The organism is Vibrio sp. NC2, assembly GCF_025195005.1.
In the GTDB taxonomy this organism is placed as follows: Bacteria; Pseudomonadota; Gammaproteobacteria; order Enterobacterales; family Vibrionaceae; genus Vibrio; species Vibrio splendidus.
Genome location: NZ_JANVFC010000023.1, coordinates 1 through 57,671, shown reverse-complemented (window position 1 = coordinate 57,671; position 57,671 = coordinate 1). Strand labels below are relative to the sequence as shown.

At 43.9% G+C, this 57,671-nt stretch carries 48 protein-coding genes and 1 other annotated feature (1 of these 49 running past the window's edge); of the genes, 29 read left to right on the top strand and 19 right to left on the bottom strand.

All coding sequences use genetic code 11. The features are described from left to right. From lysS to NX845_RS20500, 4 genes are all read left to right on the top strand, one after another. Positions 1–473, top strand: the 3' end of a protein-coding gene (gene lysS, locus NX845_RS20515) for a lysine--tRNA ligase (RefSeq protein ID WP_102539631.1). It extends 1,060 nt beyond the left edge of the window; the window shows 473 of its 1,533 coding nt (coding positions 1,061–1,533); its start codon lies off the left edge, out of view; the stop codon is at positions 471–473. A gap of 271 nt (positions 474–744) precedes the next feature. Further along, on the top strand, positions 745–2,079 hold the full coding sequence (gene vpsR / locus NX845_RS20510) for a cyclic-di-GMP-binding transcriptional regulator VpsR (RefSeq protein WP_004735014.1): 1,335 nt from the start codon (positions 745–747) through the stop codon (positions 2,077–2,079). Between the two features lie 690 nt (positions 2,080–2,769). Beyond that, positions 2,770–3,021: a hypothetical protein gene (locus NX845_RS20505; RefSeq protein WP_004735015.1), complete on the top strand. Its 252-nt coding sequence runs from the start codon at positions 2,770–2,772 to the stop codon at positions 3,019–3,021. Between the two features lie 214 nt (positions 3,022–3,235). Then, a complete protein-coding gene (locus NX845_RS20500) occupies positions 3,236–3,547 on the top strand; it encodes a DUF6482 family protein (RefSeq protein WP_004735016.1) in 312 nt (103 codons plus the stop codon). 86 nt (positions 3,548–3,633) lie between these two features. Here NX845_RS20500 and mutH read toward each other — a convergent pair whose 3' ends face one another. Further along, positions 3,634–4,299, bottom strand: a complete 666-nt coding sequence (mutH, locus tag NX845_RS20495; RefSeq protein WP_086027492.1) for a DNA mismatch repair endonuclease MutH — start codon at positions 4,297–4,299, stop codon at positions 3,634–3,636. 616 nt (positions 4,300–4,915) lie between these two features. Between mutH and rppH the strand changes: the two genes are divergently transcribed. From rppH to NX845_RS20460, 7 genes are all read left to right on the top strand, one after another. Further along, complete coding sequence (gene rppH, locus NX845_RS20490; protein WP_004735018.1) at positions 4,916–5,434, top strand: RNA pyrophosphohydrolase; 519 nt, start codon at positions 4,916–4,918, stop codon at positions 5,432–5,434. A gap of 2 nt (positions 5,435–5,436) precedes the next feature. Further along, positions 5,437–7,686, top strand: a complete 2,250-nt coding sequence (gene ptsP, locus NX845_RS20485) for a phosphoenolpyruvate--protein phosphotransferase (protein ID WP_004735019.1) — start codon at positions 5,437–5,439, stop codon at positions 7,684–7,686. An 8-nt stretch (positions 7,687–7,694) separates the two neighbouring features. Then, complete coding sequence (locus tag NX845_RS20480; RefSeq protein WP_004735020.1) at positions 7,695–8,486, top strand: sulfite exporter TauE/SafE family protein; 792 nt, start codon at positions 7,695–7,697, stop codon at positions 8,484–8,486. 58 nt (positions 8,487–8,544) lie between these two features. Further along, on the top strand, positions 8,545–9,366 hold the full coding sequence (gene lgt / locus NX845_RS20475; protein ID WP_004735021.1) for a prolipoprotein diacylglyceryl transferase: 822 nt from the start codon (positions 8,545–8,547) through the stop codon (positions 9,364–9,366). A gap of 9 nt (positions 9,367–9,375) precedes the next feature. Then, complete coding sequence (locus NX845_RS20470) at positions 9,376–10,227, top strand: thymidylate synthase (protein ID WP_009848438.1); 852 nt, start codon at positions 9,376–9,378, stop codon at positions 10,225–10,227. A 124-nt stretch (positions 10,228–10,351) separates the two neighbouring features. Continuing rightward, a complete protein-coding gene (locus tag NX845_RS20465; RefSeq protein WP_182796210.1) occupies positions 10,352–11,752 on the top strand; it encodes a winged helix-turn-helix domain-containing protein in 1,401 nt (466 codons plus the stop codon). 217 nt (positions 11,753–11,969) lie between these two features. Beyond that, the gene (locus tag NX845_RS20460) at positions 11,970–12,446 is read left to right on the top strand and encodes a hypothetical protein (protein WP_029224686.1); all 477 of its coding nucleotides are present in this window, start codon (positions 11,970–11,972) and stop codon (positions 12,444–12,446) included. 277 nt (positions 12,447–12,723) lie between these two features. On the opposite strand, the gene NX845_RS20455 is transcribed toward NX845_RS20460, so the two are convergent. Further along, positions 12,724–13,869: a Na/Pi symporter gene (locus NX845_RS20455; protein ID WP_004735026.1), complete on the bottom strand. Its 1,146-nt coding sequence runs from the start codon at positions 13,867–13,869 to the stop codon at positions 12,724–12,726. A gap of 389 nt (positions 13,870–14,258) precedes the next feature. On the opposite strand from NX845_RS20455, the gene nhaR reads away from it, so the two are divergent. Continuing rightward, the gene (gene nhaR, locus NX845_RS20450) at positions 14,259–15,149 is read left to right on the top strand and encodes a transcriptional activator NhaR (protein WP_004735027.1); all 891 of its coding nucleotides are present in this window, start codon (positions 14,259–14,261) and stop codon (positions 15,147–15,149) included. Between the two features lie 99 nt (positions 15,150–15,248). Further along, positions 15,249–15,542: a metalloregulator ArsR/SmtB family transcription factor gene (locus NX845_RS20445; protein WP_004735028.1), complete on the top strand. Its 294-nt coding sequence runs from the start codon at positions 15,249–15,251 to the stop codon at positions 15,540–15,542. A gap of 411 nt (positions 15,543–15,953) precedes the next feature. Here NX845_RS20445 and rpsT read toward each other — a convergent pair whose 3' ends face one another. Beyond that, positions 15,954–16,214: a 30S ribosomal protein S20 gene (rpsT, locus tag NX845_RS20440; RefSeq protein ID WP_012603273.1), complete on the bottom strand. Its 261-nt coding sequence runs from the start codon at positions 16,212–16,214 to the stop codon at positions 15,954–15,956. A 251-nt stretch (positions 16,215–16,465) separates the two neighbouring features. Here rpsT and murJ point away from each other — a divergent pair, with 251 nt between their 5' ends. From murJ to ispH, 6 genes are all read left to right on the top strand, one after another. Continuing rightward, positions 16,466–18,028 (top strand): murein biosynthesis integral membrane protein MurJ, encoded by a 1,563-nt coding sequence (murJ, locus tag NX845_RS20435; protein WP_050546228.1) that lies wholly within the window; start codon positions 16,466–16,468, stop codon positions 18,026–18,028. A 70-nt stretch (positions 18,029–18,098) separates the two neighbouring features. Then, positions 18,099–19,034 carry a bifunctional riboflavin kinase/FAD synthetase gene (gene ribF, locus NX845_RS20430; RefSeq protein WP_017093853.1) on the top strand — a complete coding sequence of 312 codons (936 nt, stop codon included), beginning with the start codon at positions 18,099–18,101 and terminating at the stop codon, positions 19,032–19,034. A gap of 63 nt (positions 19,035–19,097) precedes the next feature. Beyond that, positions 19,098–21,956: an isoleucine--tRNA ligase gene (ileS, locus tag NX845_RS20425; protein WP_004735055.1), complete on the top strand. Its 2,859-nt coding sequence runs from the start codon at positions 19,098–19,100 to the stop codon at positions 21,954–21,956. A 160-nt stretch (positions 21,957–22,116) separates the two neighbouring features. After that, positions 22,117–22,617 (top strand): signal peptidase II, encoded by a 501-nt coding sequence (lspA, locus tag NX845_RS20420; protein WP_004735054.1) that lies wholly within the window; start codon positions 22,117–22,119, stop codon positions 22,615–22,617. Between the two features lie 194 nt (positions 22,618–22,811). Next, entirely contained in the window at positions 22,812–23,243 is a 432-nt protein-coding gene (fkpB, locus tag NX845_RS20415; protein ID WP_017088633.1) for an FKBP-type peptidyl-prolyl cis-trans isomerase, read from the top strand. Between the two features lie 127 nt (positions 23,244–23,370). Continuing rightward, entirely contained in the window at positions 23,371–24,327 is a 957-nt protein-coding gene (ispH, locus tag NX845_RS20410) for a 4-hydroxy-3-methylbut-2-enyl diphosphate reductase (protein WP_029222310.1), read from the top strand. Positions 24,328–24,484: 157 nt separating this feature from the next. Here ispH and btsR read toward each other — a convergent pair whose 3' ends face one another. The 3 genes from btsR to NX845_RS20395 form a co-directional block, all read right to left on the bottom strand. Continuing rightward, entirely contained in the window at positions 24,485–25,216 is a 732-nt protein-coding gene (gene btsR / locus NX845_RS20405; protein ID WP_004735051.1) for a two-component system response regulator BtsR, read from the bottom strand. Between the two features lie 105 nt (positions 25,217–25,321). Next, entirely contained in the window at positions 25,322–26,992 is a 1,671-nt protein-coding gene (locus NX845_RS20400) for a sensor histidine kinase (protein WP_017091340.1), read from the bottom strand. A 298-nt stretch (positions 26,993–27,290) separates the two neighbouring features. Next, positions 27,291–28,781: a carbon starvation protein A gene (locus NX845_RS20395; RefSeq protein WP_065681766.1), complete on the bottom strand. Its 1,491-nt coding sequence runs from the start codon at positions 28,779–28,781 to the stop codon at positions 27,291–27,293. Between the two features lie 252 nt (positions 28,782–29,033). Between NX845_RS20395 and NX845_RS20390 the strand changes: the two genes are divergently transcribed. After that, positions 29,034–29,384: a DUF2799 domain-containing protein gene (locus tag NX845_RS20390; protein ID WP_017091341.1), complete on the top strand. Its 351-nt coding sequence runs from the start codon at positions 29,034–29,036 to the stop codon at positions 29,382–29,384. Between the two features lie 109 nt (positions 29,385–29,493). On the opposite strand, the gene murQ is transcribed toward NX845_RS20390, so the two are convergent. From murQ to NX845_RS20370, 4 genes are all read right to left on the bottom strand, one after another. After that, on the bottom strand, positions 29,494–30,414 hold the full coding sequence (gene murQ, locus NX845_RS20385) for an N-acetylmuramic acid 6-phosphate etherase (protein ID WP_017077730.1): 921 nt from the start codon (positions 30,412–30,414) through the stop codon (positions 29,494–29,496). Positions 30,415–30,511: 97 nt separating this feature from the next. After that, a complete protein-coding gene (locus tag NX845_RS20380) occupies positions 30,512–31,624 on the bottom strand; it encodes an anhydro-N-acetylmuramic acid kinase (RefSeq protein ID WP_065681765.1) in 1,113 nt (370 codons plus the stop codon). After that, positions 31,624–32,505, bottom strand: a complete 882-nt coding sequence (locus tag NX845_RS20375; RefSeq protein WP_065681764.1) for a BadF/BadG/BcrA/BcrD ATPase family protein — start codon at positions 32,503–32,505, stop codon at positions 31,624–31,626. Before NX845_RS20375 ends, NX845_RS20380 begins: the two co-directional genes overlap by 1 nt. A gap of 3 nt (positions 32,506–32,508) precedes the next feature. Further along, positions 32,509–34,101: a sodium:solute symporter gene (locus NX845_RS20370; protein ID WP_065681763.1), complete on the bottom strand. Its 1,593-nt coding sequence runs from the start codon at positions 34,099–34,101 to the stop codon at positions 32,509–32,511. Between the two features lie 247 nt (positions 34,102–34,348). Between NX845_RS20370 and NX845_RS20365 the strand changes: the two genes are divergently transcribed. The 4 genes from NX845_RS20365 (at position 34,349) to tyrA (ending at position 38,763) form a co-directional block, all read left to right on the top strand. Then, on the top strand, positions 34,349–35,197 hold the full coding sequence (locus NX845_RS20365) for a MurR/RpiR family transcriptional regulator (protein WP_017077734.1): 849 nt from the start codon (positions 34,349–34,351) through the stop codon (positions 35,195–35,197). 11 nt (positions 35,198–35,208) lie between these two features. Continuing rightward, a complete protein-coding gene (gene nagZ, locus NX845_RS20360; protein ID WP_065681762.1) occupies positions 35,209–36,198 on the top strand; it encodes a beta-N-acetylhexosaminidase in 990 nt (329 codons plus the stop codon). Positions 36,199–36,444: 246 nt separating this feature from the next. Continuing rightward, positions 36,445–37,518 (top strand): 3-deoxy-7-phosphoheptulonate synthase, encoded by a 1,074-nt coding sequence (locus tag NX845_RS20355; RefSeq protein ID WP_065681761.1) that lies wholly within the window; start codon positions 36,445–36,447, stop codon positions 37,516–37,518. Between the two features lie 117 nt (positions 37,519–37,635). Continuing rightward, positions 37,636–38,763, top strand: coding sequence for a bifunctional chorismate mutase/prephenate dehydrogenase (tyrA, locus tag NX845_RS20350; RefSeq protein WP_017084805.1), 1,128 nt, complete (start codon positions 37,636–37,638; stop codon positions 38,761–38,763). A 161-nt stretch (positions 38,764–38,924) separates the two neighbouring features. Here tyrA and NX845_RS20345 read toward each other — a convergent pair whose 3' ends face one another. The 3 genes from NX845_RS20345 to ettA form a co-directional block, all read right to left on the bottom strand. After that, positions 38,925–39,935 (bottom strand): M23 family metallopeptidase, encoded by a 1,011-nt coding sequence (locus NX845_RS20345; protein ID WP_065681760.1) that lies wholly within the window; start codon positions 39,933–39,935, stop codon positions 38,925–38,927. A 50-nt stretch (positions 39,936–39,985) separates the two neighbouring features. Then, positions 39,986–40,354, bottom strand: a complete 369-nt coding sequence (locus NX845_RS20340; RefSeq protein WP_065681759.1) for a PilZ domain-containing protein — start codon at positions 40,352–40,354, stop codon at positions 39,986–39,988. Between the two features lie 90 nt (positions 40,355–40,444). Further along, positions 40,445–42,112: an energy-dependent translational throttle protein EttA gene (gene ettA, locus NX845_RS20335; protein WP_004735040.1), complete on the bottom strand. Its 1,668-nt coding sequence runs from the start codon at positions 42,110–42,112 to the stop codon at positions 40,445–40,447. Between the two features lie 264 nt (positions 42,113–42,376). On the opposite strand from ettA, the gene sltY reads away from it, so the two are divergent. After that, entirely contained in the window at positions 42,377–44,326 is a 1,950-nt protein-coding gene (gene sltY / locus NX845_RS20330; protein ID WP_065681758.1) for a murein transglycosylase, read from the top strand. Positions 44,327–44,498: 172 nt separating this feature from the next. Beyond that, on the top strand, positions 44,499–44,792 hold the full coding sequence (trpR, locus tag NX845_RS20325; protein ID WP_065681757.1) for a trp operon repressor: 294 nt from the start codon (positions 44,499–44,501) through the stop codon (positions 44,790–44,792). 123 nt (positions 44,793–44,915) lie between these two features. Here trpR and yjjX read toward each other — a convergent pair whose 3' ends face one another. From yjjX to NX845_RS20295, 6 genes are all read right to left on the bottom strand, one after another. Further along, positions 44,916–45,437 (bottom strand): inosine/xanthosine triphosphatase, encoded by a 522-nt coding sequence (gene yjjX / locus NX845_RS20320; RefSeq protein WP_017087561.1) that lies wholly within the window; start codon positions 45,435–45,437, stop codon positions 44,916–44,918. Beyond that, complete coding sequence (locus tag NX845_RS20315) at positions 45,400–47,778, bottom strand: bifunctional diguanylate cyclase/phosphodiesterase (protein ID WP_065681756.1); 2,379 nt, start codon at positions 47,776–47,778, stop codon at positions 45,400–45,402. Before NX845_RS20315 ends, yjjX begins: the two co-directional genes overlap by 38 nt. Positions 47,779–48,231: 453 nt before the next feature. Next, entirely contained in the window at positions 48,232–49,407 is a 1,176-nt protein-coding gene (pheA, locus tag NX845_RS20310; RefSeq protein ID WP_004735035.1) for a prephenate dehydratase, read from the bottom strand. A 12-nt stretch (positions 49,408–49,419) separates the two neighbouring features. Then, positions 49,420–49,541: a sequence feature (Phe leader region), on the bottom strand. A gap of 110 nt (positions 49,542–49,651) precedes the next feature. Next, complete coding sequence (hpf, locus tag NX845_RS20305) at positions 49,652–49,987, bottom strand: ribosome hibernation-promoting factor, HPF/YfiA family (RefSeq protein WP_004735034.1); 336 nt, start codon at positions 49,985–49,987, stop codon at positions 49,652–49,654. Positions 49,988–50,411: 424 nt separating this feature from the next. Beyond that, positions 50,412–51,836, bottom strand: a complete 1,425-nt coding sequence (locus tag NX845_RS20300) for a lytic transglycosylase F (protein WP_311319420.1) — start codon at positions 51,834–51,836, stop codon at positions 50,412–50,414. Positions 51,837–51,973: 137 nt separating this feature from the next. Further along, positions 51,974–52,702: an outer membrane protein assembly factor BamD gene (locus NX845_RS20295; RefSeq protein WP_004735032.1), complete on the bottom strand. Its 729-nt coding sequence runs from the start codon at positions 52,700–52,702 to the stop codon at positions 51,974–51,976. A 137-nt stretch (positions 52,703–52,839) separates the two neighbouring features. Between NX845_RS20295 and rluD the strand changes: the two genes are divergently transcribed. From rluD to clpB, 3 genes are all read left to right on the top strand, one after another. Further along, a complete protein-coding gene (gene rluD, locus NX845_RS20290; protein WP_017077746.1) occupies positions 52,840–53,814 on the top strand; it encodes a 23S rRNA pseudouridine(1911/1915/1917) synthase RluD in 975 nt (324 codons plus the stop codon). 2 nt (positions 53,815–53,816) lie between these two features. Then, a complete protein-coding gene (gene pgeF / locus NX845_RS20285) occupies positions 53,817–54,557 on the top strand; it encodes a peptidoglycan editing factor PgeF (RefSeq protein ID WP_065681754.1) in 741 nt (246 codons plus the stop codon). Positions 54,558–54,699: 142 nt separating this feature from the next. Beyond that, entirely contained in the window at positions 54,700–57,273 is a 2,574-nt protein-coding gene (gene clpB / locus NX845_RS20280) for an ATP-dependent chaperone ClpB (RefSeq protein WP_017077748.1), read from the top strand. Positions 57,274–57,671: the final 398 nt, after the last annotated feature.

The following is a 57,671-nucleotide window of genomic DNA, read 5'->3' as shown; positions in this document are numbered from 1 at the left end:
AATTGATGGTTAAAATTGCAGAAGAAGTGGGTCTGTACGTTGAGAAATTCTGGACTTGTGGTCAGCTTCTTGAAGAGATCTTTGGTGAAACGGCTGAGCCTCAGCTAATTCAACCAACATTCATCACGGGTTACCCAGCGGACATCTCTCCATTGGCTCGTCGTAGCGACAGCAACCCATTCTTCACAGACCGCTTTGAGTTCTTCATCGGTGGCCGTGAAGTAGCGAATGGTTTCTCTGAGCTTAACGATGCACAAGACCAAGATGAGCGTTTTAAAGCGCAAGTTAACGCAAAAGACGCGGGTGATGACGAAGCGATGTACTACGATGCAGACTACATTACTGCACTAGAGCACGGCTTACCGCCAACAGCGGGTCAAGGTATTGGTATTGATCGTCTAGCGATGCTATTTACAAATACGCACACAATCCGTGACGTGATCTTGTTCCCGGCAATGCGTCCACAAGCGTAATACTCGCTTATGGGATGTAACAGCCCATCTAATTAAAAAAGCCACCTTCGGGTGGCTTTTTCTGTTTTTAGGCTGCAAAACCTAGCCTGTACCGCACTCTTGATTCGAAAAACCATTATTTCTGACATAGTCTTACTATTGAGACATAAAATCTAAGATAGTCTCACTACTATACGTCCTGCGCTGAATACGATCTCGTGGCATTTTGTCGAACGATGAAGCAGTGACTCGTATTAGCTTGATTTAAATAAAAATAGAATAAGGAAGAAGGATGGGAACTCAATTTAAGATGGATTCCTTACCAGGTTCTCTTATCGTCGTTGGTGGTGCGTACGAACCCTGGTTATCAGTGTTAGAGCAAGTGGGTTGGCAATGTACCCAGTGTGCAGATTTACGAAAAGCCGATGCCTTGATTGCTGACATTGGCCCATGCATTGGCATTGTGGATCTTAGTCATGATGAGTTTAGCCTTAACGGTATCGCTAATCTCGTGAGCAACAACAAGCAAGTAAGATGGCTCGCCTTTATTCGTGAATCGCAATTGAGCTCTGATACCATTTGCCAATTTATCGTGAACTTCTGTATCGACTTTTTCACGGCGCCAATCCCAGATGCCCAGTTATTGAGTACCATTGGTCACCAACTGGGTATGCTCAAGCTTGAGCAGAAAGTATGGCCAAACTACGGCATCAACAACAATATGGGTTTGCTTGGCGACTCTGTGGCTGTGAAGCGTTTGAGAGACCAAGTAAAGCGCATTGGGCCGACAGATGTCAGTATCCTGATTTACGGAGAGAGTGGAGCAGGAAAAGAGACGGTTGCACGCTCAATTCATCAGAACTCTTCGCGAGCGCAAAAGCCATTTTTAACGGTCAATTGTCGTGCCTTGTCTGAAATGAGAATAGAGGCCGAGGTATTTGGTATCTCTGCACAGCCCGCTGCAGCACCTTGTCTGTTGGAAGAAGCCGACGGCGGAACGATCTTACTCAATGATGTATTGGCGATGCCACGTAATCAGCAGTTGAATCTGCTGCGTTTCTTACAAGAAGGTAAAATTGAAACTGCGGATGGTCCTAAGCCTGTCGATGTGCGCATTCTGGCCGCGAACTCTTCTGATATCGAAAAGGCATTGATCGAGGGCGACTTCAATGAAGAGCTTTATCATTACATCAATGTTCTGCGCATTCACGTTCCGAGCTTAAAAGAGCGAGTGAGTGATATTTCAGTATTGGCTAATCATTTTCTACGTGAGTATTCAAAAGAGTTTAATGCTCAAGCGAAGAGCTTTTCAGACGATGCTATCCGCTCGATGAATCGTTATCACTGGCCGGGCAATGTGCGTGAGTTGATGAATCAAATTAAGCGTGTCGTGCTGATGTCGGATGCGGTGATCATTGACGATCAACAACTGGATTTACCAAAACAGAATGATGAGCGCCGCAGTCTCAAAAGTATCCGTGAGCGTTCAGAGCGAGATGCGTTGCTGATTGTTCTGGAATCTTATGGTGGTCAAGTATCGTTGGCCGCTAAGGAGCTTGGAGTTTCGCGTGCAACCATGTACCGATTGCTGAATAAACATAGCCTGATTTCTGAAGGTGTTGTTTAGAGCTCTCTATTCATTGATTTTATCCAGTTAGTGTAAATCTAAGAGCCACGCATGATGCGTGGTTTTTTATATCCATTGCTACAACTTCTCGTTGATCGTTGACTGACTGACTGACTGACAGATTGACAGATTGACAGATTGACAGATTGACAGATTGACAGATTGACAGATTGACAGATTGATAGATTGATAGATTGATAGATTGAGCTATTGGTGGCTCGGTCTTTAAGAGAGATATTCTGTGATTTTATATAATCATAGTGAATATGTTATATATAAAGTGATATGCAACTAATATTTTGGGTGAATCATTTGTTTTGAAATTGTTAATCAATTATCGGTTGAATAATATACTCACTTGGTTAGACTTTAACCGTGAAAGCAATGGTTTAACAAAGACTTATTTGCTTTTATTATCTCATTTCTTTTTGGATTTTTTAGTTAGTTTGGAGGCGCAAATGAAACATTTCGATTTTATACAGCATATTTGCGCGTCGTTTGATCCGTGTACTGACATGGTGACAGTTATGTCACAAACATCAGCCATGGCCGATCGAAACACCCAAGATAAACCTAACTAATAGATCCGTACCCTTATTTGGCTGCGGAAAAATAGCAGCTAAGTGAGAAGCCCTCATACTATCTAACACGCTATTTTTCCTCAGTTTATTTTACAACTGGAGAGTTATTATGCGTCACTCAGTATACTTAAAACTAGCAACAGTCCTTATCCGTGCAGACCTTCGTCGTGAAGAACGTGAATGGCAACGAAAAGTTCGTCGTAGTTCATACGATCTACCATGGAACAATACTCATTTATTGAGAGATATTGGCCTTGAAGCCGATGGTCGACCAATTGGTTTTTCTGAACCTGAAGTCGTTACGATTGAACGTCGAGTTCGTCACCTTCGTCGAGTCTTAAGCGCGCGAATACCGACGTAATCTTGTGGGGTGATAGCGCCTTTCACCCCTTAAGATAAATATCAGCGATAGTTGTGGCGTCGAAAGTGCAAGCTTTTGAACTAAAACTGGCCAAAAAAGAGAAGCACTTGCTTCTCTTTTTTGCTTTTTTAAGCCGTTATGTGTGCTTTTTTAAGTCGTTATCTAGTAAAGAAAAAGAGTTCTACTACGCTTTATAGAGCAAGGGAGGCTGGCTATGCAAAAGCATCAATTAGACATGTGGTTACATGGAGAGCACAAAGACTCTTATCAAACACCGAAAGTATACGTTATTGGCTGTTCCGATATCTCGGAATATCTATTAGCAGTGGAATATAAACACAAGCTAGAACCGGTAAAGCAAGACGGTGAGCCGCTTCACTTTGGATCCTTGGATCAAGTGAAAGAAGAGTTGCTCCGGCTCGGTTTTGAAAAGGCGTATCTTCGCTTACACAACGCCTATGACGAGTTTGGCAATGAGCCAAGCCAAAGCTACTGTGATATTGAACTGGCGCTCAAACCTCATTAGAGAGCGTTTGTAGCTAGAGATTGATTCTAGTTACTGGCGGTTTGTAACATACTGATAGTTTGGTCCATCTATGCTAGATAAGAGCTCTATGCGTAATGGGTTGTCAGCAATTTATGGGTGAATTGAGTCCGTAGATAGAAACCACGTGGCTTAGTCTTGATAGGTTTTCCACTTGCACCGTAAGCTTCTGTTAACACGCGACTGTTGGCCGCTTTTGGTCTTAAATGCAGTGCTTCACCGTGTCTTGCTGTTATCTGCTCAACGTTACCCAACACGATCAACTCCATCAGCTCTTCCCAATCTCTTTTCAGGAGTTCGTTTTCAGCTAGGCTTGGTGTCCAGAGTAATGGGGAGCCAACATGCCTTTCTGCCAGCGGAATCTCTCTTTCTCCCTCAACAGGGATCCACAACACTTTAGACAGCTTGTTTCGAACGTGACTGGTTTCCCAAGTTATGCCTTGCACGCCCATCAATGGAGCGACACAAACAAAGGTGGTTTCGAGTGGCTTTCCAGAGTAACCAATCGGGATGCTTTTAAGCTCGATACCGAGTTTGGCAAAATCTTGCTCTGGTTTACTGCCAGCGGGCGCACCCAAGTGCCATTCCAATAGCTGTCCAACCCAGCCTTTATCGCGCTTGAGGTCGTTTGGCATCACCATCTCGGCTTCATCGGCGAGCTCTTTAAAGGTCATTCCGGCGATAGCATACGCTCTGTCTAGCAGTTCTTGTTGTGTTTGTGGTTCTGGTTTCATAATAAAAGGCATGATCAAAAAAATGATTTTACCAGAAGTTATCACCATATGACGACTGGTTAAGAAATGATCTCCTTGTTAGGAAAGGGATCAAACTCATGGTTATCCACAGGACATAAAGGTAATTAATTGAAATATTAATTTAGTGGATAAATAAACAGGGGTTTATGGTGGATTAAATGCTTGCCAAATGGGGTTCAAAATGAATCTTTCACTTACTAGTGTGGATAAACATCGGAGTGGTTGATCTTTAACCACGTTCTTTTTTTGAAAGATCTTTTACTTTTCTAATGTTTTTAAAAATGAAAATTTAATTTTAATTCATTGATTTTAAATGGGATAAATTGTAATTATTCGGATTGGTGTTTTTAGTGTTGATGAATCTATGGATTAAAAAAAACGATTGCGGGTAATTCTTCACATAGTTATTCACAGAAAAGGTGAATAAATGTGGTCTATGTCTCACTATTGTGTGGGTAACTAGAATTTGAGCAAAACTTATCCATATTCTTAGTTAATATTCATAAATATAGCGCTTGTCACGTCACTAAGTTTGCTCCGATTGGGGATATGTGGAAAAATCAGAGTAATTAAAAATTTAGATAGAGGTTGGCCAGTGATAGATGGCGATGGTTACCGATTAAATGTTGGTATTGTAATCTGTAACAACCATGGTCAGGTCTTCTGGGCTAAACGATACGGGCAACATTCATGGCAATTCCCTCAAGGGGGAATAGATGAAGGTGAAACTCCGGAACAAGCAATGTACCGCGAGTTGTATGAAGAGGTTGGCCTTACTAAAAAGGATGTAAAGATCGTCGCGACAAGTCGTCATTGGTTACGCTATAAGCTGCCCAAACGACTGGTTCGGTGGGATTCTAAACCTGTCTGTATTGGACAAAAACAGAAGTGGTTTCTTTTACGCTTAGATTGCGATGAATCGCAGATCAATATGCAGCGTGGAAGTACACCTGAGTTTGATGGTTGGCGTTGGGTGAGTTACTGGTACCCAGTTCGACAAGTTGTTTCTTTCAAGCGAGATGTTTACCGTCGAGCGATGAAAGAATTCGCATCTTTAGCAATGCCGTTTAAAGAGCGAAAAACAAAAGGAAAACGCAAATTGCGTAGAGGTTAAGCATGCTCAGTCAACTAAGGGAAATAGTTGAACACGTATCAAGAGTTGAAGATGTGTCGACGGCTCTTGATATTTTGGTTAAAGAGACATGCAGTGCGATGCAGACGGAATGTTGCACCGTGTATTTGGCCAATAATGATATGCAGCGTCTTGAGTTGATGGCAACTCAAGGCCTGATCTTCAAAGGCAATAGCATTCACATTGGTTTTGACGAAGGTCTGGTTGGCCTTGTTAAAAGAAGTGCTGAACCTATCAACCTTGCACAAGCGTCTGCTCACCCTGCTTATAAGTTTTTTCCAGAGCTTGGAGAAAAGGTTTATCACTCTTTTCTCGGCACTCCGATTATCCATCGCAAGCAAGTGCTTGGCGTATTGGTTATTCAACAGAAGTCTCCTCGTTTATTCAGTGAGATGGAAGAATCCTTCCTTGTCACTCTCTCAGCACAACTTGCGGTCATTGTGGCGCACGCTCAAACTCAAGGCCATTGGCTTTTAGAGCAACAGAAGCTACCTAAGATTAAAGGTATTGCAGCTTCATCGGGCGTTGCGATTGGCGATTTATGGTGGGACAACACTCAGCCTGAACTTACCGATGTTTATCCAGCATCGACGCTTAATGTTGAAAGAGAGCATGAAATGCTGGCAGTCGCCGTCGAAAATGCTCTCAATGACTTTAAGCGAATGCGAAAGCGCCTAGACAGTGAAATCAATAAAGACGCGTTGGCGATCTTTGACCTGTTTACTCACTTACTCAACGATCCAATGTTACGTAAGGATCTTAAGAGCCAAATCCAGAAAGGCGATAAGGCCGATTGGGCATTAAGGCAGGTTGTTGAGAGCTACTCGAATCGCTTTGCTCGTATGTCAGACGTGTACCTTCGTGAGAGGGCACAAGACATCCGAGAGCTTGGTCAAAGATTGCTCTATTTCCTTCACAATTCTGAACATGAACTTCGCACGCTAGATAAGCCAATTATTTTGGTGGTTCGAGAGTTAACGGCTTCGGTATTGGCCTCTATTCCCAAAGAAAAACTATTAGCGGTTATTTCTTTGGAAGGGGCGGCGAATTCACATGCCGCGATTTTATCTCGAGCTTTGGGTATTCCTTCTGTTATGGGGGTTAACCTAAATCTTGCTCAAGCTAATGGTAAGCAAGCGATTGTTGACGGGTATAGTGGCGAGATTTTTATTGAGCCGACTCAAAACCTGCTCAAAGAATATCAAGGGCTGATTCTAGAAGAGAGTGAGCTCTCTTCGATGGTCAATCGAGAACTATACTTACCGGCAAAAACGCAAGACAACCAGCAAGTCGAGATCCTGCTTAATGCGGGCTTGAGTGCCGACACCAATATCGCTATCAACCAAGGCGTTGATGGGGTGGGGCTGTATCGAACCGAAATTTCTTTCTTGTTACAGCAGAGGTTTCCGTCAGAGGACGAACAATTCAAGCAATACCGTTCTGTACTCGCGAGCTACCCTGAGAAGCAAGTGGTGATGCGTACACTCGATATCGGTGGTGATAAGGCCTTACCTTATTTCCCAATCGAAGAGGACAACCCATTCCTTGGCTGGCGTGGTATTCGTTTTACGCTCGATCATCCTGACATCTTTATTATTCAGTTACGTGCCATGCTACGTGCGAGCTGTGAAAGCCATAACTTGAGTATTTTACTGCCGATGATATCTGGTGCTCAGGAACTGGATGACGCGCTACAACTTATTGAACAAGCGTATGACGAAGTGCATGAGCTTGATAACCGAGTGCGTATGCCTCGCGTTGGTATCATGATTGAAGTGCCATCAATGCTTTACATACTGCCGCTGATTGCTGATAAGGTCGACTTTGTTTCCGTCGGTACCAACGACTTAACTCAATATTTATTAGCGGTTGATCGGAACAATTCACGAGTATCCGATGTCTATGAATCCATGCACCCTGCGGTGATCATGGCATTAAAACAAATTCATGATACTTGTAAGCAACATCAATTACCTGTGTGTATTTGTGGCGAGCTAGCCGGTGATCCTATGGGCGCGTTGTTACTGATTGGGTTGGGGTATGAGACGTTAAGTATGAATACCTCGAATGTCGCGAGGACTAAATATTTGATTCGCCAATCTAACTTGAGTGAATTACAGGATTTGGCAAATAGAGCGCTTTCAAAGCCATATGGTAGTGACATCTATAGTATGATGCTGAACTATTTCGAAGAGCGTGAATTTACAGGCTTCATTCGAGCAGGTAAAAAATAGGATTTAACGTGTCATATGAACTGATAGGCTTGTTAGCGGGCCTTGGTGCTATTGTTGGTGTTTTAGCGGGCTTGCTAGGCATTGGCGGTGGTTTGCTGGTCGTTCCTGCCTTGCTATTTTTGCTTCCTAAAGCGGGTATTCCTCAAGAGTTTGCGATGCAAATGGCATTGGCAACCTCGTTATCAACCATTATTGTTACCTCGGGATCGTCTGCAATTAACCATTTAAAATTGGGTAATGTGGAACTTTTTGTCGTTAAGTGGTTGATGCCTGGTGTGGTGATTGGTGGTTTCCTAGGTTCTTTTGTCGCCGACGTTATTCCTGCTCAATATCTGCCAAAAGTCTTTGGTGTGATTGTCTTGGTATTGGCGTTGCAGATGTTGTTGTCGATCCGCTCTAAGAGTCAAAAGTCGATGCCGGGTTCAGCTAAGACCATGTTATGTGGTGGCGGTATTGGTTTGGTTTCAAGCTTGGCTGGTATTGGTGGTGGTTCTTTATCTGTGCCTTTCCTTAACCATCACGGTGTGGAAATGCGTAAAGCTGTAGGCTCATCCTCTGTATGTGGTTGTGTTATCGCGATTTCGGGAATGCTAGGCTTTATTTGGCATGGCTCTTCTGTCGATGATCTTCCGGCGTATAGCTTGGGTTATGTTTATCTACCGGCTTTGATAGCGATATCTTGTACCTCAGTACTAACCACACGAGTTGGCGCTAAACTGGCCACTCAATTGCCAACCCCCGTGCTGAAGAAATTCTTTGCGGTATTTTTAATGTTTATAGCAGCCACTATGCTGCTGTAGTGTCTTTTCTGTTAGCTGTTGAGTTAACCGTTATTCAATTTTAGATAGAGAGCCAAGTATGTCTCAGGGTTTTATCGAATTCCCAAATATCGATCCTGTTCTTATTGAACTAGGACCAATCTCAGTTCGTTGGTACGGCCTAATGTACCTTGTCGGTTTTATGTTTGCTCTTTGGTTAGCAAATCGCCGAGCTGATCAACCCGGTAGTGGTTGGACTCGAGAGCAAGTATCAGACCTACTGTTTGCTGGCTTTCTCGGCGTGGTGCTTGGTGGTCGTATTGGCTATGTACTTTTCTACAACTTTGGCCTTTTCATTGATGATCCACTCTACCTATTTAAGGTATGGACTGGCGGTATGTCTTTCCACGGTGGTTTGCTTGGTGTGATCACCGCGATGCTTTGGTATGCCAAAAAGAACGGTCGAACCTTTTTTGGTGTCGCTGACATGATTGCACCATTGGTTCCATTTGGTTTAGGTATGGGCCGCATGGGCAACTTCATGAACAGTGAGCTATGGGGTCGTGTGACTGATGTGCCATGGGCGATTGTATTCCCTAACGGTGGTCCACTCCCTCGTCACCCATCTCAGCTTTATGAAATGGCGCTTGAAGGTATTGTACTGTTCTTCATCTTGAACTGGTTCATCAAAAAGCCTCGTCCTCTTGGTTCTGTATCAGGGTTATTCCTAGCAGGATATGGTACATTCCGCTTCCTAGTTGAATACGTACGTGAACCTGATGCTCAGCTAGGTTTGTTCGGTGGATTTATCTCTATGGGACAAATTTTGTCACTGCCAATGGTTATCATCGGTGTGCTGATGATGGTTTGGGCATACAAGCGTGGTCACTACAAAGATGAATTACCACAACAAACGAAGTAAGGAATTGGTGTGAAACAGTATTTAGATCTCTGTCAGCGTATCGTTAATGACGGTACTTGGATTGAAAATGAACGCACAGGCAAGCGCTGCCTAACCGTAATCAATGCTGACCTTGAATATGATGTAGGTAATAACCAATTCCCACTGGTAACAACACGTAAAAGCTTTTGGAAAGCCGCAGTTGCTGAGCTGCTTGGCTATATCCGTGGTTACGACAATGCTGAAGATTTTCGTAAGCTAGGGACTAAAACTTGGGATGCGAATTCTAACCTGAATGAAGCATGGCTAAATAACCCTTACCGCAAGGGTGAAGACGACATGGGCCGTGTTTATGGCGTTCAAGGACGTGCATGGGCAAAACCTGACGGCGGTCATATCGACCAACTGAAGAAGATTGTTGATGATCTAACAAACGGCATTGATGACCGCGGCGAGATCTTAAACTTCTATAACCCAGGTGAGTTCCACATGGGTTGTTTGCGTCCGTGTATGTACAGCCACCACTTCTCTCTACTTGGTGACACTTTGTACCTAAACAGTACTCAGCGCTCTTGTGATGTCCCTCTAGGCCTGAACTTCAACATGGTTCAAGTGTATGTGTTCCTAGCAATCATGGCGCAAATCACGGGCAAGAAAGCGGGTGTGGCTTACCATAAGCTGGTTAATGCTCATATCTACGAAGATCAACTCGCACCTATGCGTGATATCCAGTTGAAGCGTGAGCCTTTAGCGGGGCCAACATTCCATATCAATCCTGAGATTAAGTCTCTAGAAGATTTGGAAACGTGGGTGACGATGGATGACTTCTGGGTTGAAGGCTACGAATGCCATGAAGCGATTAAGTACCCATTCTCGGTTTAATCTAATCTGCTTTGACTGATTGAAAGGCTGCCTCTGCGCAGCCTTTTTTATTTCTGATGCTTGGCTTGCTTACTATTCGTAAAACCAATAATCTTGAGTGGTCTTTTCTAACCACAGAACTACTATGACTCGCTCGCATTGCTTTGTATTGCAACACGACTTTCCTATTTCTTTCTACCCTGATAAAAACCAGTTGGTGATTGATAGTGAAGAGATTCATTTAGAGCCACTACAAGCAAGGCTGCTCAGCTATTTCATCGAGAAGCGCGGGCAAGTGGTTAGTACGCAGCAGATAGCTACAGATGTCTGGCAAAGAACTCAAGTGTCTGACAACTTGGTCAGACAGGTCATCAGTTTACTGCGCAGTCAGCTTCAGGATAAAGCACGTCCGTATCGCATCATTCAGACCATTCCTAAGCAAGGTTATCTGTTCGATGTTGAGGTGACTCAGCCGAGTGTCGAACCAACTTCCGTTGATGACGCCTCTCTACCTGAATCTGAGCCTAAACCTTTTGTTGCTAATTCGAAAAAGAAAACCATCGCCCTGATTACAACCGCAGTATTCTCTGTTGGCTTAATAGCAACTTGGGCGTGGCAAATTGATGTCTCAACCAATGACACAGCTGTTATTTCTGCGCCTCAAAGTGATGTAATTCCCGTTTATATCCATGATATTACGCTCGATTCTGCGGACGATTATGAGATGTCGGAAAGCGTGTACAACTACCTATTCTACGGGCTGAACTCAGCGAGAAATTTATCGGGTTACCACTTCTCTCAGCTATCGAAACAGGGCAAGCAATCACTTGCCAATAATGGTGTCGAACTCAAAGGTTGGCTCAAGCAAAAGGGCAGTGATTATATACTGAGCGTGCTGATACAAAACAATCGCCAGCCCAATCAAAGTCAGAAAGTGGAAAAGAGCTTTAGCCAAGATAATTTCTTCGATGCCATTGGGGATGTGATTCTCGAGATTAAAGCCATTATTGCCCCAATGAGTTCAGAATACGGTGTTGTCAGTCATCGAGTGACTTCTATTGATAACTACGATGACTGGAAGGTTATTTCAGAGGGAATATCGCTTTTCTACCAAGGTAAAGGTGGACAGCCATTTGCAGAGATCGCACTTCAGTTGGATACGATTCAACAGCAAGGAAGAGACAATTATTTGGTCAATGCCTTATTGTCGTATTCGGAATCTTTGGCTTATTTGCAAAGTCATGAGCAAGAAGATCGCGAACATGCACTGCAACTGGCAAAGCAAGCCTTCGAGATGAACCCACGTTGTGACATCGCTAATCTTACCTTGGGTCTTGCATTGTTAATCAACCAACATGCCAATCAAGCTTTCCCTTACCTTTTTTACGCGGCCGAAAGTACACCGAGCCCAATCAGTTTTTATCTACTTAGTGTGGCTGACAAGCTGTCGGATAATCCCGAAGGTTCGCAATACAACTATCAGCGCTATACCGAAGTGAAAAAAGAGTATAATGGTCAACTGTTTGATCTTATTGAATCTTTATAAAAAACAAACCTTTCCTAAACCACAAAATTCTCTCTGAAGTGAAGACGTTGAGTTACCGCTAATAGTAACGGCTCTTCTGCAAGGTTTTCTTGTGCCGACAGGCTTCTCAACATGTTTGATTATTGTTTGGACTCAGGCTCGATTGCCTTGCATCAAGCGTAAAAACATCGACTTCCACATACTGGTAACCAAATCATTAATTATTTGGGGTACACACATGTTGAAGAAGTTTGCTTTTCAGATCATTCCAATTCAGATCTTCTTATTCGTCTTTTGGTTCAAAAATGGCTTTGTCGATAAAGTGATGGGCGTTGTGCTTGGCTTTATTACGCCAGATACCGCTTATTCAGGTGATACTTGGGCTGGCTGGAAAGGCTATATTGTAGGAACTTGGGATAAGAGCCAAATCGGTCATGCTCTACTGAGTCCAACATTCGATTTCATGTTCCCTATTTTGATTGCTTTGCAATGTGTGCCGTTTTTACTGGTTATCCGTTCGGTATTTGCAGGTGAGTTCATGTCTGGCAAGGAGCGTCCGTGGTTACTCTATGCTGCCTTTGCTTCTTTATTTGTGACTTCTTGTATGGCTTTCACTCAAACCATCACTGGCGCAAGCGACGGGCAGTATCTATGGCAATTTATCGGCTTTGGCATGGTTGCCATTATGTATCTGCGTAATGAGCAAGGTAAGTAAGCGTTTTTTGGATGCGGGATACGAAAGGTAGCTAGATACGAGTAAACGAGATAAGGGATACGAAGAGCATGTTTAGATTTGAGTCAGTAAGATACGAAATATCAAAACGAAGATAATGAGAGGCAGTCGCTTTTCGTCACTCTCTACCCGAATCTCGTATCTTCTTTTTGCTTCTCTCATCTGCTCTTAAAAAGAAAAGCCCGCAACCTAGGAGGTTGCGGGCTTTGTTATAAGCGATGTGTCTTGTTAGCGGTTAAGCTATCTAATTATTTAGCGATTAAGCCGTCAGTGCTAACACGGTACCAGGCAGTACAAGGAATACCGCAATAAGGTAACCAGCCACTACAGATTTATTCTTCACAGCCATGTCAGAAATAATATCAGCGGCTTTTACTGGTAGTTCACGTAGGAACGGAATACCAAAGATGAATACCGTTGCCATGATGTTGAACACCAAGTGTACTAGAGCAATCTGCAGTGCAAATACTGCGAACTCACCAGATACTGCTGTCGCTGCTAATAGAGCGGTAATACACGTACCGATGTTTGCACCCAGAGTGAATGGGTAAACGTCACGTACTTTAAGAACACCTGAACCTACTAGTGGAACCATCAAGCTTGTTGTCGTTGAAGAAGACTGAACAAGGATAGTAACGATAGAACCAGAAGCGATACCGTGGATAGGACCACGACCAATTGCATTCTTTAGAATCTCACGAGCACGACCCACCATCAGGCTCTTCATTAGCTTACCCATTACCGTGATAGCTACGAAGATAGTCGCGATACCTAGAACGATAAGCATGATACCGCCAACAGTGTCGCCAAATGTCGATAGTGGCTCTTTAATCGCACTGACTACAGGCTTAGTGATTGGCTTGATGAAGTTTAGTCCACCCATGCTCATATCACCTGTTGCTAGCATCGGTGATACTAACCAGTGAGAAATTTTCTCTAGAATACCAAACGCCATCTCTAGTGGTAGGAAGATTGCAACGGCTAATAGGTTAAAGAAGTCGTGAATCGTCGCACTTGCGAATGCACGTTTGAACTCATCTTTACAACGAACATGACCAAGGCTAACTAGCGTATTGGTTACTGTAGTACCAATGTTTGCACCCATGATCATAGGGATTGCTAGCTCAACAGGTAAACCACCTGCCACAAGGCCAACGATAATTGAAGTAACTGTACTTGATGATTGAATAAGTGCTGTTGCCACTAAACCAATCATTAAGCCTGCAACTGGGTGTGAAGCAAATTCGAAAAGAACCTTTGCTTGCTCGCCTGTTGCCCATTTGAAGCCTGTACCAACCATTGAAACTGAAAGTAATAGTAGGTAAAGCATGAATGCCAAGTTAGCCCAGCGTAGCCAACGAGTTGTGCTCGAGATAGGCGCTGCTGCAGTAGTAGCTTGGTTCATAATGTTTTCTCCATTGGACCGTTTAAGTCTGTGTTTGGTCTGTTTGTTTAATCTGAGCGTGATGTTAGAGAACAAATATTTCAGTAATATTACATTTTGGTTTAGGTGAGACTTTTTTGTGATGATTTGCCCTTTAAATATTTGGTCTTGAAATGGTGGTGGTTTAACTTTTTGTTTTTGTGGGGTTTTATTCGTATTTTTGATAGGTGATATAGATCTTAAAAGTTAGAGAAAAATTAAAAATAATTGCTGAAATATTACATTATGAAATCAGACACTTCGAAAAAATAAGTAGTAATAACTAGTTTGGTTAGGTTTTTCCGAGTTTGTTGAGCGGAGGTGTCATATTTGATATAAAAGGGTATCTACTCTTTTATTACGGCACATCTATGTCGCACCTCAACTATAACCACCTTTATTACTTCTGGATGGTTTGCAAGCAAGGCTCTGTTACTAAAGCAGCAGAAGCTCTATTCCTAACACCACAAACGGTAACAGGTCAGATAAAAGCGTTAGAAGAGCGTATGGATGGCAAGTTGACCAAGCGCAATGGTCGCAGTGTTGAGCCTACAGAGCTTGGACAGCTAGTCTTTAAATATTCCGACCGTATGTTTGGCCTGAGCTACGAGATGCTGGATATCGTGAATTACAGCCAGCACTCCAATATTCTGTTTGATGTTGGTGTTGCAGATGCGCTGTCTAAAAGGCTTGTCAGCAAGATACTGATGTCGACCATTCCCCCAGATAACAGTATTCATTTACGCTGCTTTGAATCGACCCATGAAATGCTACTTGAGCAACTGTCTCAACATAAGCTCGATATGATCTTGTCTGACTGTCCGGTGGACTCTAGTCAAAGTCCTGGCCTGTTTAGTAAGAAGTTAGGTGAGAGTGGAATGAGTTTTTTCAGTTCGGGTAAGGTTGAAGGTGTTAGCTTCCCGGCTGTATTAGAGCAAAGAAAGCTTTTGATCCCAGGTAGTCGAACCTCGATGGGGCGTAAAGTGCTGCAATGGTTTGATAGACAAGGACTTAAACCTGATATTTTGGGTGAGTTTGATGACGCGGCATTGATGAAGGCTTTTGCTCGTTATCACGATGACGCTATCTTCTTAGCGCCTACGCTTTATATGTCTGAAGTTGAAGAGGATTCATCACTGCAATTGTTGGTTGGTATTGAAGAATTAAAAGAGGAGTACTACGTCATATTTGCTGAGAGGATGATCCAACATCCAGCAGTAAAAAATGTATGTGACGCAGATTTTAGCAAATTGTTCGAGTGAGGCGGTTTGTTAATGAATTGATATCGATTATCATAACGCCACCATATGCCGGAAATACTAATAGCCGTAGTTGGTGTAAAGGTTGTAGGGAGCCAAACTATGAACTTAAAAGAGATGGAGAAGAACTCAGCGCAAGCTGTGATTCTACTCAAAGCCATGGCCAACGAGCGTCGCTTACAGATTTTGTGCCTATTACATGGTACTGAGCTGTCAGTTGGGGAGTTGTGTGGTAAGTTGGAACTGAGTCAGTCTGCTTTATCTCAACATCTTGCTTGGTTGAGAAGAGATGGTTTGGTCGAAACTCGCAAAGAAGCTCAAACTGTGTATTACACATTGAGCAGTGAAGAAGTAAAAGCGATGATTAACCTACTGCATGGTATTTACTGCAAGTAGCTTATTGCTGGTGGGAGGGGGATTTCTTATCAGTGATAGAATGACACAAGGAAGTGTCAGTATTTCATGTCGAATGTTAGTGCCTATCTATTTACCAACCTATCTATTTATCTATTTTCTTGTCTGTTTATTTTCTCGTTGTCTGTTTTTTATATGCTTAGTTGTTTATCGGTAAGCGATACATCTTGTCGTCAGCGATATGCCTATAGTCAGCGATATGCCTTTTAGTAAGAAAATACGTGTCAGTTAGCCAAATGCCTTTTAGTAAGCTGGTATCTGCCGGTAAACCACGTGCTTTTAAGTAAGCTAAGTAATGTTCAGCAAGAAAAATCGCTGTGTTACTCAAAATTTAGATATAAAAAAACCGGCCGAGGCCGGTTTTTTTCGTTTTGCGTTGTAATCAAATTTCTATTAAAGAGCTTTGATTGCAGCAGCGAAACGAGACTTATGACGTGCAGCTTTATTCTTATGAATAAGGCCTTTAGTCGCCATGCGGTCTAGAAGAGGTGTAACTTCTACAAGAGCAGCAGTTGCAGCTTCTTTATTGCCAGCTTCAATAGCTGCAATAGTTTTTTTCATGTAAGTGCGCATCATAGAACGACGGCTAGCATTGTGCTGGCGACGTTTCTCAGCTTGGATAGCGCGCTTCTTAGCAGATTTACTGTTTGCCAAGGTCTAACTCCCAAAAACTTAGTTCGGTGACAATTTAAGGGCGAGGACTATCCCTCATAGGCGCTTAATTGTCAAATGATTTGTGCAAAAACCAATCTCAGCCAAAACAAATTTTGGTATGGAAAGGTCATCGCGGTTAAGATGGCGGGGATTCTAACAGCATTTTTAGACCAATGCTAATAATTATGCTTCTAAGGACAGGATAGTATTTATCCTTGCTTGAAAGTAATCAACCAGTGTCAGAGGTTTCTGTGAGTAAACGACTATTAAAGTCAGGCCTGATTGTCAGTGCAATGACTTTTGTTTCCCGTGTGTTGGGGCTAGTACGTGATGTAGTAGTAGCAAATTTGATGGGAGCAGGAGCGAGTGCCGACGTATTTTTCTTCGCTAATAAAATTCCTAATTTCTTACGTCGACTTTTTGCAGAAGGTGCGTTCTCTCAAGCGTTTGTTCCTGTATTAACAGAATATCACGCCGCAGGTGATAAAGATAAGACACGAGATTTAATTGCTAAAGTGTCGGGTACGCTCGGGGTTTTAGTGTCTATAGTGACCGTTATCGGAGTTTTGGGCTCGGGTGTGATCACTGCGATGTTTGGTGCAGGTTGGTTTATCGACTGGTTGAATGACGGCCCAGCAGCCCCTAAATTTGAGCTGGCGAGCTTTATGCTCAAGATTACCTTTCCTTATTTATGGTTTATTACCTTTGTTGCCTTATCTGGTGCAATCCTCAATACCATGGGTAAATTTGCGGTTTCGTCATTTACACCTGTTTTCTTGAACGTAATGATCATTGCTTGTGCTTGGTTTCTTGCTCCTAATTTAGAACAGCCTGAAATTGGCTTGGCAATCGGTGTGTTTCTTGGTGGTTTAGTCCAGTTTCTTTTCCAAATGCCTTTCTTGATAAAAGCGGGTGTTCTGGTTAAGCCGAAGTGGGGCTGGAGAGATCCGGGCGTTGTAAAGATCCGTACGCTAATGATCCCAGCTCTGTTCGGTGTATCGGTCAGCCAAATTAACTTATTGTTTGATACCTTTATTGCTAGCTTCCTAGCGACCGGTTCGATCAGTTGGTTGTATTATTCAGACCGACTGCTTGAATTCCCACTCGGTCTATTCGGTATTGCGATTGCGACTGTCATTCTTCCTGCTTTGTCTCGTAAACACGTTGAAGCTCAAGGTGAAGGCTTTGCGCACACCATGGACTGGGGGGTGCGTATGGTGTTGCTGCTTGGCATTCCTGCGATGTTAGGCCTAATAGTTTTAGCTAAGCCGATGCTGATGGTGCTCTTCATGCGTGGTGAGTTTTCGCCACATGATGTACAGCAGGCATCAATGTCATTGGTTGCTTACGCATCGGGTTTGCTTAACTTCATGCTGATTAAAGTGTTAGCTCCGGGCTATTACTCTCGCCAAGATACTAAAACTCCTGTGAAGTACGGCATTATCGCCATGGTCACCAACATGGTGTTCAACGCGATTTTTGCGTATTTCTATGGTTATGTTGGTTTGGCGATAGCGACGGCATTGTCTGCCTTTGTGAATATGGCCTTGTTGTATCGTGGATTGCATCTTGCAGGTGTGTATCAATTATCTAAGACAACCTTGTTGTTCAGTGCCAAATTGATTATCTCAGGCGTAGTGATGGTTGCGGCGATTTTATGGCAGTTGGATAATATGCAACATTGGCTTGAATGGAGCTTTAGCCAGAGAGCGCTGACATTAACAGGCTTGATTGGACTTGGTGGCTTTGTTTATATTGTTTCGGTACTGATTTTAGGTATCCGAGTAAAACATTTAAAAGCAGCGACAGATTAATACTGATTAGTATATAATCCGTCGGTTTCACACAATAAATGATGCAAATAACAGGTTTTAGCTGATCATAATGGAACTGATCCGAGGTATACACAATATTAAAGCGCAGCATCATGGCTGTGTATTAACCATAGGTAACTTCGATGGTGTTCATTTAGGACATCAAGAGGTTCTGAGTCAGGTTTCTAAACAAGCTGCAGCATTAGGGCTCCCTTCTGTTGTCATGACGTTTGAACCACAGCCTATGGAGCTGTTTGCCCGAGGTAAAGCGCCAGCACGTTTAACTCGCTTACGAGATAAATATGTGCAACTGAGTAAGCTAGATATCAGTCGGTTGTTGTGTGTGAATTTCAATCAGTATTTTGCAAGCTTATCCGCAGAAGCATTCATTAAGGATCTTTTGGTTGATAAGCTTGGTGTGAAATTCTTGGTGGTTGGTGACGATTTTTGCTTTGGCAAAGGTCGAACAGGTAATTTCGCGATGCTTAAAGAAGCGGGCGGAAAATATGGTTTTGAGGTGGTAAGCACCCAAAGCTATTGCTTAAATCAATTACGAGTAAGCAGCACTGAAATACGGAATGCGCTAGCGGTCGATGATTTGGCTGCAAGTGCTACCATGTTAGGGCGTGACTACAGTATTAGTGGTCGTGTGTCTCATGGTCGAAAACTAGGGAGAACTATCGGTTTCCCTACCGCTAACATTCCATTAAAGCGTTGTGTTTCTCCTGTATCGGGAGTGTATGTTGTTGAAGCATTGGATATCGACGGTGTTCCTGTCGGTGGCGTTGCTAATATTGGACAACGACCAACGGTTAATGGTGTAAGGCAGCAATTAGAAGTGCACTTTTTTGACTTTAAAGCCAATTTATATGGTAAACAGTTAGAAGTACGACTTTTGCACAAACTGCGCGACGAGATAAAATTTGAATCGTTCGACGCACTAAAGAATCAAATAGAATTGGATGCTGAAGCCGCAAGGGTGTGGCTGCTTCAGCTAAAGAATTAGTCGGATGATTCCACCGATTAACATAATGTCTAACTTCGCCCAATATAACGGAATTAAGAATCGATGAGTGATTATAAAGATACCCTGAACTTACCAGAAACAGGGTTCCCAATGCGCGGCAATCTGGCAAATCGTGAACCAGAAATGCTGAAGCGTTGGTACAAAGAAGATCTTTACGGCGAAATCCGTAAGGCAAAGAAAGGTAAAAAATCTTTCGTGCTGCATGATGGCCCTCCATACGCGAACGGCGACATTCACATTGGCCACGCGCTGAATAAGATTCTTAAAGACATTATTATCAAATCTAAGACCCTTTCTGGTTTTGATGCACCGTACATCCCAGGTTGGGACTGTCACGGTCTTCCAATCGAGTTAATGGTTGAGAAGAAGAAAGGTAAGCCTGGTCAGAAGATTTCGGCTGCTGAATTCCGCGAAGAGTGTCGTAAGTACGCTGCGGGCCAAGTTGAAGGTCAGAAAGAGAGCTTCAAACGTCTTGGTATCATGGGCGAGTGGGATAAACCTTACCGCACTATGGATTTCGGCACTGAAGCGAACATCATTCGTTCTCTAGGCAAAATCGCAGACAAAGGTCACCTTCTTAAAGGTTTCAAACCCGTTCACTGGTGTACTGACTGTGGTTCTGCTTTGGCTGAAGCTGAAGTTGAATATAAAGATAAAGTTTCTCCATCTATCGATGTGAAATTTACAGCAGCTGACGAAGCGGCGCTTCTAGAGAAGTTTACTCTAGCGGAAGGTCACGCGGGTCAGGGCGAAATCTCTATCGTTATCTGGACGACAACACCGTGGACTCTGCCTGCTAACCGCGCAGTATGTCTACGTGATGATCTTGAATACGTACTTATCCAAGTTGAAGCGAATGGCGAACAGCCAGCTCAACGTATCGTTGTTGCTTCTGAACTAGCAAAAGACGTAATGGATCGTACAGGTATCGAGCACTTCCATAACCTTGGTTTTGCGACTGGTGCTGATCTTGAGCTTTCTCAGTTCAACCACCCGTTCTACGACTTTACTGTTCCTGCTGTTCTTGGCGACCACGTTACAACGGATTCAGGTACTGGTGTGGTTCACACTGCGCCTGGTCATGGTCAAGAGGATTTCGTGGTTGGTAAGAAGTACGACCTAGAAATCGCTAACCCAGTAGGCTCAAATGGCGTTTACCTGCCAGATACTGAGCTATTTGCTGGTCAGCATGTATTCAAAGCGAACGATTCTGTTTTAGAAGTTCTAAAAGAGAAAGGTGCACTACTGCATCACCACGCTTACGAGCACAGCTACCCACACTGTTGGAGACATAAAACTCCAATCATCTTCCGTGCAACACCGCAGTGGTTCATCTCTATGGATCAAGCTGGCCTACGTGCAAAAGCACTAGAGTCAACGAAGAGTGTTGAATGGATGCCAGAATGGGGTCAAAGCCGTATCGAAGGTATGATCGAAGGTCGCCCTGAGTGGTGTATCTCTCGTCAACGTACTTGGGGTGTGCCAATTGCTCTGTTCGTTCATAAAGAAACATCAGAACTTCACCCAGATAGCCCAGCTCTTATTGAAAAAGTAGCGAAGCTTGTGGAAGAAAAAGGCATTCAAGCTTGGTGGGATGTAGATGCTGCTGAACTTATGGGTGCTGAAGACGCTGACAAGTACGAGAAAGTACTTGATACGTTAGACGTATGGTTCGACTCAGGTGTAACGCACTTCTCTGTTGTGGATTCTCGTGAAGAGTACAACTTCCCGAATGAAGAAAGAACGCACAGTGCTGATCTGTACCTTGAAGGTTCTGACCAACACCGTGGCTGGTTCCAGTCATCTTTGATTTCATCTATCGCGATGAAAGACGAAGCACCATACAAGCAAGTGCTAACGCACGGTTTCGTGGTTGATGGTAACGGCCGTAAGATGTCTAAATCTATCGGTAACGTTGTTGCTCCTAAAGATGTAACCAACAAGCTAGGCGCAGATATCCTACGTCTATGGGTTGCTTCTACGGATTACACTAACGAAGTTGCAGTTTCTGACGAGATCCTTAAGCGTTCTGCTGATGCATACCGTCGTATTCGTAACACGGCTCGTTTCTTCCTAGCGAACTTGAACGGTTTCAACCCTGAAACTGACCTAGTACCTGCTGAAGAAATGGTCGCACTTGATCGCTGGGCTGTTGGCCGTGCTCAAGCTGCACAAGAAGAGATCGTTAAAGCATACGGTGAGTACAACACTCACGGTGTGACTCAACGTCTAATGCAGTTCTGTTCTATCGAAATGGGTTCTTTCTACCTAGACGTAATTAAAGACCGTCAGTACACAGCGAAACAGGGCAGCCATGCTCAACGTAGCTGTCAAACGGCGCTTTACTACATTGTAGAAGCTCTAGTTCGTTGGATGGCGCCTATCATGTCGTTCACTGCAGATGAAATCTGGAACGAGATGCCTGGCGAACGCGACACGTTTGTATTCACTGGCGAGTGGTTCGAAGGCCTATTTGGTCTTGCTGACGACGAAGAACTAAGCAACGAATTCTGGACTGAAATCCAGTCAGTTCGTGGCGCAGTGAACAAGCTTCTTGAAGATGCTCGTAAAGAGAAAACGATCGGTGGTGCATTGCAGGCTGAAGTGACTCTATACGCTGACGACGCACTGGCTGCTAAAATCAACAAGCTAGAAGATGAACTACGTTTCGTACTTATCACCTCTGCTGCTGTTGTTAAGCCGCTTAGCGACAAGTCTGATACAGCTCAAGCGACAGACGTTGCAGGTCTATACGTTGAAGTTGCAGCAACTGAAGCTGAGAAGTGTGACCGTTGCTGGCACCACACTCCAGATGTAGGCACAATCGAAGGTCACGAGAAAATTTGTGGTCGTTGTGTGTCGAACATCGACGGTGAAGGCGAAGTGCGTAAATACGCATAACGACTCAGAGAAAGACTGAACTTTTTGTAAAAATCATAGCCCCAGTATCAACTGGGGTTATTTTTAATTATAGGAAATGTGTTTAACCGAGTTGAGTGCTCATCATCCCTTAAACAGGAAGATTAAATGGGTACTGGCTTCGTAAATACTAGGAATAGAAATGAGTGAAGTTTCGTTAAAACAATCTGGTGTGCGTTGGTTATGGCTGGCTCTGTTGGTCTTCCTTGCAGATATTGGCATCAAACTGTTCGTCATGGACAATATGGGTTATGGCTGGGCAAACCGTATTGAGGTGTTGCCATTCTTTAACTTTTTGTATGTCCATAACTATGGTGCAGCATTTAGCTTTCTGAGCGATCAGAGTGGCTGGCAGCGTTGGTTATTTACGGGTATCGCCTTTGCGGTAACGGGCATGCTGACATACTGGATGAGCAAACTACCTGCGGCAGAGAAGTGGAATAACATTGCTTATGCGATCATCATTGGTGGTGCTGTTGGTAACGTATTTGACCGAGTAGTACACGGCTTTGTTGTCGATTACTTAGATTTCTACTGGGGTACTTACCATTGGCCTGCGTTTAACTTAGCGGATATGGGGATCTGTATCGGTGCTGCGATGATCATCTTGGATGGCTTCCGCAAGAAAGATGAAAGCAAATAGGCGACTCAGGTATTAATGAGTATTAACTAAATCGCTTTGAATTAGATTGCCCTAAAGTCAGTCTATGACTCACAGAATAGAATAGCCCTAAGCGCTGTCGGTTGATTCCGGCGGCGCTTTTTTTTATGCTTCAGTCAACAAGGAAGCAAAGCACAACGCATCCTCAAATAATAAAGAAATCTAAGGAAAGTAACGTGGCAGCAATTAAAAATGATTCAGCAGTAACTCTACATTTTACGATTAAAATGAAGGATGGTTCAGTTGCCGATAGCACCGAAAATATGGGTAAGCCTGCGAAGTTCGTTATGGGTGATGGCAGCCTAAGTGAGAACTTTGAACAGTGCTTGATTGGTCTTGAAACGGGGACTGAAAAGTCTATCGAATTGAAGGCGCAAGACGCGTTTGGTATGCCAAATCCAGATCACATTCATCATATGGATCGTGCTAAGTTTGTTGGCGACTCTGAAGTCGAAGTTGGCACTATTATGGCTTTCTCTGGTCCTGATGGTATGGAAATTCCAGGTATTATCACTGAGATCGCGGGCGATTCAGTGACGGTTGATTTTAATCATCCATTAGCAGGCCAAGACGTTACGTTCGACGTTAACATCTTAGCGGTGGAATAACGATAGAATAACATCGCCTTACAGGTGTGGCACAACCCAGAGCTTCACTGTCTAGGCGCTTCACTGTAGAATGCGAACCTCGCTGACAGCGAACTCTATAGAAACAACCTTAGTACCGCGGTAAATGATGAGCAATGAAATGAAAATAATGTTAGCTAACCCTCGTGGCTTTTGTGCTGGTGTCGATCGTGCGATCAGCATCGTAGAACGCGCACTGGAAATGTATCAGCCACCGATCTATGTTCGCCATGAAGTGGTGCACAACCGCTTTGTTGTTGAGGGGCTCAAGCAGCGTGGTGCTATTTTTGTCGAAGAACTGAGTGAAGTGCCAGACGACAACATCGTGATCTTCTCTGCTCACGGTGTCTCTCAAGCTGTTCGTAAAGAAGCAAAAGAGCGCGAACTCACGGTATTTGATGCAACGTGCCCATTGGTAACCAAAGTACATATGGAAGTTGCTCGTGCGAGTCGCAAGCATATGGAAGTAGTACTGATTGGTCACGCGGGTCACCCTGAAGTGGAAGGCACTATGGGTCAGTACGCTAGCCAAACTGGCGGAATGTACTTGGTTGAGAAACCAGAGGATGTACAGAACCTAGTGGTGAATGATCCAAGTAACCTACATTATGTTAGCCAAACTACTTTGTCAGTTGATGAAACGGCGGATGTGATTGAAGAGCTGCGTCGAGTGTTCCCTGAGATCCAAGGCCCACGTAAAGACGACATCTGCTATGCGACTCAAAACCGTCAAGACGCAATTCGTGAGATGGCCGGTGATGTTGATGTCGTGATAGTTGTTGGTTCTAAGAACTCATCGAACTCAACTCGTTTAAAAGAGCTGGCTGAGAAGCTAGGCACGCCAGGTTATCTAACCGACTGCCCTGAAGACATTCAAACTGAATGGGTTGAAGGCAAAAAGAAAATCGGTGTAACAGCCGGTGCTTCTGCTCCTGAAGAGTTGGTAAACCAAATCTTAGATCGTATTCGTGAGCTGGGTGCTACCGAGGTAGAAGAGATTCAAGGTCGTGAAGAGAACATGTTCTTCGAAGTGCCGAAAGAGCTGCAGATTAAGCAAGTCGACTAATCGCTATTGATTGGTGACAAGATCGATTCGTAACTCTATCGATTCGCAAACACTATCGATTTGTAAACACTATTGATTTGTAAACAGCAGGAAGCCAACGTTGATGCGTTGGCTTTTTTGATCGTGCTTTGGAACAAGTCGTCGAATTTCTAACAGGTTACTGGAGACCGAGTAGCTCTTTCAGTGTCTTGAGGTAGCGGCGGCTGACAGGCACTTCAAAGCCAGTCAGCGTGATGATCTCCGCTAATCCATTTTCCAACAGTTTGATCTCTTGGATCGATTTTATGTTGATCAAATACTGTCGATGACAACGGATTAAATCGGTTTTTTCTTCCAAGATCTTTAGCGTTAACTGTGAGGTCGCCGTTTGTGAGGAGCTACGAACATGCACACCACTGATATCCGAATAAGCGCACTCGACCGTTTGGCTCGCCATAATCACTATGCGGTTATGGCCGATACACGGGATCTGTTCTAAACGGCAAGGAGCAATGGCAGATATGTCTTGTTCCGGCGCTTTGTGGTTCTGCTTGATGACCTTATTCAGACGACAAACACTCTTGTTTAATCGACAAGGTTCGACCGGCTTGAGTAGGTAATCAAAGGCATTGTCTTCAAAGGCTTGAATCGCATATTGGTCGTAGGCAGTGACGAATACAACGTAAGGCATGGTGTCTGGATCAAGCATGCTTAACAGTTCAATTCCGGTAACCTGCGGCATTTGGATATCCAAATACACCACATCAGGCTTGAGTAGATTGATCTGTTTAAGTCCTTCGATCGCGTTACTTGCTTGGCCGATGATTTCCACTTCTCCTGTTTCGGTCAGCAGTTCAATCAGTTCTTCGCGAGCAAAAAGCTCATCATCGACAACTAATGCCTTTAACATCCTACAATCTTCATCTTGGTTCTATCCCTGCTTGATTCACGCTTATCTTTTAAATGTCAGCTTCTAAATGTTTCAACTCGGAGCGATTCGTCTCCGAAAATACCTTTATTTTAGTATAGGTATGATAAAGCTCATTCGAGTGAATTGCTGTGGTTGAGATTCTATTTTTAGTGCTGAATCTTGTCCAAAGAAATTAGTGAGTCGTTTATCAACAATTTCCATGCCTAGTCCAACATGATCTTTCGATGGCTTTTGATAATTGCCCGCGTTGTCTTCAACGGTCAACTTAACCCCACCCTTGAAAGCCTCGCTATAGATCTTCACTTTGCCACCTTCCAGCATGTTAGAAATCCCATGTTTGATGGCATTTTCTACCAGCGGTTGTAGGGTAAAGCTTGGCAGCTGCGACTCATACAGTTGTGGGTCAATATCCCATTCCACTTCTAATCGATCGGTAAAGCGTGCTTTCTCTATGGTCAGGTAAGCGTTGACGTGTGCCAGTTCGTCTTTGAGCTTCACGGTGTTGATGTTCTGCTTCAGGTTACTTCTAAAGAAGTGAGACAGATGTTGAATGAGCTCACGTGCTTTATCAGGGTCACGACGTGTTACTGCGCTAATGGTGTTAAGCGCATTAAACAAGAAGTGCGGATTCACTTGAGCGTGCAGCAGTTTGATTTCTGCTTGTGTCAGTAGCGTTTGCTGTTGCTGATAGTTGCTAAAGAGGATCTGGCTCGACAATAGCTGAGCGATACCTTCACCCATCGACATATTGATGGTCGAGAATAGTTTCAGCTTTGGCTCATACAGTTTGATGGTTCCGATGACTTCGTTTCCTGCTCTTAACGGGATAATTAGCGCGGAGCCTAACTTACAATCTTGCGAAAGGGAGCATTGGTATGGATTCTCTTTGCCATCAAGGTAGATGATGTCGTTCTGTTCCATCGAAGTGAGCGTGCTCTGCGATGAAATAGGGGTGTTCGGAATATGGTGTTCATCACCAATGCCGATGAACGCGAGGATTTTTTCTCGGTCGGTGATCGCCACCGCACCAACGTTGGTCTCTTCGTAAATGATCCGCACTATTTTTTGCGCGTTATCCGAATTGAATCCTCCATGCAAAATACCCACTGAACGCTCGGCGATGGTTAATGCGCGGCGTGAGAAAGTTGCCGAATACTTCTCGAAGATGGTTTTCCGATCTTGGATGATGCTCATGAACAGCGCCGCACCGACCGAGTTAGCAATGATCATTGGCGCGGCAATATCAGAAACCAGAGCATAGGACTGCTCGAATGGTTTCGCGACCGCTAACAGAATTAGCATCTGAATAATCTCTGCAAACAGGGTTACCGAGAAAACCACCAATGGATTAAACAGCTGGCTGGCTTTGTTCTTTCTCACTAGGTAAACGTGTAATAGGCCGCCAATCAAGCCTTCTGCTGTTGTTGAAATCGCGCAAGCTAGATCTGTGAATCCACCCAAAGAGTAACGATGGATTCCGCCAGTAAAACCGACCGCAAAGCCGACAACCGGACCACCAAACAGGCCACCCATAACGGCACCCATCGCGCGAGTGTTGGCGATCGCGTCATTAATCTGCAGTCCAAAATAGGTGCCCATAATACAGAACAGGGAAAACAGAACGTAGCAGCTTATTTTATGACTTAAGCGCGAAGAGATGCTCAACAAAGGGAGAATTAGTGGAGTCTTACTGAGCATGTAAGCAATCACTAAGTAGACACAGGTTTGTTGCAGCAGAGAGAGAATGAGTTCCATATTTTCACCTATTGAGACGCTGGTTAAGTGTAAAGCTCATTGTGTAGTAACGGTAGCTTTGCTTGTGTTTTCATTGGTTATATCGAGTTGCGATTGCTTGTCAGGCGGAGATACCAATATTGATGTACTAATGTTGATGTACCAATGCTGAGATACAGTAAAGCCCATCACAGAGGACGGGCTTTAGTCTTAATTTCCACGAATCACTGGGTGATTACGGGAGCAAGCGAAGTGTGTTTGGCTTGTTCTTTTGTCTCTCTATGAAGACGTGTCTCTTGTTCTCAAGAGTCTGAAAGAACTAGGCGGTTTTGGTGACGCCTTTTGCTTCTTTTTCTTCTTCATCAGCAAGGTCGATATCGCCTTTGCCTTTTGAAATTTTGAAAACGTAAGCCGCAACACCGAATGCACTCACCACACCGATGATGGTTGAAAGCTGCATTGGTAGACCGAAGCCCAGCTGGCTATTGTTCAAGATGAATGTGATGCACACAGACGTCATGAAGACAGCTGGAACCGTTGTTACCCAGTGCAGTTTGTTGTGACGAAGTAGGTAAGCTGAAGCTGTCCACAGCATCATGACTGCTGTTGATTGGTTAGCAAAACCGAAGTAGCGCCAGATGATACCGAAATCTACTTGAGTCAGGATGCCACCAAGAACGAATAGCGGTAGAGCCATTAGTAGTCGGTTACGCAGTGTTTTCTGTTCCATGTTGAAGTATTCAGCAAGGATAAGACGGCTTGAACGGAACGCTGTGTCACCAGAAGTGATAGGTAGGATAACCACGCCAAGGAAAGCAAGGATACCGCCAAATACACCCAGTAGGCCAAATGAAGCGCTGTATACCACGTTACCAGGGCCGCCGTTTGCAATCGCGTCAGATAAAGATTCAACTGAACCGAAGAATGACAGAGCAAGCGCACACCAGATTAGAGCGATGATGCCTTCACCAATCATTGCACCGTAGAATACGAAGCGGCCGTTTTTCTCGTTTTCCATGCAACGCGCCATTAGTGGAGACTGAGTTGCGTGGAAGCCAGAGATAGCACCACAAGCGATGGTGATAAATAGAGCAGGCCAAAGCGGTAGATCGTTAGGGTTCATGTTAGTGAACATGTCTTTCATCTCGAAGCCACCCATGATTTGGTGCTCGTCAGATAGACCAATCGCAGTGATTAGGCCAACAGACATAAAGATAAGCAGTGCACCGAACAGTGGGTAGAAGCGACCAATGATTTTATCGACAGGGACAATCGTTGCGATGATGTAGTAAGCAAAGATGATGACAACCATGGTGCTCGTAGACATTACGAAATCAGTTTGGTCGTTCACTAGGTTAGTGATCATGCCTGCTGGAGCAGAAACGAATACCACACCAACAAGAAGCAGTAGAACAATGGCAAAGATGTTCATAAAGTGTTTTGCGCCATTGCCTAGGTAACGTCCAGTGATGGTTGGAACCGAAGCGCCACCATTGCGGATAGATAACATACCTGAGAAGTAGTCGTGTACGGCACCTGCGAAGATACAACCTAGCACGATCCAAAGCATTGCTGCTGGGCCGTAAAGGGCACCCATGATAGGGCCGAAGATTGGACCTACACCTGCAATGTTAAGCAGTTGAACTAGGTAAACCTTTGGCGTCGACATTGGAACGAAGTCCACGCCGTCTTGCTTGGTGTGAGCGGGTGTTTGACGCTTTTCATTGATACCGAAAATCTTCTCGATAAAGGCACCGTAAATAAAGTAGCCACCAATGAGTGCTGCAACACAGGTAAGAAACCACATCATAATTTGTTATCCCTGAATGTATTAATTAAGTCAGGGTGTATATTAAAGGAGTGTATGAGAAGAAACTTCCGCTATGAGAGTGAGTGGTCGAATAGCTAATTAAGTGGTGTTATAACTGATTGAGCGGTTTGTTCTCTTGCTTAAGAGGGCAACAACATACAATGAGTGGACATCAGTACGTGTTCAGCGGAGAATCGCCACAAAGGCAGCGCTTCGTCAGGAAGTGGTGAAGTAACAATATAAAGGATTGAAATGAAAAAAATAATAGCACTATTCGCCGTGGCATTTAGCCTTGCAGGATGCAGCGCCAATGTTCAAGATTTAGCGGCCGAAGGCAATTGGCAAGAGATTGGCTATCGTGACGGTATCAAAGGTAACACTCAACGTTCTTACCAAGAGATGACTAAGCTTGGAACGGTAGACCAATCAAGCTACAGCAAAGGATACTATCTAGGTGTTGCTGAATACTGCAACCCAAACCATGCTTATCAAATTGGCTTATCTGGCCAGGTTTATGAAGGCGTTTGTTCAGGTACGGAAGACGCTCAACGTTTCCGTATGGAATGGCAGCGCGGCTGGGATGAGTTTTCTAACGACTACTAAGCTCAAGCTAGCGATTAGAAATTAAAAAGACCAGTGCCGTATGTGTACTGGTCTTTTTGTATGTCGTTAAAGTAGCTGTCTAAATGAGAAGCCACAAACCAAATTAAGATTACTGATTATTCTCGACTGCTTTTCTCAAGAAGCCATTTTGTTGATCAAGTTGAGCCTTGGCCAGTTCTAAATCTAGCCCTGTTAGAATCATCAAAATAGATAGCTTCACATCATAATCGGTGGTTTTAAGTGTCGAAACTGCAAGGGCTTTGTCACACTCCGTTGCTTGGATTACGATACGAGCTGCGCGGGCAACCAATTTTTCATTGGTCGCTTTTACGTCGACCATCAAGTTCTGGTAGCTCTTACCAATACGAATCATGCTGGCAGTGGTCAGCATGTTGAGCACCAATTTTTGCGCGGTACCTGATTTGAGGCGTGTGGAACCGGTTAAGGCTTCTGGGCCAACCACTGGGCTTATCGCGATTTGAGCAATCTCAGCGATCGGAGAGCCAGGGTTACAAGACAGCGCAACCGTCACCGCACCAATCTGATTGGCGTAGTTGAGTGCACCAATTACGTAAGGTGTGCGGCCACTAGCCGCGATGCCTACCACGACATCATTTTCTGAAAACTGAATTGCATTCAGATCTTCAATACCGAGAGTCAGCGAATCTTCCGCGCCTTCTTTGGCTTTCAAAATCGCTTCGGGTCCGCCAGCAATGAGACCGATAACCATCTTGTCTGAAACGCCAAAAGTCGGTGGGCATTCTGAGGCATCTAACACACCTAATCGACCACTGGTACCTGCACCCATATAAATCAGTCGGCCACCGTTTTGAAAGGCATGAGCGATCTTATCAACCGCTTTCGCGATCTGTGGCAGTTCCGCTTCGATCGCTAAAGGCACTTGTTTATCTTGTTGGTTAATCTTTTCAACCACTTCGAGAGAGGTGAGCAGATCAATATCCATAGTGTCAGGGTTTCTCCCCTCCGAAACGAGGTGCGAGAGCGCTGATATGAGAGCGTCGTTACTCATAATGATCCTTAAATGATAATTCTAAAATGATGGTTCTAAAATTGTTTAGACAGCACCACGAAGTCAGTATTGTTACTAAGTCAGCACGGCTATCAAGTTAATCGGCACGATATAGAACGCCTAGAGAGGCTGCTCTGCTCGCGCCAGTCACTTCTGGTAAATTGCTTGGCAGTTGATGAACATGACGTTGAGCAAGCCATGCAAAGGCCATGGCTTCCATATAATCGGCATCAACGCCTTTACTGGTCGTTGAATCAACTTCCCAACTCGGAAGCAGTTCTACCAACCTTTTCATCAACAATGGGTTTCTCGTCCCGCCACCACATACGTACAGCGCAGGTTGGTTACCCAAGCGATAAGCCTCTACTTCATTAGCTATCGTCAATGCGGTGTATTCACAAAGTGTGCGCTGAACATCTTCTGCTGCAAGGTATTTAAATTCTGTAAGTTGTTGTTTTAGCCACGGTAGATTAAACAGCTCTCTACCAGTGCTTTTCGGTGGCAGTTGAGATAGATAAGATTCACTTAGAAGCTGTTCGAGCAAGGCTTGATTAAGTTGGCCTTTAAGCGCAAATTGCGCATCACGGTCAAACTTTTCCCCCGTGTGTTTATCTACCCAAGCGTCCATTAACATATTGCCCGGGCCAGTATCATAACCAAGCGTTGGCTGATTCGGGCGCAGCACTGAAATATTCGAGATACCACCAATATTCAACACCACAACTGAGCTGTCTTGCGGGTGAAAAATAGTGTGGTGGAAAGCCGGTACTAACGGTGCCCCTTGCCCGCCAAGCGCCATGTCTTTACGTCGAAAATCAGCGACTGTTTGAATCTGTGTTTTAGCGGCAATGATATTGGCGTCACCCAACTGCATGGTAAATGGTGAATCACCTGTTGGCTGGTGGAATACCGTTTGGCCATGATTACCTATCGCAGTCACAGAGGATGCTGGTGTACCTGACTTGTCGAGAAGTTGTAGAATCGCATCAGCAAATAGATGACCAAGCTGGTGGTCTAGTTCACCAATAGCAATCAAATCCGTTTTCTGACCAATACAAACTTCAAGCAAAAGCGCTTTGATATCATCAGGCATAGGAAACTCATCATGAGCGAGCAATGTGATGCGCGAATCTTCAATCGAAACTAAGGCCGTATCAACGCCGTCCATACTCGTCCCCGACATCACACCAATGTATAACTCTGACTTCATTACGAGTCTCCTAAGTTGAGCTGATTAATCTTCTGGTTAGCCAACACTTCTGCGCCATCCAGAGCGTTACCTTGAACATGTAAACTACGATCTTGAATCGCTGGTGAGAGACGCTCACGATAGAACTGCCCTAAGCTACCCAAGAACATAATAGGTAGCGTATTGTTATTAGAACAAGCCTGAGTGAGCTGCTCTATTTGAGTGGTCCCTTGTTCTATAATCGCTTTTGCCGTTGAACATTGTGATTCAATGTCGACCAGAGCTCTTGCAAATTGAGCATAGTCAGTCGCGTTCGCTTGGCCAATCCATTCTAATATTTGGCTACGTTCGCTACCGGTTTTCTTGATGACTAAATCGCGAGTCAAAGATGAATCCTGACTGTCGAACTCGGTGAGGGTTTGTTGAACCGCTCGAAAGCCAAGCCAAGCGCCACCGCCTTGGTCGCCAATTGGAAATCCCCATCCGCCAAATTGCAGGGTCTCATGTAGAGAGTCTAATTGGATGGCAACTGACCCCGTCCCTATCGCGATACAATTTACGCCTTGTCCTGCATTGGCGCCAAATACTGATGCTTCTGCATCGGTTGTGATGTACAGGTGAGGGCAATGCGCTAAAGCGGATTTTAACTTGGACTTTAACTGCGTATTACCCACTCCAGCGACACCTAACACAATATAACATTGTTTCGGTATTATCTGGTTTGTCGTTAGAATTTCATCAATATAATGAGTGAGTTGAACCACAGCGGCTTCACCGTATAGGGTCAATGAAGTCGCCGGTAAAATGAACTCTTCAATCACTGTTGATGTGGGCTCTATTTTCTTAAGCCTGACGGCGGTTTTTGTGCCACCGCCATCGACTGCCAAAGTGTGTGTAATCATTCACTAGACCGTTTGTAGCTTGTTGACTTCTTGAGTCTGTTTTTTACCTGCTAGACAGACAACCAACGAGACCAAGGTGCCAATACATAATTGATAAGGGAAAGCCAATCGAACACCAACCCAGTCAGCGTTAATCACGCCCATCACGCTATCCCACACGTAAGCCTGCATCAGCAATGTCGTGAAGAAACCGGCGATAAGGGCTAGAGCAACCGAGGTTTCGTTGCCACGTTCAGTAAAGATTGCAGTGAAGTACACGCCCAGTAAACTAGTGTAAGCAAACACCATCACACTCAGTGCAAATGATAACAATGGCATGTCGGTGTATTGCTGCCAGTAGTAACACAAGATGCCCATGCTACCCAGAGCGACTGCTGCTACAGCCATACCAACGCGTCCAGCTTTCACGTAATGGAAGTCATCTTGCTCTCCTTTTCGTGCTTCTAACCAAGGCTTGTAAATATCTTGCACCGCAACCGAAGACATAGAGTTTAAGCCCGAGTTTAACGTTGAAAGCGCTGCTGCAACGACCCCAACAGTCACTAAGCCTCGAAGACCTGCTGGCATTTCATTTAGCACGTAGTACATGAAGATCGTTACGTTTTCGCCATTAAAGTTTTGCACGACTTCTTTGCCTTCCACACCCATTAGATCAGGTCTTTGGTAGAAGACATACAAGAGTAGGCCAATAGACATGAATACGAGTACAACTGGAATCGAAAAAATGATTGAGTTGATTATCGCTTTTGAACCTTGTTTGGCATCTTTACACGTCAACACACGTTGAGTCATGTCTTGATCAAGACCAAATGCACCAATGTTCAACAGGACAAAACCAGTGATACATGCCCAGAAACTAAAAGTGCCAGCAGGGCTAAAGTCGAGAGTGAAATCGAGTAAGGTCAGCTTAGAAGATTGGCCTTCGCCAGGATTTGCTAGTACTTGAGCTATTTGGCTGAAGTCGGCTGGAATTTGCCCCAGTAAATAGATGATTACAGCAATGGCTGCACCGACATAAACCACAAGTTGAATTAGGTCACTCCAGATAACCGAACGAATGCCACCCATGTAAGTATAAGCAAGGCCGATGGCTACTAAAATGACAACCGAAGTCACCACGCTGCTAGGGTCAATATTGGTAAAAAGAATCATCGAGACAGCAATCGCTGCCATGTAGAGGCGGGCACCTGAAGCGAACACTCGGCCGACTAAATACATCACGCCTGCACGCTGTTTGGTTTTCTCGCCAAAGCGCACTTTCAGTAGCTCATAAACGGTTGATACTTTGTTTTGGTAGAATCGAGGGATAAGTACCAAGGCAACGAAGATGGCACCAATAATACCGCCAATGTTGGTTGCTAAGTAGGTTAAGTCACCACGGTAGCTAGATTCTGGCCCGCCTAAGAACGTCGCTGCAGATTGTGATGTCGCGAGCACCGAGATAGCCACGACCCACATTGGCATCGAATTACCACCTAAAAAGTAGTCCTTAGTGCTCGTTATTTTTGTTCGGCTGAAGTGCCAACCTGTAAAAGCAATAATGGCGAAATATATCGCAAATACGGCCCAGTCCAGTGAGGTAAATAGTGAATTCATAGCAGCTCCGTAGCATGAATAGGGTAGAGGGTATTTATAATTATTTTTTCAGAATGTCAGTTTGAATAATGAGTTTCAAAATCTATTCCTTGGTGGAATAGTGACCAATGCTTTTCTTTGACCATGATCCCAGAAGGCTGTGTTAGCTATTCCATATAGGAGAATCCGAAGGAATAATTATTCCAATGAAAATACAAAACTCGTTATGATAGCGAAGAATTGGCAGAGGGAAGGGGAAGGGCATTTAGTGAAAGGCATTGCGAAAGTAAAAGCGCTGTTACCCAAGCTGTCTCCATCTGATGCGCTGGTGGCGCGATATGTTCTTGATCACCCACAACAGGTGAAGCAATTATCTTCGCCCGAGTTGGCCAAAGCGGTCGGGGTGAGTCAGTCAACGATAGTGAAGTTTAGTCAGAAGCTTGGTTATAAAGGGTTTTCAGAAATGAAGGTCAAACTCTACCAAAGCGATATGACTTATCAGCCCGTATCTCAACGTGGTATACATGGCACGATCACTCGTAAAGATCCGCCCGACATGGTGATGGACAAACTTCTTGCAAGCAAAACACAATCGCTTGAACGCACTGTGTTATTAAACGAAGGTGAGCAGTTAAACCATGCCGCAGATATTTTGCATCTTGCACGTAAGGTGCAGATCTCAGGTGTAGGCGCCTCATCGTTGGTGGCGAAAGATCTTGCTTATAAGTTGATGAAAATAGGCCATGCCGCCAATGCAGAGCAAGATGCTCACATTCAAATTGCCAATGCCGCTTCTCTTTCTGAAAATGATGTGTTGATTGCGATTTCTTATTCTGGAAACACCAGAGAAGTGGTGAAGGTTGCTCAGCTAGCCAGATCGAAAAAAGCCAAGGTGATTGTGATTAGTCAGCTATCGCCTTCTGCTTTAGACAAATACGCCGATATTAAGTTGATATCAGCAGCCGACGAAAATCATATTCGCAGTTCATCTATAACTGCTCGTGATAGCCAACTTTTTATTACTGACTTGTTGTTCATTGCGTTAACTCAGCAGGAAGAACAAGCTGACCAATTAATTGAACAAAGTAAATCTGCAGTAGCAGAATTTAAGCAATAAAAGGATATTGTATGGGACCGTTGTGGGTAGATGTTGCGGGCTATGAGCTAACAGCTGAAGACAGAGAAATTTTAGAGCATCCAACTGTTGGTGGTCTCATCTTATTTGCTCGAAACTACCACGATAGCAAACAGCTTTCGGCGTTAAACAAAGAGATCCGCAAGGTAGCGAAACGTCCTATTTTGATTGGTGTTGACCAAGAAGGTGGCCGAGTTCAGCGCTTCCGCGATGGATTTTCAATTATCCCTGCCGCTCAAGAATTCGCGACTAATAATAATGGTGAGCAGTTAGCAGAACTGGCGGGTTGGTTGATGGCGGCGGAATTGATTGCCCATGATATCGATCTGAGCTTTGCGCCTGTATTAGATAAAGGTCACGACTGTAAAGCGATTGGTAGCCGAGCGTTTGGTGAAGATATTGATACCATCGTTCGCCACAGTAGTGCTTTTATTAAGGGCATGAAATCGGTTGGAATGGCGACAACAGGGAAGCACTTCCCAGGACACGGCGGTGTGATTGCTGATTCGCACCTTGAAACGCCTTACGATCCTAGAGACGACATCTTTGAAACCGACATGGCCATCTTCAAGGCTCAAATTGAAGCTGGAATATTAGATGCGATGATGCCTGCGCACGTGGTTTTTTCGCACTATGATGATCAGCCAGCGAGTGGCTCTGAGTATTGGTTGCAGAAAGTATTGAAGCAACAGCTTGGATTTAAAGGCTTGGTGTTCTCTGATGACCTAACTATGGAAGGTGCTGCGATTATGGGTGGGCCAGCCGATAGAGCGAAGGCTGCTCTGAATGCAGGGTGTGACATGGTGCTGATGTGTAATAAGCGAGATGCACAAATTGAGGCTCTTGATCACTTAGCGATTCAAGAGGTGCCTTTAGCCAATTCATTGCTTAAAAAGCACAGCTTTGATTTATCGACGCTTCACTCGGATAGTCGATGGAAAAAGGCCTCAGAGCAAATTAAGCGAATGTTAAACGCTGGGTGATAAATAAACACTCTATAAGTTTGAAGAAGGCGATATGAGAAGTATCGCCTTTTTTGTATGTGTGGGGCGCGGTTTAAACTGGTTTGTGTGTCAGAATGAATTAAAGAGGGTGTGTAAATTTTAATTTACAGTAAATGTTTTTTATTGTTTACACTTGCAATCGTTTTTGTAGCTGTTATTGTGTTTTTAAAGATTGTTAGCCCAAATGGAAATGTTGGGTGTAAAAATAAATATACAGGTTGAGTTATGCAGAAAAGTGAATTAAGCAATGTCAATATCATCGACGAACAGGTACTGATTACTCCAGAGGAGTTAAAAGCAAAACTGCCTTTGAGTGATAATGCTCGTCGTTTCATTCAAGAGTCTCGTGAAACTATAGCAAATATCATTCATAAGAAAGATCATCGCATGCTTGTAGTATGTGGCCCATGTTCTATCCATGATATTGAAGCTGCGAAAGAGTACGCGAAACGCTTAAAAGCTTTATCTGAGCAGCTTAGCGACCAACTGTATATTGTAATGCGTGTTTACTTTGAGAAGCCTCGTACCACTGTTGGTTGGAAAGGCTTGATCAATGACCCACATCTAGATGGTACGTTCGATATTGAGCATGGTCTGCATGTTGGTCGTGAGCTACTTGTTGAACTCGCTGAGATGGAAATTCCACTAGCGACAGAAGCGCTAGATCCAATCAGCCCGCAATACCTAGCAGATACATTCAGCTGGGCAGCAATCGGCGCACGTACGACTGAATCACAAACCCACCGTGAAATGGCGAGTGGCCTTTCAATGCCAATCGGCTTTAAGAATGGTACAGACGGCAATCTAGGTACTGCAATCAATGCAATGCAGGCGGCTTCTTCTAGCCACCGTTTCATGGGTATCAGCCGTGAGGGTCAAGTTGCACTACTAACGACGCAAGGTAACCCAAATGGTCACGTAATTTTACGTGGCGGTAAGCAGACAAACTACGATTCAGTATCTGTACACGAATGTGAGCAAGAGCTGGGTAAGTCTGGCTTAGAGGCGGCACTAATGGTCGACTGTAGCCATGCGAACTCTCGTAAAGATTTCCGTCGTCAACCGCTGGTGGCTGAAGATGTCATCCATCAGATTCGTGAAGGTAATAAGTCGATTATCGGCCTGATGATTGAGAGCCATATTAACGAAGGAAACCAATCTTCAGATATACCTCTCAATGAGATGAAATACGGTGTATCTATTACCGACGCGTGTATCAATTGGGAGTCAACTGAGGCACTATTGAAACATGCACATACGGAATTAGTCCCGTTCTTAGAGAACCGCTTGAAAGGTTAGTCAGAGTTTAAATTTAAGTGCCTCATCTTATGGGGCATTTTAAGATCTGTTGCTAACGAACTTGCATCAGTGCAGGCTTATAGATTAGTACGGGCTTATAGATTAGTAAGGAATAAAATGGCCGTTGAACTGAACGAATTACGCGACCAAATCGATGCTGTCGATAAACAAATGTTGGATTTACTGGCTCAACGACTGGCTCTAGTAGAGAAAGTCGGCGAAGTAAAAAGTGAGCATGGTTTACCTATTTATGTACCGGAACGTGAAGCCGCGATGTTGGCGTCTCGTCGTCAAGAAGCCGAGAAAATAGGGGTTCCGCCACAGTTAATCGAAGATATTTTGCGTCGTACTATGCGTGAGTCTTATGCCAGTGAGAAAGATTCTGGTTTTAAGTGCCTTAACCCAGAGTTACGTTCAGTGGTTATCGTTGGTGGTAATGGTCAACTTGGTGGTCTGTTTGGCCGTATGTTCAAGCTTTCTGGTTACGAAGTTAAAATCCTTGGCAGCCAAGATTGGGATAGAGCCGACGAGATTTTAGATAATGCTGGCCTTGTAGTTGTAACGGTTCCAATTCACCTGACAGAAGGTGTGATTGCGAAGCTGGGTAACCTACCAAGCGATTGTATTCTGTGTGATCTGACGTCGATTAAATCAAAGCCTCTACAAGCAATGATGAACATGCACCAAGGCCCAGTGGTTGGGTTGCACCCAATGTTTGGTCCTGATGTTCCAAGCCTTGCGAAACAAGTGATTGTTTACAGCGATGGGCGTGGCTCTGAAAGCTACCAATGGTTACTGAATCAATTTGGTATTTGGGGCGCGAGCCTTTGCCAGATGGATGCTGCTGAACACGACCATGGCATGACTCTGATTCAAGCACTACGCCACTTCACCTCTTTTGCTTACGGCTTACACCTAAGTAAAGAGAACCCGAACATTGATCAACTTCTGAAGCTAAGCTCGCCAATCTACCGACTTGAGATTGCGATGGTTGGTCGTCTGTTTGCTCAAGACCCGAACTTATACGGTGATATCATTCTTTCTTCGGATGAGAATATTGAGATGATTCGACGTTTCCATAGTCGTTTCGGTGAAGCATTAGAAATCTTGGATGGGAAAGATAAAGCCAAATTCGTTGATAGCTTTAATCAAGTCAGTGATTGGTTTGGCGACTACTCGCAGCAGTTCTTGCAAGAGAGCCAAAATCTTTTAAAGCAAGCGCATGACTCGATTCATCGTGGCTGATACTGATTTGAAATCATAAAAAAGAGCGACCATCTGGTCGCTCTTTTTGTTTGTGCTGAACGCTATGAAAACATTTGGCCTACAGTAGGCTAATAGCAATTAGATCATCATAGGCCAAACCAACAGATCTTATCTATTAACAACTAGTTAGCCATTAACAACTAGTTAGTCGTGATAGGTTTTTTGCTCTCTTCACTCGATACTGTGTCGATGGTCGAGCTAATGTAAGGCACATTCGTCAGATTGATCTGCAAGCGAACCACATTATCAATCAATTGAACCAGTGGGCCCCACTTAACCTTTTTCTCTTTTTCGAACACGTAGTTGAAGTTTTCCGGTGTCCAATCCATCAAGTATTGAGGGTTCAGTGAACGACCAAGGAAGCGTACTTCATAATGCAAGTGTGGCCCGGTTGAGTTACCTGAGTTACCACAGCTTGCAATCACATCACCTTTACTCACAAACTGACCGCTGCGAACTTTGAATTTTTGTAGGTGCGCGTAAGAACTCATGAAACCAAACGAGTGACGCATAGTAATAAAGTTACCGAAGCCTTTTTTACTTGGGCGTACCGTTTCAATGACTCCATCTGCGGGCGCTACAATATCTTCACCACGCTTACACGTTAGATCGATACCAGTATGTACATGGCGTTTACCTGAAATAGGGTTAGTGCGGCTACCATAAGAAGAAGAGATACGTTGATAAGCCATAGGACTGTCGTTTGGAATCAAACGGAACATCGTCGCTCTTACTGCTGAATCTACCGCCGCAGCATCAATGCGATCTTCTAAAGAAATATCATCGGTAAGCAGTTCTTCATCAGCAAGACCAAGCACGGATTCCACATCAAATACACGCTTACCAAGCAGTTGAATGGTGCCTTCTTTCTCGGTGAGTGTTTGCGATAACGAGTGATTGGTTTCTACCTGCTCAGCGTAAAGAAACTCGGTTTGCTCTTTTTCAACAATCAGTGTTTCAATCAACTGTTGTGCATCGCCTGCTTGTATCGCGAGCTCTTGTTTACCTTCGAAGTGCATGTATGCAGCTCCGCCGATCAACGCAGGAATTGAGAAAATAGCAGTTGTGCATAAGAGCACGGCTTTTCGGCCGAAGTAAAACGTCTGTTCACCTTGGTTAGAGGGAATTGTTATGGAAATTTTTTTAGACATGATTATATATTAACTAAATGTTTCTAATAGAAAAAAGGGTAATGGAGATATTATTCTTTACCTAAATCGGTAAGGTGTTCAATCTCTCTATAAAGCAGTTCATCGTCGCCGACATTAAGCTCAATCAGGCGCTTAAGGTGGCTAATACTATCAATATCTAAATGCTCTATGCGTAAACGCATTGAGGTATTGATGGTAGAGACTATCGTTGCTTCTAACTGAATATTGATATCACTGTTGGTGAGCTTAAAGCTAACTTGAACAGGAGTATCGTGGCTGAGTTGCTGCCATTTATCACATTGAATGAGTAGACCATGAAGAGATAAGTCTTGTACCGAGCCGGATATATTTACTTGTCCTTGTGAGATCTCAGTCGGGACTTGATAAATAACTCGTGAAAATTGACGTCTTTCAAGCATAGGTAATTTTTCTATATCAATAGGTAAATAGTAAGCCAGATATATCAAAGGCCGCTATTATCGCGGCCTTTGTTCAAAGTACAAGCTAATTTACTTAGCAATACGCTTGTACTTGATACGGTGCGGTTCAGCCGCTTGTGCGCCCAGAGTCTTTTTCAGCCACTCTGTGTATTCAGTATAGTTACCTTCGTAGAAGTTAACTTGACCTTCATCACGGTAGTCTAAGATATGGGTCGCAATACGGTCAAGGAACCAACGGTCATGCGAGATAACCATTGCACAGCCAGGGAACTCAAGCAGCGCTTCTTCAAGTGCACGTAGAGTTTCGACATCAAGGTCATTGGTTGGTTCATCGAGTAGCAGTACGTTGCCGCCCGCTTTCAGCAGTTTAGCAAGGTGAACACGGTTACGTTCACCACCAGAAAGCTGACCGATGATTTTCTGTTGGTCGTTGCCTTTGAAGTTGAAACGAGAACAGTAAGCACGTGCAGGGATTTCGAAGTTGTTGATCTTAATGATATCAGCGCCTTCAGAGATCTCTTGGAATACTGTTTTGGTGTCGTCCATGCTGTCACGGAACTGATCAACAGAAGCAAGCTTAACCGTTTCGCCTAATTCAACTGAACCTGAATCTGGCTGTTCTGCGCCGCTTAGCATCTTGAATAGTGTTGATTTACCTGCACCGTTGGCACCCACGATACCCACGATAGCGCCTTTAGGCATGCTGAATGATAGGTCGTCGATAAGAACGCGATCACCAAATGACTTAGTTAGGTTCTTAACTTCAAGTACCTTGTCACCTAAACGCTCACCCGGCGGGATGAACAGTTCGTTGGTTTCGTTACGCTTCTGGTATTGCCCAGTCGTCAGTTCTTCAAAACGAGCCATACGAGCTTTAGACTTCGCTTGACGACCTTTAGGGTTTTGACGAACCCACTCAAGTTCTTTCTCGATTGTCTTTTGACGTGCGCTTTCGCCTGACTTTTCTTGTTTCAGACGCTCATCTTTCTGTTCTAGCCAAGATGTGTAGTTACCTTCCCATGGAATACCTTCACCACGGTCAAGTTCTAGAATCCAGCCAGCAGCGTTGTCTAGGAAGTAACGGTCGTGGGTAATTGCCACAACAGTACCGCTGTAATCAACAAGGAAGTGCTCAAGCCAAGCAACTGATTCTGCATCCAAGTGGTTAGTTGGTTCATCAAGAAGCAGCATGTCTGGCTTCTCTAGAAGTAGACGACAGATCGCAACACGACGACGTTCACCACCGGATAGGAGTTCGATTTTCGCATCCCACTCAGGAAGACGAAGTGCATCAGCAGCACGCTCTAGAGCTGTCTCTAGGTTATGACCGTCTTTCGCTTGGATCAGTGCTTCTAGTTCGCCTTGTTCTTTAGCGAGTGCATCGAAATCTGCATCTGGTTCAGCGTAAGCTGCATATACTGCATCGATACGCTTAAGTGCGTCTGCAACATCAGAAACCGCTTCTTCTACGATTTCACGCACTGTTTTTGATTCGTCTAGTACAGGCTCTTGCGGTAGGTAACCGACTTTAAGACCTTGTTGTGCACGAGCTTCACCATCAATATCAGTATCAATACCAGCCATGATACGTAGTAGGGTAGATTTACCTGAACCATTTAGACCCAAAACACCGATTTTAGCGCCAGGAAAAAAGCTAAGAGAAATGTCTTTAAGAATTTGACGCTTAGGTGGAACAGTTTTGCTCACCCGAGACATGGTATATACGTATTCAGCCATTGCCGATCGATCCTAATTTATTGTTCAAAATTGTCGTCTATTTTATACCAATATCCCCAAAGATGTTACTCCTAGGACAGAAAAGCCATTCTTGAACTAATCCTTACCTATTATTGTCACATTGGTCATTAAAACTATATTTAATAAGCTTCTGAGGCGAAGTGTTAAATATTAATAATATTTACACTCAAATCCTTTACATTTGATGTGATGTCGGGCGTAAATAGACTTCACGTATTCATACACGCACTAAGGAAAGAGCGAATGTTTTTCCGCATTGGTAATACGAAAATTGCTGTGGCTGCATCGGCAATTTTGTCTTCATTTTCACTAGCTCCGATGGCTATGGCTAGCAATGCCTCCGAGCTTGAAATGCAGCGTGATGTTTATGACAGAGCGCAAGAGGTTTTAGACAACCGTGATCTAGAAGCTTACTCTGTGCTACGTAACAAAATTCAAACATATCCGTTAACGCCTTACACTGATTATCGCGCCTTCTTATTAGGCTTAGGTGATCGCACACCTGCTGAAGTGGATGCCTTTATTGAAGAGAATAAAGCCCTACCATTTTCGAATCGTATGCGTGCGCCTTATTTAGATTTATTGGCGGCTCAAAAACAGTGGAAGACGATCCTTGAGTTTCAAACCAAAGAGCCTGTTGGTGAAAAATATCAATGTATCTACTACCGTGCGAATTATGAGCAAGGAAACAAAGAGCTCGCCTTCAAAGGTGCGAAGCAGCTTTGGTTGAGTGGCAGTGGTGTCGATGATAGCTGTGATCCGCTCTTCGAAAGTTGGGATGAAGCGGGTTTAAGAACGAATGAGCTGATATTACAGCGAATGCTATTGGCGTTTGATAAACGAAACGGCAAGTTAATGACCTATCTGATCAAGCAATTGGATCATGATGAGTCAATTGCTCAAGCGAAGCAGATGAAGGCGTTGTACAACAAGCCTGAAAATGTGCTCGCGTTTGCTAAGAAGCACCCTGCGAATGAATTCTATCAAGCTCAAACCGAGTTTGGTTTTGAGAAACTGGCAAGGAAGTCAGCAAGCAGCGCTCAAGAGATTTTTGATGATGTTGTGAAAGCTCAAAAGCTATCTAAAGACAAATCTCAAGAGTTAGCGGATTACCTCACGTTCCGTTTGATCAACACCGACTCTGAAGAGTTAATGGTGTGGCGCGACAAAATGCTCTCGAGTTCATCAAAGCAAGTTCTGCTGGAACGACGTGCTCGCTTAGCGATTCAACATGCCGATTGGACGGGTTTGAAAGAGTGGATTGCGCGCTTAGATGATAAGCATCAGGCTTCGCTTCGCTGGCAGTATTGGCAGGGTAGAGCAGAGATAGCACTCGGTGATACTGCTAAGGGTAACAAACGACTGTCAGATATCTTGGGTCAGCGTAATTTCTACAGTGTGGCTGCGGCTAAGCAGTTAGGTAAGCCAGTTCAGTACCCAACATCGACACTCAAATACAACGCTGAAACAGTAAAGCCATTTGAGACCTCTTTGGTTCGAATCGGCGAGCTGATTGACCGAGATAAAATTGCGGCAGCGAAGAGTGAGTGGCGTTGGTTGTTAACCAATGCTGATAAAGATCAGAAATCAATGCTCGCAGCTCATGCTGCGACGCAGCGTTGGAACCACTTTACAGTGACAGCGAGCATCTCTGCGAAGATGTGGGACAACATAGACCTACGCTTCCCTGTTGCTCATAAGTGGTGGTTTAACTTCTACGCCGAAAAGCACGATATAGACCCGATTACCTTAATGTCTTTAGCGAGACAAGAGAGTGCGATGGATTCAGAAGCTCGCTCTCCAGTTGGCGCGCGTGGCATCATGCAAATTATGCCAAAGACGGCGCAATATACGGCGAACAAACATAAGATTAAATATCAGGGCAGCGATGATCTTTATGATGTCGGCAAGAACATTGAGATTGGTAGCCACTATCTAGATGGCCTATTAGCTCAATATGATAACAACCGTATTTTTGCATTTGCTGCTTATAATGCAGGCCCGAGTCGTGTGAAACAATGGCGTTCACGCAGCGATGAAAAGCTCGATGCATTTGCTTTTATCGAAATGATTCCATTCAAAGAGACTCGTGGCTACGTTCAGAATATCTTGATGTTTGAGACTTACTATCGAGATATCTTGGGCGAGAAAGGGATGTTTTTAGCGCCCCATGAGGCCGAAACGAAATACTAGGGGGTCGGTACTTTCTCCGAAACTGAGTAATATTAAAGGCAGTGAGTGCGAACCAGTTCCACTTGCTGCCTTTTTACATTGGATCAAAGCAAGTGTTTCGGTATAAAGTGTTAAACGCTTTCAATCATTAAGCGGCTACTTCAAGCCAAAATTTAAAAGTAAGTGTAGAGATATGGCATCACAACCTGAATATGAGAATTGGCAACAACTAATGGATTTGGTAAAAACAGCGGCTGAGAAAGATCAGCATGAACTGTTGTTGACCATGATGATGACACCTGATGAGCGAGATGCTTTGGTTGCTCGAGTGAATATTCTTTGCGAACTCATGAAAGGGGAAATGTCACAAAGACAGGTGAGCCAAATGTTAGGTGTGGGTGTGGCTACGATCACGCGAGGCTCTAATGAGCTAAAGGCTAAATCTGAGCAAGAGAAAGCGGCAATTGCAGAGCTGTTACTTAAGTAAGCATTTAAACAGTAAGCCTAAGAACTTGATAAAAACGCTAACCATAGGTTAGCGTTTTTTGTTTTTATCCCGCTCAATGATATTACCTCTAGAGAGGCGAAATATCGTGTTTCTTAAACAAGACTAAGCAGGGAAGTGCTTAGGGTTAACAAATGGGATCAGCGCTAGGATTAAAGCTTGGCTATATACAGAACTGCGAGATAGTTGGTTATGTGTCAATAAGCCAATCGCACCGCCTTTTTGCTTTATGTTGTCGGTGCCGAAGACTTCATCCATCACATCACCTAGCTCATTCGCATGCTGGAGTTTATCAAGCACAACGGGTGGCAGCATCAAGCTTGCAGATCGAGATTCTCCGCGCTGACCGTTTGCTTCAACGACCATCCAAGCAAATGTAACCTTTCCTTCTATTCCAGACTCTAATCCAACATAAAAATCCGCATCAGGTTGAGCTTGAGTTGCGTTGTGAACGCGATTTACCGCACCTTGATAGGTCTCGTCGTTGCTCATCGGTTGATCAGAGACACCGCTAGGGACGCTGATGCCTTTGAAATCAAATTCAGTATCAGGAAAAGCAGATAAGAATGCACTTTTAACGGCGTTAATTTTAGCTGGGTTCAGCGATGCGATGATTACAGATTTCATGTATTGGATTCTTTTTTTTATCGATTAAATTGAGTTGATGTTGTCGGTACCAATCACTCAGTTCTTCTAATGGCATAGGTTTACCGAAGTAATAGCCTTGCAGCATATCGCACTGTGCTTCTTGCAACCACTGATGCATGCTTTCAGTTTCGATGCCCTCGGCTGTGACCTTCTTACCCTGAGCATGACATAACCCGATAACCGGTTTCACTATGTTCTGATTATCGGTCTCAATTAAGGTGTCTAAAAAGGCTTTATCGAGCTTAATTTTTTGAGTTGGATACTGCACCAGTTGAGTGATGGAGGTGTAGCCAGATCCAAAGTCATCAATGGCTAATCGATATCCCATATCAGAGAGTTCGTTAAGCAGCGGAAAACCTTCAGAGTTTGAGTAAAAGGTTTCGGTAATTTCAAAATCAATCAAACTTGGCGGAATTCGATTTAAATCGGCGTGCTCTTTGATGAAGTCAGCAAGATCAGTCGTTTCAATCCCAGCAGAAGATAAGTTAATCGATAACTGAATTGAGTGATCAAATTGAGCCTGAAGTCGATGAAAAGAAGCAAATGCATTCTGAATGACCCACTGATCAACCTGATCGAATAATCCTGTTTGCTCGGCAATTGGAATGAATTCATCAGGTGGAACCAAGCCTAGTTGCTCCGAATTCCAACGTAATAACACCTCAACACCAATAACATGGGTTCCTGTTGAATCCATGTACGGCATATAAACGAGCCTAAATTCATCATCAAAGTTCTTGTCTCTGAGTGCGCGTTCAATGTTTGCTTGGCGTTGAATCGCTTTGTCTAAATCTCGTGAATAGTCAGCAAATTGGTTTTTACCTGCGCGTTTGGCTTGGTACATCGCGGTATCAGCGTTCGACAGTAGCTTTTCGATGGAGTGGCCATCGTTGGGGTAGGTCGCAATACCAATACTGACCGTGATCGGAAAGCTCCCTGATTCTGTGATAAAGCCTTTTTGTAGTGGCGTCAGTAAGCTATCAGAGAATCTATGCGCGATATTCCCTTGGCGAGTAGGGGCGTTAATGTACACAACGAACTCGTCTCCAGAAAGTCGGGCGGGCATACAATGAGCGTCAAATTCTGTTTTATAGTGGCTACAAATATCGGAAATACGCTGAGCAAAACTGACCAGAATGGAGTCGCCGATTTGATGCCCATATTTGTCGTTCACAAACTTGAAGTTATCTAGGTCAAAGTAGAGAACCCAGGTTTCGGTATTCGAGCTAGGCTTGGGTAATGATTGCTGAACGAAGGTTTGAAATTGATGCCTATTGGCTATTTGGGTTAATTGATCATTCTCGGCCAATAGCTTGGTCTGTTGGTAGGTGTTATCTAACTCTTGGTACATGTCATAAAAACGCTGTGATAGGCGGCCAAGCTCATCACGAGTGCCTAAACGTTCGATGTTCTTACGTTGTTTTTTCTCGACTTGCTGCAGTTGTCGGTCGAGTCGTGTTATCGGGGATATCACACTGCGAGACAAAAGCATGAGTAGCAGAGCAACCGTCACAAACGCGGATAGTGCAAAGGACAAACTCAGCTTATTCCAAATTGATTCGAGCTTGTTTTCCAATAGGAATGGCGCCGGGTCAACTGTGGCGTAAAGTTCTGGCGCAAGCTTGACTGAGTGGGTGACATTATTTTCCAGAGAAACCGCTATAGATGTGAAGAATAAGCTGGTTTGGTAGTCGAACTCTATCTGTTTTCTCAACGCATTAAATTTATCGAGAGAGACTGACACAACAACAAAGAACACATCGTCGGGGTGATTGTTTGCGGTTGGGAAAATCGTTTTTTTGTCTACTTTCTCGTAGTGAACCAACATCCCTTCACCTTGAGAGTTTTGAATATAGTTGGTACTTGATGCTGCTAAGGTGTCTTGATAGTACTGATCCACAAAATCCAATATTTTGCTGTCAATCTGAGTGTGTGAGTCGCTGTTATTATCAGCGTAATAACTCAATTTTCGCTGACTATTGAGAAGCGCTAACCCGGTATAGCTTTCATCGTCATCTTGCAAGAAGTGTATGGCTTCTCGAAGGTTACTAACCAGTTCAAGATCGCGAGATAGGTTTTGTTCAGTGAGAAAGTAACGCTTCACCATGTCACTTTGGGTCAAGGTGTAAGAGTAGCTATTTAGGAACGAGCGAGACTGTCGAAAATATCCTGCCAACTTTTCCATGTTTAGCTGAAGTGCGTTGTCTTCGCGTTTGATAAAACTGCTTTTCTGCGTTGAATAAATAATATAGCTAGAAGCTGCGGTACTGATCAGTATCACAGGGGTTATCAGTAGTAAGATTTTAGTACTTAGCTTCATAGTTAATGACAACACTATTTATAATTTAAGCGCGTAAGTTTATGTTACTTAATACTTACTCGCTATTAATTACACGTAGTTCGATGATTTCCTGTGAAGGGGGTAAGGTTTTGTCTTTATTGATAAAAAAGCTACTAATGAGTTTTTTGTTAAGAAGGTGTTGAATGGTGTGGGCTGGAAGGCATGTATAGCCAGTGAAATAATCGAGTCATGTCTCAGGAATACGTAGTGTGAGTATTCCTGAGTACGAGTTATTCCACTAGCCGCTGGTTTTAGCATTTGGCCTACTGTAGGCCAAATACTTATAGCAGATTTAAACTTATGCCAGCTTTAAACGTTTGTTCGTTAAAAGCTTATGTTTGCCAAAAACTTATGTTCGCCAAAGCTTATATTCTCTGAAAACTTATGTTTGTTAAGAGCTTATGTTTGCTAAAAGTTTATGTTCATTAAAAGCTATGACAACTTAACCTGCGTCGCTTTGATGTTCTCACTTGGATAACAACCCAACACTTTAAGGTGACGAGTAATGGCAGTTAGTTCTGTTATCGCTTGCTGCATATTATCTGCATCCAAATGTGCTTCTAAATCAACGTAGAACATCTCTTCCCATGGGTTGCCCATGATAGGACGAGATTCCAGCTTAGTCATGTTGATACCCAAGCGTTGTAGAATTAGTAGAGTTTCTACCAAAGAACCCGCCTCTTGAGAAGTCGACATGATCAGTGTCGTTTTAGCTGGGATTTGAGTTGACACTTCTACCGGTTTACGCGCAACAACGATGAAACGAGTGTGGTTCTCAGTTTGGTTTGCAATGTTGCCTTGGATTGGCTGAAGCCCATAAAGCTTGCCGCTCGATGCATTGCCAATTGCTGCCACATCATCGCCTTCCAGATCTTTAACCTTCTTCATTGCATCAGCTGTACTTGCGCAAGACTCAAGGCTGACACCTTTAAGACGACTCAAAAACTCACTGCACTGTTGGTGAGGTTGTGGGTGTGAATAGAGGGTTTTGATGTCTTCTAAACGAATATCATTTTTCGCAACCAAGCAGTGTTCAATTGGTTGAGACAGTTCACCTACGATATAAAGCGTTGTGTGTTGCAGTAGGTCGTAGACCTCGTTGATTGAACCTGAGCTGGTGTTCTCAATCGGCAACACACCGTAATCTGCATGACCAGATTCCACCGTCGATGCCACTTCTTTGAAATGATTGCAGTTAAGCTCTATCAATTCCATATTCTTACGGCTGAAATATTCACGGCTAGCAAGATGAGAATATGATCCCTTAGAACCTAAGAATGCAACGCGAGCCAGAGGTTTACGGCTTTGCGGGTTCGCCAGGTTTTGTAAGTATGACTGCTGTAGTAAAACGGAATCTTCGATGATGGTGTGAAACAGTTTAGTAATGTACTGCGCATCAAGCTCATATTTATCTTTACCGTTGTTGATCAGCTTAACCAGAAGCTGCTGCTCACGAACGGCATCGCGTACAGGCTTTGATGTTTCTACCTTGCTTTTCGCAACTTCGATACTGAGTTTGCGACGTTCGGAAAGTAAACTCAGCAGTTCGTCATCTAAATCATTAAGACGAAGGCGGATATCATCCAGTGAAATTGAGCGGTCAGTCATAAATGTGTCCTTATAAAAAAGCCTCCCTAGTGTGGGAGGCTTCTTGTTCGTTTTTGACTTGTTTTTCTAAAACGACTCAGCCTCCGATTTACGGAAGAAAAAAGAAGTCAAAAATAAACAAAGATTGAGTGTGCATAAAAAGTGATTGTTTTATGAATGTTTAAACACAATAAGCAAGCGAGCTACGAGCGTCAAGCAAAAAAATAGCGCCCTGAGGCGCTATTTTTTAATCTGTTCTCTTTCCTTATTCTACTTCAGCTTCTAGCTCTTCGATTTCAGGCTTTTCAGCGCGGCGCGCTTCAGGTTTATGGCGTAGCTTGTTGAGTTGACGCTCTAGTTTTTGTTCTACTTCGTTGATAGCTACGTAGAGGTCGTCATGGATTGATGAAGCAACAAGTTGGCCTTTTGGTACGGTTAGAACCGCTTCAAATTTTTTCTTCTTGTTTGGTTCTTCGCTAAAGCTCGCTTGGCAACCAATGATGTCTACTTGCCATTTATCCAGCTTTTTAAATTTGCTTTCTATGTGATCACGGATTGCAGAGGTAATGTCGATGTTTTTACCAGTGATGTTCATTTTCATAGAAGTTTTCCTCTGTTGTATCCCTCATGGGTTAACTTCAGATTACGACTTTTAGGAATAAAGAATGTGATCTAGATCTTGTTTTGGTTGGGTGGGATAAGCATTAAAATCAAATGTGATCTCACGCAAGTCTTAGTATCTTTTTGGCGAAAAATGCTTGTTATCTCTATGAAAAACGATAATTTGGAGGCAAGGCTTCGCTAAAAATTAAACCAGTTTTTAGGGGCGTCTTACAGCTTATTGAAAGTGTTTGATTGAAATTTACTCAATAGTGTTTTGTGATGTAGATCTCGTGATATATATCGCTATATAAGCTTTCTCTGAATTTGATAAGCAAAAGCCGCATAAGTTTTCTTATGCGGCTTTTGTGTTTTTAATTTGCCTTAGTGCCTTAGCACCCCTGGCTCTTAGGGTTGAAGACAAACTAATCGTTGGTTTTGAGTAGTCTGGCTGTCCCATTTTCTCGGATAGCATTGATAGCTTGTAACTGCTTATAGATTACAAAGTAACGGTTGATGTTGGCGACATAGGTCACCGGTTCTTTGCTCACGTATTTACGAGTGATGATTTCTACGTTTTTAAACCAGATGTTTGGGTTGTAACCTTTCTGCTTGGCAATGCGCCTCATCCTTCTGATCTTAGCAGGACCAGCGTTGTAAGAAGCCAAAGTGAAGTAGATTTGGTTATCTGGCGTAATCGCAGGGTCGTCAAAATACCTGTCCTTAATGAAACGCATGTATTTCACACCCGCATGGATGTTGTTATCCACTTTATGTATGTTTTTGATGTTGACGTTTTTGTCTTTGGCGGTACTAGGCAACACCTGCATCACACCAATAGCTCCACGGTGAGAAACCCGGCTTTGATCCAGTCCAGACTCTTGGAAACCTTGTGCTGACATCATCAAAGGGTCGAATTCGTATTGACTCGAATACTTTTCAAAAACATCTGACAGCTTAGCCACTCGGTCTATTTTATTTGGGTTGAGCGCTCTACCTAACCAGCGAGTGTTGTCGATGTATTTCTGATAGATAACATTTCCAAGTAGGGTACCTGTTCGTGCCGTCTTGACGTATTTGTTGATCTTTTTTTTTAGTTGAGGGCTGTTTTTTCTTAATGCCCACGCTATTTGGCCATTTTCACGTAAGGGTAAATCGTGATGGACCTGAATGTTTTCCATTACGTCAGTCCATAACTTTGCTTTATGGCTATCTAGGATTGTGCCTTGTATATAGCCTTGGTTGACCAACTCTATCAGCTCGTAGTCTTGTAATGACTCCTCAATAAAGTGGACATGCAGCGGTGGTAAGTCTAATTCATTCAGTTCTTTATTGACTCTTTGTACACTCTCGAAGTAACTCGAACTTGCACGGATCCAAACCTCTTTACCGCTCAGTTGCTTGATTTCGGTGATAGGGGCTGAATTCTTTCCTGTGATAATCAGTTCTTTTCCATCTTTAATCATTGGGTCGGAAAAATCGATGATTCGCAATCGCTTGTCGGTGATCGTCAGGTTCGCGACAGCGACGTCTCCATAACCAGATTCTAATGAGGGAAGTAGATCATCTCGCTGCACTGGGATAATTTGAACATTAAGGTAGGGATGCTTCTTACGAAGGCTCTTCTCAAAGTGGTAGAGCATTTCAGCCACGATGCCTTTTGGTTTGCCATCCTCGATATAATAAAAACCAAGATCAGCAGACACGAGCACTCTAACCGTTCCTTTGGTTTTGAGCACATCTAAGTCACCCATGTAAGGCTCGTTGCTTAACGGGGACAGTTCTAATGCGTAGGATAATTGGCTAAATAGCGATATCCAGATAAATAATAACAACCTACTCACATCCACACTCCATGTTGATGTTTTGTTAAAAGTTATCTTTTGAAGATACCGTGTATTATGCGATTCATCAAGTTTACGAAATTAAGTTCAAAAAAAACGCGCTAATAAATTAGCGCGTTTTCGAATGAATATGACAACGTTGATTAAGGCAGTGGGTTTAACTCAATCAATTTTTCTGTTCTTGAAGCTGCGTCTTCTAAACCTAGTTGTTTATAAGCTTCTAACTGAATATCCAAAGACTTACGTGCAGCAATTGTGTCTGGGTAAGTCTTCTGCAGCTCTTGTGTTCGGTTTACAGCTGCAATCCAAGCTTCACGGCGTAGGTAGAAATCAGCGGTTGCTAAGTCATACTCTGCGAGGCGGTTCTTAAGTGCGAACATGCGTTTTTGCGCATCTTCCGCATAAGGGCTGCTAGGGAAGCGTTCCAGTAGTCGTTTGAAGTCAGCAAACGCGAGTTTCACTGGCTCTGGATCTCGGTCACTACGGTCGATATTAAAAATGTCGTGCATGAAGTTACGGTCTTGTGCCATGTGCGTTAGGCCGCGCATGTAAAGCACCCAGTCTTGTTTTTCATGAGTCGGGTTTAAGCGTAGGAATCGAGAAATGGTGGCAAGGCCTAACGCCAAGTCATCATTTTTGTAGTACGCGTAAATCAGATCTAGCTGTACTTGTTCCGAATAGGCGCCGAATGGGTAACGAGAGTCTAAGGCTTCTAGCTTTTCGATTGCAGAAAGCCAGCTACCGCTCTGTAGGGACTCTTGAGCGTCAGAGTAAAGAACCGATGGTGGTACATCCGGTACTATTTCTTCAGTACTTGAACAGCCAACTAAGAGTGATACGGCTAATAGACCCGATAAAGTAAGGTGTTTCATGTCAGGCGTCGATTCCTTGAATTAAATATTTCGTAAGCTTCCGTTACTTTCTAACCAGTAACAGATACAATGATGCAATTATTCTATTTTATCCATACTAATGGGTATTAGTCTCACGGTTTTTAAAAAAGTTCGATATGGCTCAGCAGATAACATTAACAGACACAGTAAAAAGCAGCCAGTTAGGTCAACGTTTAGACCAAGCTGTCGCTGAACTATTTACCGATTTTTCTCGCTCTCGTATTAAAGAGTGGCTTCTTGACGGCAAAATCCAAGTGGATGGCGAAGTTATCACTAAACCGCGCACCATAGTTTTGGGCGGTGAAGCGATCATCCTACAAGCGGAGCTTGCAGATGAAGAGCGCTGGGAAGCACAAGATATTCCGTTAAACATTGTCTATGAAGATGATGATTTATTGGTTATCAATAAGCCTCGCGATCTGGTTGTACACCCAGGCGCAGGTACGCCGGATGGAACCATACTAAACGCATTGCTTTTCCATTACCCTCAGATTGCAGAAGTACCGCGTGCGGGTATTGTGCACCGTCTTGATAAAGACACAACCGGTCTTATGGTTGTGGCTAAGACGGTTCCAGCTCAAACTCGCCTTGTACGTGCACTTGCTAAACGTCGTATCACTCGTGAATATGAAGCAATTGCTATTGGTAAAATGACCGCGGGTGGTGTGGTTGAGAAAGGCATTAGCCGTCATGCAACTAAACGTACTTTAATGGACGTGAATGAATTAGGTAAGCCTGCGGTAACTCACTACCGTGTTGCGGAGCACTTCCGCGAACATACTCGTATTCGTCTACGCCTAGAAACAGGTCGTACTCACCAAATCCGTGTTCATATGTCATACCTTCAGCACCCTCTGTTAGGTGATATTGCATACGGTGGTCGTGCACGTATTCCAAAAGGTGCATCTGAAGAGCTGACGACAATGATTCGTTCTTTTGATCGCCAAGCGCTGCATGCTGTAATGCTTAAATTTGTTCACCCTATTACTGGTGAAGAAGTTGAGTTCCACGCACCTGTTCCAAATGACATGGTTGTGATGGCAGAAGCATTACGTGTTGATGCTCGCGAAAATCACGAAGACGACATTTAATCATGTCAATGATCATCCCTGACTGGAACGCTCCTCAAAACGTGAAAGCATTTGCTTCGACTCGTTTCGATGGTTGTTCTACAGGTGCTTATCAAGGGTTAAACCTCGGTATGCACGTTGGGGATGATACTTCGCTTGTTGAAAGCAATCGAGAATGGCTAAAGCAACAATCTAAGATGCCCACGGCTCCAGTATGGCTAAATCAAACTCACTCAACGGATATCGTTACAGTTTTAGAACCGGTGACGAATGTTCTTGATGCTGATGGTGTATTTACCTCTGCAAAGGGTATTGTGTGTTCAGCGATGACGGCAGATTGCTTGCCAGTACTTCTTACCGATACCAAAGGCACTCAAGTCGCGGCTGTTCATGCGGGTTGGCGTGGTCTTGCTGGTGGCATTCTTGAAAATGCCGTCGCAAAGTTTTCAAATCTAGATTCAGATAATCAGATCATGGCTTGGCTTGGCCCTGCAATTGGCAAAGATGCATTTGAGGTTGGCAACGATGTGTTGGAAGCTTTTGTTCGTTTTGACCCTCAAGCTAAATTAGCATTTCAAGCCAAAGCTCAACCTGGCAAATGGCTGGCAAACATGTCTCAACTCGCGACTCAACGATTAATGAAAGTTGGCGTGACTTCTGTGACAGACTCGAATCTATGTACATACGCAGATTCAGATGCTTTCTATTCTTATCGCCGTGATGGCATTACTGGACGTCAGGCTACATTTATTTGGTTAGAGTAATCTCTGGCTAGCACAACCACTCATCCAGCTCATTTATATTTTCATATAAGCTCTATTCTTCACTCTTATCCCTTGAAAATCCGCGTTACCGTATCCATCTTCTAACCATAAGATAAACATATCTAAGAGTAGGAAGGTTGGCATGCGTCTCGATCGGTTCACTAGTAAATTCCAAATTGCGATATCTGATGCTCAGTCGCTCGCATTAGGTCGTGATCATCAATATATAGAACCTGTGCACCTAATGGTGTCTTTGCTTAATCAAGATGGCAGTGCGATTCGTCCATTGCTTACTATGCTGAACATTGATGTTGTTCAATTGCGTTCTAAATTGAGCGAAATATTAGACCGAGTGCCAAAAGTAAGTGGTATCGGTGGTGATGTTCAGCTTTCGAATGCCATGGGAACGTTGTTCAACCTATGTGACAAGGTCGCGCAAAAGCGCCAAGACAGTTACATATCTTCAGAAGTATTCCTACTCGCTGCAATTGAAGACAAAGGTCCTTTAGGGAACTTACTTAAAGAGTTAGGCCTTACTGAGCAAAAACTATCTCAAGCTATCGAGCAAGTTCGTGGTGGTCAAAAAGTCGATGACCCGAATGCGGAAGATAGACGCCAAGCATTAGAGAAGTTCACCATTGATCTGACCGAAAGAGCAGAGCAAGGCAAGCTAGATCCTGTGATTGGTCGAGACGATGAAATCCGTCGTACTATCCAAGTACTTCAACGCCGTACTAAGAATAACCCTGTCATTATTGGTGAGCCTGGTGTCGGAAAAACGGCAATCGTTGAAGGTTTGGCGCAGCGCATTATCAATAATGAAGTACCGGAAGGCTTGAGAGGGCGACGAGTTCTTTCATTAGACATGGGCTCTTTGATTGCAGGTGCTAAATATCGTGGTGAATTTGAAGAGCGCTTGAAATCGGTTCTCAACGAATTATCGAAAGAAGAGGGCAACATTATTCTCTTCATCGATGAAATTCACACCATGGTAGGAGCAGGTAAAGGCGAAGGCTCTATGGACGCCGGTAATATGCTGAAACCAGCATTGGCTCGTGGTGAGCTGCATTGTGTAGGCGCAACGACACTCGATGAACATCGTCAGTATATAGAGAAAGATCCTGCATTAGAGCGTCGATTCCAAAAAGTGATAGTCGATGAGCCAACCGTTGAAGACACAGTTGCGATTCTTCGTGGTTTGAAAGAGCGCTATGAACTTCACCATCATGTAGAAATTACTGACCCAGCGATTGTAGCGGCGGCAACGTTATCTCATCGATACGTTTCAGATCGTCAGTTACCAGATAAGGCGATTGATCTCATTGATGAAGCGGCTTCGAGCATTCGCATGCAGATCGATTCAAAACCTGAGTCGCTAGATAAGCTCGAGCGCAAAATCATTCAATTGAAGATCGAGCAGCAAGCTCTCACGAATGAAAATGATGAAGCCAGTGAAAAGAGGCTTCGCACGCTGCAAAGTGAACTTTCTGAGAAGGAGCGGGATTTTGCTGAGCTTGAAGAAGTTTGGAACGCTGAAAAAGCGGCGCTTTCCGGGACGCAACATATCAAATCAGAGTTAGAACAAGCTCGTATGGATATGGACTTTGCACGACGTGCTGGCGATCTTAACCGAATGTCTGAATTGCAATATGGTCGAATCCCAGAGTTGGAGAAGCAGTTAGACCTCGCGACTCAAGCTGAAATGCAAGAAATGACCTTATTACGTAATAAGGTAACTGACGCTGAAATTGCCGATGTTCTTTCAAAGCAAACCGGCATTCCGGTTTCTAAAATGCTAGAGGCAGAAAAAGAGAAGCTTCTGAAAATGGAAGGTGTTCTGCATAAGCGGGTTATTGGGCAAGCCGAAGCGGTAGAAGTGGTATCGAATGCGATTCGTCGTAGTCGTGCTGGTTTATCAGATCCAAATAAGCCGATTGGTTCTTTCTTATTTCTTGGTCCAACGGGCGTAGGTAAAACCGAACTGTGTAAAACATTGGCTAACTTCATGTTTGATAGTGACGATGCCATGGTTCGTATCGATATGTCTGAGTTTATGGAGAAGCACTCAGTGGCTCGTTTGGTTGGTGCTCCTCCAGGTTACGTTGGGTATGAAGAAGGTGGTTACTTAACTGAAGCTGTTCGTCGAAAACCTTATTCTGTGATTCTGCTTGATGAGGTAGAGAAAGCGCACCCTGATGTTTTCAATATTCTATTGCAGGTTTTAGATGATGGACGATTAACCGATGGACAAGGTCGCACGGTCGATTTCAGAAATACTGTAGTGATCATGACATCTAATCTTGGCTCTTCGAGAATTCAAGAAAACTTCAATACGCTCGATTACCAAGGAATAAAGAATGAGGTGATGGAAGTGGTAGGTAAGCATTTCCGCCCTGAGTTTTTGAACCGTGTTGATGAAAGTGTCGTGTTCCATCCATTAGGCCAAGCTCACATCGAGTCAATAGCCGCTATTCAGCTTGAGCATTTGAAGAAACGAATGGAAGACAATGGCTATGAGCTTGAAGTGTCGGACAAAGCACTGAAGTTGATCTCTCAAGTCGGTTTTGATCCTGTCTATGGTGCGAGGCCTCTTAAAAGAGCAATTCAGCAGAGTGTTGAGAACCCATTAGCGAAAGCGATACTTGCAGGGAAAATCAATCCGGATAAGAAAGTGCAGCTATTAGTGAATAACGACCGAATTATTGCTCACCAATAATTAAGGTAAGAACGATAGGTACGATTAGTCGAAATTAAGACGTAATCGTACCTATTTTGAACGCTTTGTGTGAATAGTGTCCGAACGATCGCCTGCTGCGGTCTTTTTTCGTTTTTGGCCTTGTGCAAAGGGGGATTCTCTCTATAATGCGCCTCCGTTGCCAGGGATAACTAAGCGGTTTGAACTAAGTAACGAGACGACATTAAGCATTTAAGATGCTTTGAAAAATTAGCTGGAAAAAGTGTTTGACACTGGAACCCAATTCGCTAGAATGGCCGTCCACTTAGAGAGGCTCCTTACTAAAAGGAACGCTCAATAAGTAAAGCTCTTTAACAATTTAAACCTATCAATCTGTGTGGGCACTCGTTGATGAATATCAAAACGTTATTGGTTCTTTT

What these genes read in the sequence shown, in the direction of transcription:
- vpsR (WP_004735014.1), top strand. Translation starts at nt 745, where the DNA reads ATGGGAACTCAATTTAAGATGGATTCCTTACCAGGTTCTCTTATCGTC.
- NX845_RS20505 (WP_004735015.1), top strand. Translation starts at nt 2,770, where the DNA reads ATGCGTCACTCAGTATACTTAAAACTAGCAACAGTCCTTATCCGTGCA.
- NX845_RS20500 (WP_004735016.1), top strand. Translation starts at nt 3,236, where the DNA reads ATGCAAAAGCATCAATTAGACATGTGGTTACATGGAGAGCACAAAGAC.
- mutH (WP_086027492.1), bottom strand. Translation starts at nt 4,299, where the DNA reads ATGAAACCAGAACCACAAACACAACAAGAACTGCTAGACAGAGCGTAT.
- ptsP (WP_004735019.1), top strand. Translation starts at nt 5,437, where the DNA reads ATGCTCAGTCAACTAAGGGAAATAGTTGAACACGTATCAAGAGTTGAA.
- lgt (WP_004735021.1), top strand. Translation starts at nt 8,545, where the DNA reads ATGTCTCAGGGTTTTATCGAATTCCCAAATATCGATCCTGTTCTTATT.
- NX845_RS20465 (WP_182796210.1), top strand. Translation starts at nt 10,352, where the DNA reads ATGACTCGCTCGCATTGCTTTGTATTGCAACACGACTTTCCTATTTCT.
- NX845_RS20460 (WP_029224686.1), top strand. Translation starts at nt 11,970, where the DNA reads ATGTTGAAGAAGTTTGCTTTTCAGATCATTCCAATTCAGATCTTCTTA.
- NX845_RS20455 (WP_004735026.1), bottom strand. Translation starts at nt 13,869, where the DNA reads ATGAACCAAGCTACTACTGCAGCAGCGCCTATCTCGAGCACAACTCGT.
- nhaR (WP_004735027.1), top strand. Translation starts at nt 14,259, where the DNA reads ATGTCGCACCTCAACTATAACCACCTTTATTACTTCTGGATGGTTTGC.
- NX845_RS20445 (WP_004735028.1), top strand. Translation starts at nt 15,249, where the DNA reads ATGAACTTAAAAGAGATGGAGAAGAACTCAGCGCAAGCTGTGATTCTA.
- ribF (WP_017093853.1), top strand. Translation starts at nt 18,099, where the DNA reads ATGGAACTGATCCGAGGTATACACAATATTAAAGCGCAGCATCATGGC.
- ileS (WP_004735055.1), top strand. Translation starts at nt 19,098, where the DNA reads ATGAGTGATTATAAAGATACCCTGAACTTACCAGAAACAGGGTTCCCA.
- lspA (WP_004735054.1), top strand. Translation starts at nt 22,117, where the DNA reads ATGAGTGAAGTTTCGTTAAAACAATCTGGTGTGCGTTGGTTATGGCTG.
- ispH (WP_029222310.1), top strand. Translation starts at nt 23,371, where the DNA reads ATGAGCAATGAAATGAAAATAATGTTAGCTAACCCTCGTGGCTTTTGT.
- btsR (WP_004735051.1), bottom strand. Translation starts at nt 25,216, where the DNA reads ATGTTAAAGGCATTAGTTGTCGATGATGAGCTTTTTGCTCGCGAAGAA.
- NX845_RS20400 (WP_017091340.1), bottom strand. Translation starts at nt 26,992, where the DNA reads ATGGAACTCATTCTCTCTCTGCTGCAACAAACCTGTGTCTACTTAGTG.
- NX845_RS20395 (WP_065681766.1), bottom strand. Translation starts at nt 28,781, where the DNA reads ATGATGTGGTTTCTTACCTGTGTTGCAGCACTCATTGGTGGCTACTTT.
- NX845_RS20390 (WP_017091341.1), top strand. Translation starts at nt 29,034, where the DNA reads ATGAAAAAAATAATAGCACTATTCGCCGTGGCATTTAGCCTTGCAGGA.
- murQ (WP_017077730.1), bottom strand. Translation starts at nt 30,414, where the DNA reads ATGAGTAACGACGCTCTCATATCAGCGCTCTCGCACCTCGTTTCGGAG.
- NX845_RS20380 (WP_065681765.1), bottom strand. Translation starts at nt 31,624, where the DNA reads ATGAAGTCAGAGTTATACATTGGTGTGATGTCGGGGACGAGTATGGAC.
- NX845_RS20375 (WP_065681764.1), bottom strand. Translation starts at nt 32,505, where the DNA reads ATGATTACACACACTTTGGCAGTCGATGGCGGTGGCACAAAAACCGCC.
- NX845_RS20370 (WP_065681763.1), bottom strand. Translation starts at nt 34,101, where the DNA reads ATGAATTCACTATTTACCTCACTGGACTGGGCCGTATTTGCGATATAT.
- nagZ (WP_065681762.1), top strand. Translation starts at nt 35,209, where the DNA reads ATGGGACCGTTGTGGGTAGATGTTGCGGGCTATGAGCTAACAGCTGAA.
- NX845_RS20355 (WP_065681761.1), top strand. Translation starts at nt 36,445, where the DNA reads ATGCAGAAAAGTGAATTAAGCAATGTCAATATCATCGACGAACAGGTA.
- tyrA (WP_017084805.1), top strand. Translation starts at nt 37,636, where the DNA reads ATGGCCGTTGAACTGAACGAATTACGCGACCAAATCGATGCTGTCGAT.
- NX845_RS20345 (WP_065681760.1), bottom strand. Translation starts at nt 39,935, where the DNA reads ATGTCTAAAAAAATTTCCATAACAATTCCCTCTAACCAAGGTGAACAG.
- NX845_RS20340 (WP_065681759.1), bottom strand. Translation starts at nt 40,354, where the DNA reads ATGCTTGAAAGACGTCAATTTTCACGAGTTATTTATCAAGTCCCGACT.
- ettA (WP_004735040.1), bottom strand. Translation starts at nt 42,112, where the DNA reads ATGGCTGAATACGTATATACCATGTCTCGGGTGAGCAAAACTGTTCCA.
- sltY (WP_065681758.1), top strand. Translation starts at nt 42,377, where the DNA reads ATGTTTTTCCGCATTGGTAATACGAAAATTGCTGTGGCTGCATCGGCA.
- trpR (WP_065681757.1), top strand. Translation starts at nt 44,499, where the DNA reads ATGGCATCACAACCTGAATATGAGAATTGGCAACAACTAATGGATTTG.
- yjjX (WP_017087561.1), bottom strand. Translation starts at nt 45,437, where the DNA reads ATGAAATCTGTAATCATCGCATCGCTGAACCCAGCTAAAATTAACGCC.
- NX845_RS20315 (WP_065681756.1), bottom strand. Translation starts at nt 47,778, where the DNA reads ATGAAGCTAAGTACTAAAATCTTACTACTGATAACCCCTGTGATACTG.
- pheA (WP_004735035.1), bottom strand. Translation starts at nt 49,407, where the DNA reads ATGACTGACCGCTCAATTTCACTGGATGATATCCGCCTTCGTCTTAAT.
- hpf (WP_004735034.1), bottom strand. Translation starts at nt 49,987, where the DNA reads ATGAAAATGAACATCACTGGTAAAAACATCGACATTACCTCTGCAATC.
- NX845_RS20295 (WP_004735032.1), bottom strand. Translation starts at nt 52,702, where the DNA reads ATGAAACACCTTACTTTATCGGGTCTATTAGCCGTATCACTCTTAGTT.
- rluD (WP_017077746.1), top strand. Translation starts at nt 52,840, where the DNA reads ATGGCTCAGCAGATAACATTAACAGACACAGTAAAAAGCAGCCAGTTA.
- pgeF (WP_065681754.1), top strand. Translation starts at nt 53,817, where the DNA reads ATGTCAATGATCATCCCTGACTGGAACGCTCCTCAAAACGTGAAAGCA.
- clpB (WP_017077748.1), top strand. Translation starts at nt 54,700, where the DNA reads ATGCGTCTCGATCGGTTCACTAGTAAATTCCAAATTGCGATATCTGAT.